This window comes from Limnohabitans sp. Rim8, from assembly GCF_943326455.1.
Classification (GTDB): domain Bacteria; phylum Pseudomonadota; class Gammaproteobacteria; order Burkholderiales; family Burkholderiaceae_C; genus Limnohabitans_A.
On sequence record NZ_CALPTI020000002.1, the window covers coordinates 110,252 to 167,281 of the forward strand.

Annotated in this window: 54 protein-coding genes (2 of these 54 only partly in view); 40 read left to right on the plus strand and 14 right to left on the minus strand. The window is 57.6% G+C overall.

Features of this window, described 5'->3' with window-relative positions:
- From Q1M54_RS01855 to ruvC, 7 genes are all read left to right on the plus strand, one after another.
- A protein-coding gene (locus Q1M54_RS01855) for a glutamate-5-semialdehyde dehydrogenase (protein ID WP_300553093.1) crosses the window boundary here: on the plus strand, positions 1-211 show its final stretch. The gene continues 1,070 nt to the left of window position 1, outside the view; the window shows 211 of its 1,281 coding nt (coding positions 1,071-1,281); its start codon lies off the left edge, out of view; its stop codon occupies positions 209-211.
- A gap of 70 nt (positions 212-281) precedes the next feature.
- Positions 282-1,577 carry a glutamate--cysteine ligase gene (gene gshA, locus Q1M54_RS01860; protein ID WP_300553096.1) on the plus strand — a complete coding sequence of 432 codons (1,296 nt, stop codon included), beginning with the start codon at positions 282-284 and terminating at the stop codon, positions 1,575-1,577.
- Positions 1,578-1,717: 140 nt separating this feature from the next.
- Positions 1,718-3,586 (plus strand): potassium transporter Kup, encoded by a 1,869-nt coding sequence (locus Q1M54_RS01865; RefSeq protein WP_300553099.1) that lies wholly within the window; start codon positions 1,718-1,720, stop codon positions 3,584-3,586.
- Between the two features lie 6 nt (positions 3,587-3,592).
- Positions 3,593-4,177, plus strand: a complete 585-nt coding sequence (locus Q1M54_RS01870) for a YqiA/YcfP family alpha/beta fold hydrolase (RefSeq protein WP_300553102.1) — start codon at positions 3,593-3,595, stop codon at positions 4,175-4,177.
- Positions 4,178-4,220: 43 nt separating this feature from the next.
- Complete coding sequence (locus Q1M54_RS01875) at positions 4,221-6,278, plus strand: ribonuclease catalytic domain-containing protein (protein WP_300553105.1); 2,058 nt, start codon at positions 4,221-4,223, stop codon at positions 6,276-6,278.
- A 22-nt stretch (positions 6,279-6,300) separates the two neighbouring features.
- Positions 6,301-7,032 carry a monofunctional biosynthetic peptidoglycan transglycosylase gene (mtgA, locus tag Q1M54_RS01880; RefSeq protein ID WP_300553107.1) on the plus strand — a complete coding sequence of 244 codons (732 nt, stop codon included), beginning with the start codon at positions 6,301-6,303 and terminating at the stop codon, positions 7,030-7,032.
- A 26-nt stretch (positions 7,033-7,058) separates the two neighbouring features.
- Positions 7,059-7,607, plus strand: coding sequence for a crossover junction endodeoxyribonuclease RuvC (ruvC, locus tag Q1M54_RS01885; RefSeq protein WP_300553434.1), 549 nt, complete (start codon positions 7,059-7,061; stop codon positions 7,605-7,607).
- A gap of 18 nt (positions 7,608-7,625) precedes the next feature.
- Here ruvC and panC read toward each other — a convergent pair whose 3' ends face one another.
- Genes panC through metG form a run of 6 tightly spaced genes read right to left on the minus strand, consistent with a single transcriptional unit; the run spans position 7,626 to position 14,300 of the window.
- Entirely contained in the window at positions 7,626-8,474 is an 849-nt protein-coding gene (gene panC, locus Q1M54_RS01890; protein WP_300553110.1) for a pantoate--beta-alanine ligase, read from the minus strand.
- A 14-nt stretch (positions 8,475-8,488) separates the two neighbouring features.
- Positions 8,489-9,358: a 3-methyl-2-oxobutanoate hydroxymethyltransferase gene (gene panB / locus Q1M54_RS01895; protein WP_300553112.1), complete on the minus strand. Its 870-nt coding sequence runs from the start codon at positions 9,356-9,358 to the stop codon at positions 8,489-8,491.
- 34 nt (positions 9,359-9,392) lie between these two features.
- Positions 9,393-10,244, minus strand: a complete 852-nt coding sequence (locus Q1M54_RS01900) for a ScpA family protein (RefSeq protein WP_300553115.1) — start codon at positions 10,242-10,244, stop codon at positions 9,393-9,395.
- A 17-nt stretch (positions 10,245-10,261) separates the two neighbouring features.
- Positions 10,262-10,465: a DUF3460 family protein gene (locus Q1M54_RS01905; RefSeq protein ID WP_300553437.1), complete on the minus strand. Its 204-nt coding sequence runs from the start codon at positions 10,463-10,465 to the stop codon at positions 10,262-10,264.
- Positions 10,466-10,501: 36 nt separating this feature from the next.
- Complete coding sequence (locus Q1M54_RS01910; protein ID WP_300553118.1) at positions 10,502-12,157, minus strand: SulP family inorganic anion transporter; 1,656 nt, start codon at positions 12,155-12,157, stop codon at positions 10,502-10,504.
- A 49-nt stretch (positions 12,158-12,206) separates the two neighbouring features.
- Positions 12,207-14,300 (minus strand): methionine--tRNA ligase, encoded by a 2,094-nt coding sequence (gene metG / locus Q1M54_RS01915; protein ID WP_300553121.1) that lies wholly within the window; start codon positions 14,298-14,300, stop codon positions 12,207-12,209.
- Positions 14,301-14,386: 86 nt separating this feature from the next.
- Between metG and apbC the strand changes: the two genes are divergently transcribed.
- Positions 14,387-15,475, plus strand: coding sequence for an iron-sulfur cluster carrier protein ApbC (apbC, locus tag Q1M54_RS01920; protein WP_300553124.1), 1,089 nt, complete (start codon positions 14,387-14,389; stop codon positions 15,473-15,475).
- A 49-nt stretch (positions 15,476-15,524) separates the two neighbouring features.
- Here the strand turns inward: apbC and Q1M54_RS01925 are convergent, their stop codons facing one another.
- Positions 15,525-17,090 carry a benzoate-CoA ligase family protein gene (locus Q1M54_RS01925; protein ID WP_300553127.1) on the minus strand — a complete coding sequence of 522 codons (1,566 nt, stop codon included), beginning with the start codon at positions 17,088-17,090 and terminating at the stop codon, positions 15,525-15,527.
- A gap of 58 nt (positions 17,091-17,148) precedes the next feature.
- Positions 17,149-18,717, minus strand: coding sequence for a 3,4-dehydroadipyl-CoA semialdehyde dehydrogenase (locus tag Q1M54_RS01930; RefSeq protein WP_300553130.1), 1,569 nt, complete (start codon positions 18,715-18,717; stop codon positions 17,149-17,151).
- A 194-nt stretch (positions 18,718-18,911) separates the two neighbouring features.
- Between Q1M54_RS01930 and Q1M54_RS01935 the strand changes: the two genes are divergently transcribed.
- The 22 genes from Q1M54_RS01935 (at position 18,912) to Q1M54_RS02040 (ending at position 45,069) form a co-directional block, all read left to right on the plus strand.
- Complete coding sequence (locus tag Q1M54_RS01935) at positions 18,912-19,835, plus strand: helix-turn-helix transcriptional regulator (RefSeq protein ID WP_300553132.1); 924 nt, start codon at positions 18,912-18,914, stop codon at positions 19,833-19,835.
- 155 nt (positions 19,836-19,990) lie between these two features.
- Complete coding sequence (gene boxC, locus Q1M54_RS01940; protein ID WP_300553134.1) at positions 19,991-21,649, plus strand: 2,3-epoxybenzoyl-CoA dihydrolase; 1,659 nt, start codon at positions 19,991-19,993, stop codon at positions 21,647-21,649.
- A 93-nt stretch (positions 21,650-21,742) separates the two neighbouring features.
- Complete coding sequence (boxB, locus tag Q1M54_RS01945; protein WP_300553137.1) at positions 21,743-23,170, plus strand: benzoyl-CoA 2,3-epoxidase subunit BoxB; 1,428 nt, start codon at positions 21,743-21,745, stop codon at positions 23,168-23,170.
- 331 nt (positions 23,171-23,501) lie between these two features.
- Entirely contained in the window at positions 23,502-24,824 is a 1,323-nt protein-coding gene (gene boxA / locus Q1M54_RS01950; RefSeq protein ID WP_300553140.1) for a benzoyl-CoA 2,3-epoxidase subunit BoxA, read from the plus strand.
- A 6-nt stretch (positions 24,825-24,830) separates the two neighbouring features.
- Positions 24,831-26,543 carry an NADH-ubiquinone oxidoreductase-F iron-sulfur binding region domain-containing protein gene (locus Q1M54_RS01955; RefSeq protein WP_300553143.1) on the plus strand — a complete coding sequence of 571 codons (1,713 nt, stop codon included), beginning with the start codon at positions 24,831-24,833 and terminating at the stop codon, positions 26,541-26,543.
- Positions 26,540-29,332: a formate dehydrogenase subunit alpha gene (gene fdhF, locus Q1M54_RS01960; protein ID WP_300553146.1), complete on the plus strand. Its 2,793-nt coding sequence runs from the start codon at positions 26,540-26,542 to the stop codon at positions 29,330-29,332. The genes Q1M54_RS01955 and fdhF overlap by 4 nt, the downstream gene beginning before the upstream one ends.
- Before the next feature lie 86 nt (positions 29,333-29,418).
- Positions 29,419-29,976: a DUF3305 domain-containing protein gene (locus tag Q1M54_RS01965; RefSeq protein ID WP_300553149.1), complete on the plus strand. Its 558-nt coding sequence runs from the start codon at positions 29,419-29,421 to the stop codon at positions 29,974-29,976.
- Positions 29,973-30,677 (plus strand): DUF3306 domain-containing protein, encoded by a 705-nt coding sequence (locus Q1M54_RS01970; RefSeq protein WP_300553152.1) that lies wholly within the window; start codon positions 29,973-29,975, stop codon positions 30,675-30,677. The genes Q1M54_RS01965 and Q1M54_RS01970 overlap by 4 nt, the downstream gene beginning before the upstream one ends.
- On the plus strand, positions 30,637-32,754 hold the full coding sequence (locus Q1M54_RS01975) for a 4Fe-4S binding protein (RefSeq protein ID WP_300553440.1): 2,118 nt from the start codon (positions 30,637-30,639) through the stop codon (positions 32,752-32,754). The genes Q1M54_RS01970 and Q1M54_RS01975 overlap by 41 nt, the downstream gene beginning before the upstream one ends.
- 9 nt (positions 32,755-32,763) lie before the next feature.
- Positions 32,764-33,390, plus strand: a complete 627-nt coding sequence (locus Q1M54_RS01980) for a molecular chaperone TorD family protein (RefSeq protein ID WP_300553155.1) — start codon at positions 32,764-32,766, stop codon at positions 33,388-33,390.
- A gap of 140 nt (positions 33,391-33,530) precedes the next feature.
- Entirely contained in the window at positions 33,531-34,694 is a 1,164-nt protein-coding gene (locus Q1M54_RS01985; protein ID WP_300553158.1) for a TRAP transporter substrate-binding protein, read from the plus strand.
- A gap of 74 nt (positions 34,695-34,768) precedes the next feature.
- The gene (locus Q1M54_RS01990; RefSeq protein WP_300553160.1) at positions 34,769-35,344 is read left to right on the plus strand and encodes a TRAP transporter small permease subunit; all 576 of its coding nucleotides are present in this window, start codon (positions 34,769-34,771) and stop codon (positions 35,342-35,344) included.
- Positions 35,341-36,750: a TRAP transporter large permease subunit gene (locus Q1M54_RS01995; protein ID WP_300553163.1), complete on the plus strand. Its 1,410-nt coding sequence runs from the start codon at positions 35,341-35,343 to the stop codon at positions 36,748-36,750. Before Q1M54_RS01990 ends, Q1M54_RS01995 begins: the two co-directional genes overlap by 4 nt.
- On the plus strand, positions 36,750-38,102 hold the full coding sequence (locus Q1M54_RS02000) for an amidase (protein ID WP_300553166.1): 1,353 nt from the start codon (positions 36,750-36,752) through the stop codon (positions 38,100-38,102). The genes Q1M54_RS01995 and Q1M54_RS02000 overlap by 1 nt, the downstream gene beginning before the upstream one ends.
- Entirely contained in the window at positions 38,099-38,272 is a 174-nt protein-coding gene (locus tag Q1M54_RS02005) for a hypothetical protein (RefSeq protein WP_019425739.1), read from the plus strand. Before Q1M54_RS02000 ends, Q1M54_RS02005 begins: the two co-directional genes overlap by 4 nt.
- 215 nt (positions 38,273-38,487) lie before the next feature.
- Positions 38,488-38,694 (plus strand): formate dehydrogenase, encoded by a 207-nt coding sequence (locus Q1M54_RS02010; protein WP_300553171.1) that lies wholly within the window; start codon positions 38,488-38,490, stop codon positions 38,692-38,694.
- 46 nt (positions 38,695-38,740) lie between these two features.
- The gene (locus Q1M54_RS02015) at positions 38,741-41,701 is read left to right on the plus strand and encodes a formate dehydrogenase subunit alpha (RefSeq protein ID WP_300553173.1); all 2,961 of its coding nucleotides are present in this window, start codon (positions 38,741-38,743) and stop codon (positions 41,699-41,701) included.
- Between the two features lie 18 nt (positions 41,702-41,719).
- Entirely contained in the window at positions 41,720-42,319 is a 600-nt protein-coding gene (gene fdh3B / locus Q1M54_RS02020; protein WP_300553176.1) for a formate dehydrogenase FDH3 subunit beta, read from the plus strand.
- A gap of 2 nt (positions 42,320-42,321) precedes the next feature.
- The gene (locus Q1M54_RS02025; protein ID WP_366146238.1) at positions 42,322-42,546 is read left to right on the plus strand and encodes a hypothetical protein; all 225 of its coding nucleotides are present in this window, start codon (positions 42,322-42,324) and stop codon (positions 42,544-42,546) included.
- Positions 42,547-42,563: 17 nt separating this feature from the next.
- The gene (locus Q1M54_RS02030) at positions 42,564-43,745 is read left to right on the plus strand and encodes a formate dehydrogenase subunit gamma (protein WP_300553182.1); all 1,182 of its coding nucleotides are present in this window, start codon (positions 42,564-42,566) and stop codon (positions 43,743-43,745) included.
- A gap of 15 nt (positions 43,746-43,760) precedes the next feature.
- Positions 43,761-44,108 carry a hypothetical protein gene (locus Q1M54_RS02035; protein ID WP_300553184.1) on the plus strand — a complete coding sequence of 116 codons (348 nt, stop codon included), beginning with the start codon at positions 43,761-43,763 and terminating at the stop codon, positions 44,106-44,108.
- 70 nt (positions 44,109-44,178) lie between these two features.
- Entirely contained in the window at positions 44,179-45,069 is an 891-nt protein-coding gene (locus tag Q1M54_RS02040; RefSeq protein WP_300553187.1) for a formate dehydrogenase accessory sulfurtransferase FdhD, read from the plus strand.
- Between the two features lie 36 nt (positions 45,070-45,105).
- Here the strand turns inward: Q1M54_RS02040 and Q1M54_RS02045 are convergent, their stop codons facing one another.
- The gene (locus tag Q1M54_RS02045; protein ID WP_300553189.1) at positions 45,106-45,885 is read right to left on the minus strand and encodes an enoyl-CoA hydratase; all 780 of its coding nucleotides are present in this window, start codon (positions 45,883-45,885) and stop codon (positions 45,106-45,108) included.
- Between the two features lie 201 nt (positions 45,886-46,086).
- Between Q1M54_RS02045 and Q1M54_RS02050 the strand changes: the two genes are divergently transcribed.
- The 3 genes from Q1M54_RS02050 to paaK are packed head-to-tail and all read left to right on the plus strand — an operon-like array spanning position 46,087 to position 48,672.
- Entirely contained in the window at positions 46,087-46,887 is an 801-nt protein-coding gene (locus Q1M54_RS02050) for an enoyl-CoA hydratase-related protein (RefSeq protein WP_300553191.1), read from the plus strand.
- Positions 46,884-47,318: a hydroxyphenylacetyl-CoA thioesterase PaaI gene (paaI, locus tag Q1M54_RS02055; protein WP_300553193.1), complete on the plus strand. Its 435-nt coding sequence runs from the start codon at positions 46,884-46,886 to the stop codon at positions 47,316-47,318. Before Q1M54_RS02050 ends, paaI begins: the two co-directional genes overlap by 4 nt.
- Before the next feature lie 52 nt (positions 47,319-47,370).
- Positions 47,371-48,672, plus strand: a complete 1,302-nt coding sequence (paaK, locus tag Q1M54_RS02060; protein WP_300553196.1) for a phenylacetate--CoA ligase PaaK — start codon at positions 47,371-47,373, stop codon at positions 48,670-48,672.
- Between the two features lies 1 nt (position 48,673).
- On the opposite strand, the gene Q1M54_RS02065 is transcribed toward paaK, so the two are convergent.
- Entirely contained in the window at positions 48,674-49,501 is an 828-nt protein-coding gene (locus tag Q1M54_RS02065; protein ID WP_300553198.1) for a symmetrical bis(5'-nucleosyl)-tetraphosphatase, read from the minus strand.
- A gap of 218 nt (positions 49,502-49,719) precedes the next feature.
- Between Q1M54_RS02065 and Q1M54_RS02070 the strand changes: the two genes are divergently transcribed.
- Complete coding sequence (locus Q1M54_RS02070) at positions 49,720-50,019, plus strand: H-NS histone family protein (RefSeq protein ID WP_300553201.1); 300 nt, start codon at positions 49,720-49,722, stop codon at positions 50,017-50,019.
- A gap of 128 nt (positions 50,020-50,147) precedes the next feature.
- On the opposite strand, the gene uppS is transcribed toward Q1M54_RS02070, so the two are convergent.
- Entirely contained in the window at positions 50,148-50,897 is a 750-nt protein-coding gene (uppS, locus tag Q1M54_RS02075; RefSeq protein ID WP_300553204.1) for a polyprenyl diphosphate synthase, read from the minus strand.
- A 52-nt stretch (positions 50,898-50,949) separates the two neighbouring features.
- Here uppS and Q1M54_RS02080 point away from each other — a divergent pair, with 52 nt between their 5' ends.
- Positions 50,950-51,561 carry a hypothetical protein gene (locus Q1M54_RS02080; protein ID WP_300553207.1) on the plus strand — a complete coding sequence of 204 codons (612 nt, stop codon included), beginning with the start codon at positions 50,950-50,952 and terminating at the stop codon, positions 51,559-51,561.
- 81 nt (positions 51,562-51,642) lie between these two features.
- Complete coding sequence (locus Q1M54_RS02085; RefSeq protein ID WP_300553210.1) at positions 51,643-52,098, plus strand: MaoC family dehydratase; 456 nt, start codon at positions 51,643-51,645, stop codon at positions 52,096-52,098.
- Here Q1M54_RS02085 and Q1M54_RS02090 read toward each other — a convergent pair.
- The 3 genes from Q1M54_RS02090 to Q1M54_RS16380 are packed head-to-tail and all read right to left on the minus strand — an operon-like array spanning position 52,089 to position 53,345.
- Positions 52,089-52,586 (minus strand): tRNA (cytidine(34)-2'-O)-methyltransferase, encoded by a 498-nt coding sequence (locus Q1M54_RS02090; protein ID WP_300553212.1) that lies wholly within the window; start codon positions 52,584-52,586, stop codon positions 52,089-52,091. The genes Q1M54_RS02085 and Q1M54_RS02090 overlap by 10 nt on opposite strands.
- 58 nt (positions 52,587-52,644) lie before the next feature.
- Positions 52,645-53,142 (minus strand): ComF family protein, encoded by a 498-nt coding sequence (locus Q1M54_RS02095; protein ID WP_366146239.1) that lies wholly within the window; start codon positions 53,140-53,142, stop codon positions 52,645-52,647.
- Entirely contained in the window at positions 53,118-53,345 is a 228-nt protein-coding gene (locus Q1M54_RS16380) for a hypothetical protein (protein WP_366146240.1), read from the minus strand. The genes Q1M54_RS02095 and Q1M54_RS16380 overlap by 25 nt, the downstream gene beginning before the upstream one ends.
- A 135-nt stretch (positions 53,346-53,480) precedes the next feature.
- On the opposite strand from Q1M54_RS16380, the gene Q1M54_RS02100 reads away from it, so the two are divergent.
- The 4 genes from Q1M54_RS02100 to ctaD form a co-directional block, all read left to right on the plus strand.
- The gene (locus Q1M54_RS02100; protein ID WP_300553217.1) at positions 53,481-54,398 is read left to right on the plus strand and encodes a biotin synthase; all 918 of its coding nucleotides are present in this window, start codon (positions 53,481-53,483) and stop codon (positions 54,396-54,398) included.
- A 95-nt stretch (positions 54,399-54,493) separates the two neighbouring features.
- Positions 54,494-54,970 carry a DUF2244 domain-containing protein gene (locus tag Q1M54_RS02105; RefSeq protein ID WP_300553220.1) on the plus strand — a complete coding sequence of 159 codons (477 nt, stop codon included), beginning with the start codon at positions 54,494-54,496 and terminating at the stop codon, positions 54,968-54,970.
- Between the two features lie 77 nt (positions 54,971-55,047).
- Positions 55,048-56,220 carry a cytochrome c oxidase subunit II gene (gene coxB, locus Q1M54_RS02110; RefSeq protein ID WP_300553223.1) on the plus strand — a complete coding sequence of 391 codons (1,173 nt, stop codon included), beginning with the start codon at positions 55,048-55,050 and terminating at the stop codon, positions 56,218-56,220.
- Between the two features lie 32 nt (positions 56,221-56,252).
- Positions 56,253-57,030: the 5' portion of a cytochrome c oxidase subunit I gene (gene ctaD, locus Q1M54_RS02115; RefSeq protein ID WP_300553225.1), read on the plus strand. The gene runs 839 nt beyond the window's last position; 778 of the gene's 1,617 nt are visible here — the first part of the coding sequence; its start codon is at positions 56,253-56,255; its stop codon lies off the right edge, out of view.

The following is a 57,030-nucleotide window of genomic DNA, read 5'->3' on the forward strand; positions in this document are numbered from 1 at the left end:
CCACATGCACGCTCAGCGCTTTTTGCGCGAGGTCGACTCGGCCAGCGTCATGGTCAACGCCAGCACCCGCTTTGCCGATGGTTTTGAATACGGACTGGGCGCCGAGATCGGCATCAGCACCGACAAGTTTCACGCCCGGGGTCCGGTGGGCATCGAAGGGCTGACATCGCTCAAGTACGTGGTGCTGGGCGAAGGCGAAGTGCGTGCCTGATGCTTGCAAAGCCAGGCTTTGGCCTCATATGAATTTTGTTTTTGTTAACCAAGCCCCTTAAAGGTCGCCCATGGTCCCCCACCTCGTCACCGCCTTGACTGGCCCCATCAATGAGCTGGAACAGCGCATTCTCGATTCCATGCCCGCCATCGAGCGTTGGTTTCGTCTCGAGTGGATGGAGCACACCCCCCCGTTTTACACCTCGGTCGATATCCGCAACGCGGGCTTCAAACTCGCCCCGGTGGACACCAACCTGTATCCGGGTGGCTGGAACAACCTGACGCCCGAAATGCTGCCTTTGGCTGTGCAGGCGGCGCAAGCGGCCATCGAGAAGATCTGCCCCGAGGCCAAAAATCTGCTGATCATTCCGGAAAACCACACCCGCAACACCTTTTATCTGTCTAACGTGGTTCAGTTGCAGCGCATCTTCCACATGGCAGGTCTCAATGTGCGCTTGGGCTCGATCAATCCCGAGATCAAGGAAAGCACCACCATCGAGTTGCCCAATGGAGAAAGCGTGACCTTGGAGCCGGTGGTGCGCAGCCAGCACCGCTTGGGCCTGAAAGACTTCGATCCCTGCACCATCTTGCTCAACAACGACTTGTCCGCTGGCGCGCCAGGCATTTTGGAAGAGCTGCACGAGCAGTTCTTGCTGCCACCCCTGCACGCGGGCTGGAGCGTGCGGCGCAAGACCAAGCACTTTCAAAGCTACGAAGAAGTGGCCAAGAGATTTGGCAAACTGTTGGGCATCGACCCGTGGCTCATCAATCCGATGTTCAGCCAATGCGGCGACGTGAACTTTGCCGAAGGCACGGGCATGGATTGCCTGCGCAGCAATGTGGATGCGCTCTTGACCAAAATCAAGCGCAAATACAAGGAATACGGCATCAATGAAAAACCGTTTGTGGTCGTCAAGGCAGACAACGGGACGTATGGCATGGGCATCATGACGGTGCGCGATGTGGCCGACTTGGACGCCTTGAATCGCAAGACCCGCAACAAGATGAACGTCATCAAGGACGGGCAGACCGTGAACGACGTCATCATTCAAGAAGGCGTTTTGACCAACGAGCGCATCAATGACGCCGTGGCCGAGCCGGTCGTCTACATGATGGACCGCTATGTGGTGGGTGGTTTTTACCGGGTGCACGCCGAGCGCGGTGTCGATGAAAACCTGAACGCCCCAGGCGCGAGCTTTGTGCCTTTGGCCTTTGCCGACACACCGCACTTGCCCCAACCGGGCGTGAAACCGGGTGCCAGTGTGCCCAACCGTTTTTATATGTATGGCGTGATCGGCCGTTTGGCCATGCTGGCGGCCAGTTACGAGTTGGAAGCCACAGACCCCGAGGCCGAGGTTTACGACTGAAGTTCGGGGTGGCCAGATTCTCGGCTGAAACCCAAAAGTTGCTGCGCTGCAACATTTTTTATTCTGCCCGAGACAGCCCCGAGTGAATGGGCGCAAAATAGCGCCTACCTGCGTCACAGCCCGATTTTTCGGGCTCATTTATGTCTTCTACAAAGTCCTCCCTCACCGCCCTGACACTGGGGGCCATTGGTGTGGTTTATGGCGACATCGGCACCAGCGTGCTGTATGCCATGAAAGAGGTTTTCGGTTCTGGCCATGTGCCCTTCACGCCAGACAACGTCTACGGCATCCTCTCCATCTTTTTCTGGACACTGACCACGATCGTGTCCCTGAAGTACGTGGTCTTGGTGCTGCGGGCCGATAACCACGGTGAAGGCGGCTTGGTGGCCATGTTGGCTTTGGCCTCACAGTCGGTCAAAGACCAGCCGCAGTTGCGCAAGGTGCTCTTGATGGTGGGCATCTTTGGCACTTGTTTGTTTTATGGCGATGGTGTGATCACGCCTGCCATTTCGGTGTTGTCAGCGGTCGAAGGTCTGGAGATCATCTCGCCCGCCTTCAAAAAATCGGTCATTCCCCTGACCTTGGTCATTTTGTTCGTGCTGTTTTGGGTACAAAAACGCGGAACAGCTGGCATCGGCCGCTTTTTTGGGCCCATCACCTTGGTTTGGTTTTTAGCCATTGCCGCTTTGGGTTTGGTGCACATTGTTCAGCGCCCTGAAATTTTGTTGGCGATCAGCCCGCACTATGCGCTGAGTTTCATCTGGCACAACCCGGGCACCACCTTCATCATCTTGGGTGCGGTCGTCTTGTGCGTGACCGGTGCCGAGGCGCTTTACGCTGACATGGGGCATTTTGGCAAAAAGCCAATCCGCTTGGCTTGGTTTTCGGTGGTCATGCCTTGCCTGACGCTCAATTACTTCGGCCAAGGTGCGCTGCTGTTGGCGGAGCCTGAAGCGGTCAAAAACCCCTTCTACATGATGACCCCCGACTGGGCCTTGTTGCCCATGGTGGGCTTGGCCACGATGGCCACGGTGATTGCGTCACAAGCCCTGATCTCAGGTGCTTTCAGCGTCACCAAGCAAGTGATTCAGCTGGGCTACCTGCCACGGTTACAGGTTTTGCACACCAGTGAGACCGACACGGGCCAAATTTACATGCCCTTTGTGAACTGGAGCTTGTTTGCGGCGATCGCTTTGGCGGTCGTGATGTTCAAGTCGTCGAGCAACTTGGCTGCGGCCTATGGCATTGCCGTTTGCACCGACATGTTGATCACCACCGTGCTCACCTTTTTTGTCATTCGCCACGCTTGGAAGCTGCCCTTGGCCCTGTGCATTGGGGCCACCGGCTTTTTCTTATTGGTTGACTTGGCGTTTTGGGCTTCGAACATGTTCAAGTTATTGGACGGCGGCTGGTTCCCCTTGATGCTTGGGGCCGTGATCTTTACGTTCATGCTCACATGGCACGATGGTCGTCGACTGCTCAATGCATCCCTGCGTTCAGACGCCTTGCGATTGACAGATTTTCTGGAAGCTGTTTTTGTGGCGCCTCCAACCCGGGTCACGGGCACCGCTGTGTTTTTGACCGCGGAGGTCGGTACGGTACCCAATGCCTTGCTGCACAACCTGAAGCACAACAAAGTTCTGCATGAGCGGAATTTGTTTGTGACGGTGCAAAACCTTGAAATTCCACGCATGCCCTTGGCACAACGTCTGGAAGTCACCGATCTTGGCAGTGATTGTTGGCAAGTCATTGTCAACTATGGATTCAAAGACAACCCAGACTTGCCGTCCGCGCTGGCCAACATTGGTGGCAGCGGTGGCCGTTTGGACCCCATGATGACCAGTTACTTTTTGTCGCGCGACATTGTGATCCCTACCATCGGCGGTGGCATGGCCACATGGCGCGAAAAACTCTTTGCCCAAATGCACCACAACGCCAGTGGTGCAGCGGCATTTTTGAACTTGCCCACCAATGCGGTGGTCGAGTTGGGCTCCAAGATCGAAATTTGACGCGCTGTGGCCACGACTCACCTTCTGTATTTGCACGGTTTCAGATCATCGCCGCAGTCGGTCAAGGCCCAAACCATGGCCAAGCTGGTGCAGTCACAGCACCCTGAAGTCACTTGGTGGTGTCCCCAACTGCCCGCATCCCCCGCACAGGCCATGGCCTTGCTGTTGGAGGGTACAGCCGCCTGGCCGCTTGAGCAGATGGCAGTCATGGGTTCTTCTTTGGGAGGTTTTTATGCCGCATGGCTCTCAGCGCACATGGGGATCTCTGCGGTGCTGATCAATCCGGCCGTAAACCCCTCACGCGATTTGGCGCGCTACATCGGCGAGCACCCGGTCTGGCAAGACCCGTCGCAAAGCATCTTCTTCGAGCTGGCTTATGTGCAAGAGCTCCAAGTTCTTGAAAGTCAGCCCTTGCCAACCCGGCCCGCCACGCTGGCCTTGATCGCCAAGGGCGACGAGGTATTGGATTGGCGCGAAATGCTGGCCCGCCATCAGGCTGGGCAGGTGCGCCTGATCGAGGGCAGCGACCATGCCCTGAGTGATTTTGACGACCACTTGCCGCAAATCCTTGAATTTTTGCGCTTGGCCTGAGTCCTTGCCCAGGATTGGACAGGTGGCATGGGAAAATCCTGTCATGTACGTATTATTTGAAGATGCCGGCAAATTCATGGCCGGTCGCATCATGTCTGAAGCCGAGGCCTCGGCGCAGGTCGAACTCGACTCCGGTAAACGGGTCAAGGTCAAATCGGCCCACATGCTGCTGAAGTTCGACAAACCGGCCCCGGCCGCTTTGTTGCTCGATGCCGCCGCCTTGAGCCAAACCATCGAGTTGGAGCTGGCCTACGAATGCGCCCCGGACGAAGAGTTCGGCTTTGGCGACCTGGCACAAGACTATTTCAGCGCCAAAGCCAGCACCACCGAGCAGGTGGCGGCTTTGCTGTGCTTGCATGAAGCGCCGCATTACTTCCGCCGGGGTGGTGCCAAGGGGCGCTTTCGCAAAGCCCCTGCCGAAATCGTGCAGCAGGCCTTGCTGGCCATTGAAAAGAAAAAGCAGGTTCAAGCCCAGATCGAGGCCTGGTCGGCCGATCTGGTGGCCGGCACTTGCCCTGAGCCTATCCGCGAGCAGCTCTACAAAATCTTGTTTCGCCCCGACAAAAACACGCCCGAATACAAGGCCGTGGTCGAAGCCAGCAAGGGCAGCCAGACCGCACCATTGGATTTGTTGCAAAACGCGGGTGCCATCGCATCGCCGTGGGATTTCCATTGGCAGCGGTTTTTGTTTGACCTGTTTCCCAAAGGCACGGGCTTTCCTGTTTTGCAGGCGCCTGCCATTGCAGACGAATTGCCATTGGCGCCGGTTCATGCCTTCTCCATCGACGACTCGCACACCACCGAGATCGACGACGCCTTGTCACTGCAAGGGCTGGGCAGCGGCCGCGTTACCGTGGGGATTCACATCGCCGCTCCCGGTTTGGCCTTGTCACCCGGCAGCGCCATCGACCAGCTGGGTCGCGCTCGCCTGTCCACGGTCTACATGCCGGGCTACAAAATCACCATGCTGCCCGACAGCGTGGTGCAGGCCTACACCCTGATCGAGGGGCGAGATTGTCCGGCGGTGTCGCTGTACGTCACTTTCAGCGAAGACACGCTGGAGGTGCAAAGCGCCGAAACACGTCTGGAGCGCGTGCCAATTTTGGTCAATTTGCGCCACGACCAGTTGGACGAGCGCATCACCCAAGAATGGCTGGAAGGCGAAGATCAAAGCGATCATGCCGATGTGCCGGTGAGCCGTGCCACGCTGGGCTTTTTCTGGCGTCTGGCGCAAACCCTCAAGGCCCGGCGCGAAGTGGTGCGCGGCAAACCCGAAAACTTCAACCGACCGGACTACAGTTTCAAGTTGGAGCGCGCCAGCAACGACACGCCGCCCTTGGGGGACGAAACTGTGCTCATTGGCACCCGCAAGCGCGGCGCGCCACTCGACTTGATGGTGGCCGAGGCCATGATCTTGGCCAACAGCACCTGGGGCCAGTGGATGGCCCAGCTGGGTGTGCCCGGCATTTACCGCAGCCAGGCCAGCCTGGCTCCCGGTGTGAAAGTGCGCATGGGCACCAAGGCCTTGCCACATGCCGGCATTGGCGTGCCCAGCTACGCCTGGAGCACCTCGCCGCTGCGCCGCTACACCGATTTGGTCAACCAATGGCAAATCATTGCCTGCGCCAAGCACGGCGCCACAGCCGCATTGGCCGCGCCCTTCAAGCCCAAGGACGCCGAGTTGTTCTCCATCATCAGTGGCTTTGATGCGACCTACAGCGCCTACAACAGCGTGCAGTCCAGCATGGAGCGCTACTGGACACTGCGCCATGTGCAACAGCAAGGGCTTGAGGAGCTGGACGCCAGTCTGGTCAAGGAAATGGGGGGTGGCATCTGGTTGGTACGTGCCGACACTTTGCCCTTGATGTTCAGCGTGATGGGTGCGCAAAATTTGCCACGAGGGGCGCGGGTGCGCGTCAAACTGGCTGACGTGGATCTCATGGCTCTGGATGTGCGTGGCACGGTGATCGCCCATTTGGACGCAGATGCTGCACTGGACGGGATGGCCGTTGAGACCGATGAAGACGAAGACAATCTGCCCGCTGGCCCTGTGACCATTGCGGTGGATTTGAGTGACAGTCCGCAGGATCTGCCTGCTTAAGCCCAGCGAAAGAGCCTGAGCCATGCGCGCATTCGGACGGTGGTTGTTGCTCTTGCTCTTGGCCTTTGTGGGCCTGCAGCTCTTTTTTGCGCTGCGCGTGTTGAGCATGCAGTGGCTGATGCCCGAATCCACGGCCTTTCAGCGTTCGCAGGCATGGCAAATCCTCAAGCGTGATGGTCAACTGCCTTGGCGCCAAGAGCCAGTGGTTTTGAGTGCGGTGGGCACCAAATTGCAGCGGGCTGTATTGGCCTCAGAAGATGCCGCTTTCACCCAACACCAAGGCATTTGGTGGCAATCGGTGGAAAGCGCATGGGAGAAAAATGCCAAGGCCAAAGCCCAGGCTGAAAAACGTGCCCAGCGGCAACCCGAAAAGCCTGTCGCTGTAAAGATCGTTGGCGGCTCGACCATCACCCAGCAGTTGGCCAAAAATCTTTTTTTATCCGGTGAGCGCACTTTGCTGCGCAAGGCGCAGGAGGCCCTGATCACCGTGACGCTTGAAACTTTTTTGAGCAAAAGCCGTATTTTGGAAATCTACCTCAATCAGGTGGAGTGGGGCGAGGGTGTCTTTGGCATTGAAGCGGCAGCCCAGCATTACTTTCGCAAAAGCGCGTCCCAATTGAATGCTTGGGAGTCCGCGCGTTTGGCCGTCATGTTGCCGCGCCCGCGTTACTTTGAAAAACTGCCGCAGTCACCCTATTTGGCGCAACGCACCGAGACCATCATGGCCCGCATGAACGGTGTGGTTTTGCCATGAGTTTGACCACCACAGCGCCCCCAACCCTGCGCATTTTGGGCATCGATCCTGGCTTGCAAACCACGGGCTTTGGCGTGATCGACATCACGGGCTCGCGCCTCGGCTATGTGGCCAGTGGCGTGATTGAGACCACCCGCGAGGAAATGGGCAACCTGCCCGCGCGTCTCAAAGTCATTTACGACGGTATCCGAGAGATCACCGAGCGTTACCAGCCCGATGTGGCCTCGGTCGAGATTGTCTTCGTCAATGTCAACCCGCAGGCCACCTTGTTATTGGGGCAGGCCCGAGGTTGTTGTGTCACGGCATTGGTGTCTTGTGGTCTGCCTGTGGCCGAGTACACCGCCCTCCAGATGAAGCAATCGGTTACTGGCCATGGCCGTGCCGCCAAGTCGCAGATTCAGGAGATGGTCAAGCGTTTGTTGCAGCTGCCTGTAGTGCCTCGACAAGACGCAGCGGATGCCCTGGGAATGGCCATTACACATGCCCATGCCAGCCCGTCCATGAACAAGTTGGCGGCACAAGGGGTGTTGAGCCGTAAAACCCATGGCATGTTCAGAAGCGGCCGCAGCCACTGAATCCATCGGGTGAGGGCGTCAGACCTCGAAGTTGTCGATCAGCCGCGTGCTCCCCAATTTGGCGGCACCCAAAACCACCAAGTGATCGCCCGCTTGTGGCGCTTGCAGATCATGTCGGCGCCGCACCGTGAGGTAGTCGGGTTGCCAACCGCGTTGACGCAGACTTTGCATGGCCTGGGCCTCAAGCCCGGGCAAATGCTGGGCCAGTGCATCGGCTGCGGCCAGGGCGTCACGGCTCAAGGCGCGCAGGGCCAGTGACAGTTGCAGCGCTTCGGCGCGTTCGCTCTCACTCAAGTAGCCATTGCGTGAACTCAAAGCCAAACCGTCCTCGGCACGGCAGGTGTCCACCCCGATCACCTCGATGGGCAGGGCAAATTGGGCCACCATTTGGCGGATCACCATGAGTTGTTGGTAATCCTTCTTGCCAAAAACTGCCACGCCTTGGGCTTTACCCGCAAACACACTGGAGAACAGTTTCATGACCACGGTGGAGACGCCAGTGAAAAAACCCGGGCGAAATTCGCCCTCCAAGATGTCACCCAAGGCCGGATCGGCCTGCACCTTGACGGTCTGCGGTTGCGGGTACAAGTCCGTTTCGCGCGGCGCGAAAACCAGGTCGCAGCCCGCCGCTTCGAGCTTGGCACAGTCGGCTTCCCAAGTGCGGGGGTAACTGTCGAAGTCTTCGTGCGGCAAAAACTGCAGGCGGTTCACAAAGATGCTGGCCACCGTGAAGTCGCCCTGCGGCCGTGCCCGCTCAATCAGTTTGATGTGACCGGCATGCAAGTTGCCCATGGTGGGCACAAAGGCGGGGCATTGACTGGGTGCCAGGTGTTGGCGCAGTTCGGCAATCGATCGGGCGATGAGCATGAGAGAAATCGCCCTTACCAGGCGTGCAAGGCATTGTCAGGAAAGCTGCCGTCTTTGACAGCGCGCACATAAGCAGCCATGGCCTCCAAAACGCTGCTTTGACCGGTCATGAAGTTCCGCACGAACTTGGGGTTCTTGCCCAGGTTGACGCCCAGCATGTCGTGCATGACCAGCACTTGCCCCGCCGTGCCATGGCCTGCACCGATTCCGATGGTGTGGCAGCGTGGCAAAGCCAAAGTGAGCTCGGCAGAGAGGACGGCAGGCACCATCTCCAATACCAGCATGCTGGCACCGGCGTCTTGCAGTGCCAAGGCTTCTTGGCGCAGCTTGTCGGCCGAATCCCCACGCCCTTGGACGCGGTAACCGCCCAGTGCATGCACGGTTTGCGGCGTGAGGCCAAGGTGGGCGCAGACCGGGATGCCGCGCTCCACCAAAAACCGAACGGTTTCGGTGGTCCAACCACCGCCTTCTAGCTTGACCATGTGGGCGCCAGATTGCATCAGCACGTTGGCGCTGCGCAAAGCCTGTTCGCGCGACTCTTGGTAAGTGCCAAAGGGAAGGTCGCCAATGATCCAGGCGGTACCTTGCACACGCTGGATGCCACGCACCACGCTCTCGGTGTGGTATCGCATGGTGTCCAGACTCACCCCCACGGTGCTGGTCAGGCCTTGGCAGACCATGCCCAAGGAGTCACCCACCAAAATACAGTCCACACCCGCAGCGTCAGCGACCGCTGCAAAGGTGGCGTCGTAGGCAGTGAGCATGGTGATTTTTTCGCCGCGTTCGCGCATCTCGTTCAGGCGCGGCAAACTCACAGGTTTGCGTGTGGCCACAGGCGAGGCGGGGGGGAGTGTGCCGTAGGGGGTGGCGATGGATGAGGTCATGAAGGGTGCTTTCAGAGCCACGGGTGTGACGCGTTCACTGGGGTGTGTAGGCCAAGCGGACGTAAATGGGGGCAAAAGCTTCGGCTTGGGTGATCTCGATCAAGGTCTCTTTGGCCAACTCCAACAGGGCAATGAAGGTGACCACCAAAACAGGGGTTCCCAAGCTGGGGTCAAACAGTTTTTCAAATTCGACAAACTTGCGGCCCTGCAGGTGCTTCAGAACGATGCTCATGTGTTCGCGGACGCTGAGTTCTTCACGGCTGATTTTGTGGTGCTGCACCAGGTTGGCACGTTTCAGAATGTCGCGCCAAGCCGATTGCAGCTCGTCCATGCTCACATCGGGAAAGCGGGGTTGAAGGCTTTGTTCGATGTGAACTTGGGTGTTTAAAAAATCACGGCCATATTGCGGAATCGCATTCAGCTGCATGGAGGCCAGTTTCATTTGCTCGTATTCGAGCAGGCGGCGCACCAACTCTGCACGAGGGTCTTCGACTTCTTCGCCCTCGGCTGCACGTTTGGGTGGCAACAACATGCGTGATTTGATCTCGATCAGCATGGCCGCCATCAACAGGTATTCGGCAGCCAGCTCGAGGTTGCGTTGGCGGATTTCGTCCACATAACTCAGGTACTGGCGCGTCACACCCGCCATGGGAATGTCCAGGATGTTGAAGTTTTGCTTGCGGATCAAATAGAGCAACAAATCCAGCGGCCCTTCAAAGGCCTCTAGAAAAACTTCCAAAGCGTCAGGCGGGATGTACAAATCCCGCGGCATGGAGAACAAGGGCTCTCCATACAGACGGGCAACCGCCACGCTGTCCACCAGCACGGGCAAGGCCGAGTCCAAGCCCTCAGGGGCTGATTCGAGATCGGTGAAAGCCGTGCTCATGCAGGAGTAGGGCTGGATCAAGCCTTGGTTTGGTAAACGTAGGGCTGTTGCGCCACACGTGCCGCTTTGGCTTGGGCTTGGAACTGAGCGTCCATGCCGGTGTCCCACAACAAAGCCCGGCCTTGGCGTTGTTCAGCTTCGAGTTCAGGGCGCTCGACTTTGAGTTGGGCCAGAAACTGTGTGGTGTCAGAGGTGTAGTGGGGGCGTGCAAAGGGGAACATGGCTGACCTGTTGAACAAAGCACTCATTTTAAGGGCTCAGACCGGTTCCGGATCTTCCAAGTCGATGTGCTGGGAAAAGCCAGAGCGTTCCAACAAAGAGCGCGGCTGGGCATTGAGTCCGTGCAGCACCAAGCGACCTTGGCGTTTGCCAAGGCTCCGCTGGAGTTGTTCCAGCGCATCCAAGCCTGTGGTGTCCAAAGAAATCAGTTGACGCGCATCCAAACGCATCACCAAGCCCGGTGTAGCCGTGTCGGCCAAGCGCTGCAATGGGTCGAGTTTGGCCACCGCACCGAAAAACAAGGCGCCGAACAAACGTGCCTGCACACTTGTCTCGGTTTGAGAGTCAATGTCCGCGCTGAACAAGTGGCTTTGGCGGCGCACAAACAGAACAAAAGCCAGCACCAAACCCAATTCCAGAGCCACCGTCAGGTCGAACACAATGGTCATGACAAAGGTCGAGACCATCATCAGGCGGTAGTGGTTGCTGAATTGCTTGAGGCGGGCGAACTCTCGCCATTCCCCCATGTTCCAAGCCACGAACAACAAGACCCCTGCCAGCACCGCCAATGGGATGTGCATGGCCAACGGCGCGGCCAGCAAGACCACGGCGGCCAAGGTTGCGGCGTGCACGATGCCCGCGATGGGTGATACGGCGCCAGATCGGATGTTGGTCACCGTGCGGGCGATGGTGCCGGTGGCGGGCATGCCGCCAAAAAAAGGCACCACAGCGTTGGCAATCCCTTGAGCCATGAACTCTTGGTTCGGGTCGTGTTTGGGTGTGTCACTCAGTTGGTCGGCCACGCGAGCGCATAAAAGCGATTCGATCGCACCCAGCAGCGCAATGGTCAAGGTGGGGACCACCAAGAGCTTGGCTGTTTCCCAAGAAAAGGCGGGCCACTCCAACACCGGTAAGCCTTGGGGGATGCCGCCAAAGCGAGAGCCGATGGTGTCGACCGGCAGGTTCAGTGCCCAAGCCAAAAGCGTCAAACTCACCAAAGCGATCACTGGCGCGGGCACCCGCGAGGTGGCTTTGAGTGCACTGATGCCTTGGATGCTGTCGAGTTGGCGGCGAAACTGCGAGTCCACGGCCCACAAGCGCGGCCAAAGAAACAAGCCCAGCACACACACCATGGCCAAGCCAAAGGCGAAGGGGTTGAAGCTCCCGATGGCGCCGGATAACGTGCCGATTTGGCTGAAGAAGTCGGCCGGCATTTTTTCAACCTGCAGGCCCATGGCATCGCGCAGCTGCGACAGACCAATGAGCACCGCAATACCGTTGGTAAAACCAATCACCACGCTCACCGGCACATAGCGCACCCAACTGCCCAAGCGCAACCAACCGAGCAAAAACAGCAGCACACCGGCGCTCACGGTCGAAATCAACAGGTTGGCCAAGCCGTAGCGTTCGACGATGCCGTAGACGATGACAATGAAAGCGCCCGCCGGGCCGCCGATTTGCACCGAGGTGCCGCCCAAGGCCGAAATCAAAAAGCCCGCGATGATGGCCGTCCACAAACCGGCCTCGGGCTTGAGCCCGCTGGCGATCGCAAAGGCCATGGCCAAGGGCAAGGCCACAATGCCCACCGTGACACCGGCCCCCGCGTCGAGGGCCAACTTGTGTCGGGTGTAGCCCCTCAGGTCTTGCAGGAGGCGGGGGCGAAAGGGCGCCAGAGGCGGTAAACCGGGGAACATGTCGGAGATGTTACTCCCCGGCTGTTCAGATTCATGTCGGCCTTGTGTCTCAGTGGATGCGCATGCCGGGCTTCGCGCCGGGCCAAGGCTGCAGCACAAAGATGCCGGGCTCAGCCTTTTCGTCGGCGTGGCTGGCCGCCAGCACCATGCCCTCGGAGACGCCAAACTTCATTTTGCGCGGGGCCAAGTTGGCCACCATCACGGTGAGTTTGCCCACCAAGTCTTCAGGCTTGTACATGCTGGCGATGCCCGAGAACACGTTGCGTGTTTTGCCCTCGCCCACGTCCAGCGTGAGGCGTAGCAATTTAACCGAGCCTTCCACCGGTTCGCAGTTCACGATCTGGGCTATGCGCAGGTCCACCTTGGCAAAGTCGTCGATGCCAATGGTCGGGGCGATCTCTTCGCCGCCGGGGATGACTTTTTCTTCCACCACGGCCGGTGGCTCGAAAAGGGCTTCGAGTTGTTCGGGTGTGACGCGTTGCATCAGGTGTTGGTAAGCATGGATGGTGTGGCCGGCGCCCAGCAGATTTTGTGCTTGGGCAAAGCTGAAGGGCGCCACGTTCAAAAAGGCCTCAACCTGCGCGGCCAAAGAGGGCAACACGGGTTTGAGTTGCAAGCTGAGCAAGCGGAAAGCTTCGATGCAGGTACTGCACACGTCGTGCAAACGGGCGTCTTGGCCTTGTTGTTTGGCCAAGTCCCACGGTTTGTTTTGGTCCACATAGCTGTTGACCTTGTCGGTCAGCAGCATGATTTCGCGCAGGGCTTTGGCGTATTCGCGTTCGTCGTAGAGCGCAGCAATGCTGGGTGTGGCGGCTTGCAAGGCCGAGAGCAGGGCTTGACCGTCGGTGCTCACGGGGCCGAGTTGGCCGCCAAAGCGCTTGGCGATGAAGCCGGCCGAGCGCGAAGCGATGTTGACGAATTTGCCAATCAGGTCAGAGTTCACCCGGGCCATGAAATCTTCGGCGTTGAAGTCAATGTCTTCATTGCGTGCTGACAGTTTGGCTGCGAGGTAGTAGCGCAGCCACTCGGGGTTCATGCCCAGGCTCAGGTACTTGAGCGGGTCCAGGCCGGTGCCTCGGCTCTTGCTCATTTTCTCGCCGTTGTTCACCGTCAAGAAGCCGTGCACGAAAACGCTGTTGGGTGTTTTACGGCCCGAGAAATGCAGCATGGCCGGCCAGAACAGTGTGTGGAAAGTGACGATGTCTTTGCCAATGAAGTGGTATTGCTCCAGCGCCGGGTTGGCCATGTAGGCGTTGTAGTCCTCGCCACGCTTGTCCAGCAGGTTTTTCAGGGACGCCAAATAACCCACGGGCGCGTCCAGCCAGACATAAAAGTACTTGCCGGGTGCGTCGGGGATTTCAATGCCAAAGTAAGGCGCGTCGCGCGAGATGTCCCAGTCGCCCAGGCCTTCGCTGGTCGTGCCGTCGGGGTTGGTGCGCACCGAAAACCACTCTTTGACCTTGTTGGCCACCTCGGGCTGCAGCTTGCCGTCTTGCGTCCACTGGCTCAAAAATTCAACGCAACGCGGGTCGGACAGTTTGAAAAAGAAATGCTCGGAGGTTTTGAGCTCCGGCTTGGCACCCGACAGGGCTGAAAACGGGTTGATCAGGTCGGTGGGCGCGTAGACCGCCCCGCAGCTCTCGCAGTTGTCGCCGTACTGGTCTTTGGCATGGCACTTGGGGCACTCGCCTTTGATGAATCGGTCAGGCAAAAACATGTTCTTTTGCGGGTCAAAGAACTGCTCGACCGAGCGCACCTCGATCAGCGAGCCGCCATCGGCAGCCGAAATGTCGCGCAGGTCACGGTAAATCTGGCGAGCCAGCTCGTGGTTCTCAGGCGCGTCGGTGCTGTGCCAGTTGTCAAACTGAATATGAAAGCCGTCCAAGTAGGGCTTGCGGCCTGCGGCGATATCGGCCACAAACTGTTGGGGCGACTTGCCCGCTTTTTCAGCCGCGATCATGATGGGCGCGCCGTGCGTGTCGTCGGCGCCCACAAAATTGACCTGGTGGCCCTGCATGCGCTGGACCCTGACCCAGATGTCGGCCTGGATGTATTCCATGATGTGGCCGATGTGGAAATTGCCGTTGGCGTAGGGCAGGGCCGTGGTGACGAAAAGCTGGCGGGGCGCGGTGGGGGCGGACATGGTGGGGCAGTTTGTAGGGGAATCGACGATTTTAGGGTGTATGGGCTGTCTTGTCGGTAAACTTCGGCCCATTCTAGAAAGTGACCATGGCGACCACCGAACAACTCATCCAGGCTCTGCAAGCCGTCATTGACCCCAACACGGGCAAAGATTTCGTATCCACCAAAACCCTGAAAAACCTGCAAGTCGAAGGCGGCGATGTGTCCTTTGATGTGGAACTGGGCTACCCGGCCAAAAGTCAAATTCCTGGCATTCGCCAAGCTTTGATTGCTGCCGCCAAAGGTGTGGCGGGCGTGTCCAATGTTTCAGCCAATGTGACCAGCAAGATCACCGCCCATGCCGCCCAGCGCGGCGTGGCCCTGCTGCCACAGGTCAAAAACATTGTGGCTGTAGCCTCGGGCAAGGGGGGCGTGGGCAAGAGCACCACCGCCGTCAACTTGGCGCTGGCCCTGGCGGCCGAAGGCGCCAAAGTGGGCTTACTGGACGCCGACATTTACGGCCCCAGCCAACCCATGATGATGGGCATCGAAGGTCGCCCCGAAAGTGAAGACGGCCAAACCATGGAGCCCATGGAGAACTACGGCGTGCAGGTCATGTCGATTGGTTTCCTGGTCAACGCTGACGAAGCCATGATTTGGCGCGGCCCCATGGCGACCCAAGCGCTGGAGCAGTTGCTGCGCCAGACCAACTGGAAAGAGTTGGATTATTTGATTGTGGACATGCCCCCTGGCACTGGCGACATCCAATTGACGCTGTCCCAGCGCGTGCCCATGACGGGCGCCGTGATCGTGACCACCCCCCAAGATATCGCCCTCCTGGACGCCAAAAAAGGCGTGAAGATGTTCGAGAAGGTCGGCGTCCCGATTTTGGGTTTGGTTGAGAACATGGCGGTACATGTGTGTACCAACTGTGGCCATGTGGAGCACATTTTTGGCGCCGATGGAGGCAAAAAAATGGCGGCCGAATACGGCATGGATTACCTCGGTGCCTTACCCCTGGACATGCAAATTCGCCTGCAGGCCGACAGTGGCAAGCCCACTGTGGTGTATGACCCCGACGGCGAAGTGGCCCAAATTTACAAGGCCGTGGCCCGCCAGGTGGCGGTCAAGATCGCGGCCAAAGCCAAGGATTTTTCCAGCAAGTTCCCCAGCATCAAGATCAGCAAGGACACCTGATCGGCTGGCGGTCCATGAAAAAAACCGGCCTGAGCCGGTTTTTTTGCTTTCAGCCTGCCGCGTTTTCCAAGTCGCGCAACCGAAAGCGCTGGATCTTGCCCGTGGCGGTCTTGGGCAACTCGGCCACGAAGTCAATGAAGCGCGGGTATTTGTAAGGGGCCAGACGCTCTTTCACGAAGGCTTTGACTTCTTCTTGCGTCAGGCTTTGACCGGGCTTGAGCACGATGAAAGCCTTGGTTTTGGTCAAACCGTCGGTGTCTTGTTTGCCAATGACGGCCGCCTCCAAGATCGAGGGGTGTTGCACCAGGGTGGACTCAACTTCAAAGGGCGAGACATAGATGCCGCTCACCTTGAGCATGTCGTCGTTGCGCCCGGCGTAGGTGTAGTAGCCGTCGGCATCACGCGTGTATTTGTCGCCACTCTTGGTCCACACACCCTGGAAGGTGTCGCGTGTTTTTTCTCGGTTGTTCCAGTACATCAAGGCACTGCTGGGTCCCTGGATGTAAAGGTCGCCGATCTCGTTGTGTCCCGTGATGACGCTGCCGTCTTCGTTGCGCAGTTGCACCTCGTAGCCGGGTACGGCTTTGCCGGTCGTGCCGTAGCGCACGTCACCAGGGCGGTTGGACAGGAACACGTGCAGCATTTCTGTGGAGCCGATGCCGTCGATGATCTCGCAGCCAAAGTGCGCGGTCCAGCGCTCGGCGATGTCGCGAGGCAGCGCTTCACCAGCCGAAGAGCACAAGCGCATCGCCACCTTGCTTTTGGCCGGCAAGTCTGGGCTGGCCAGCATGCCGCCGTAGCCTGTGGGGGCACCATAAAAAACAGTGGCTTGGTGGTCCACCATGCGCTTGAAAGTCGCTTGAGGGGTGGGGCGTTCGGCCATGAGCACCACCGTTGCCCCCACGCTCAACGGGAAAGTGAGCGCGTTGCCCAGACCGTAGGCAAAGAAGAGTTTCGCGGCCGAGAACACAACGTCGCTCTCGCGCAGTTCGAGCACGCCTTGGGCATACAGTTCGGCCGTCCAGTACAGATTGCCTTGGCTGTGTACGGTGCCCTTGGGCTTGCCGGTCGAGCCTGAGGAATACAGCCAAAAAGCCGGTTCATCGGCCAAGGTTTGGGCGGGCAGCACAGGCTTGTTTTGGGCCACGCAGTCGGCCATGTTGAATTGACCCCGAGTCAAAGCGCCTGTAGGGCGCGAGACCAGCACTTGCCGGACCTCGTTTTTGACCATGTCCAGTGCACTTTGCAGTGTGGGCAGCAGCGCACCCGAGACAAGGGCCGCTTGGGCCCGGCTGTTGCTCAGCATGAAAGCATAGTCCTCGGCAGTGAGCAGGGTGTTCACCGCCACCGGCACCACCCCCGCATAAAGTGAACCCAGAAAGGCCACCACCCAGTCGGTGCTGTCATGCATCAGCAAGAGGACGCGCTCTTCGCGTTTGAGGCCCATGGCCTGCAGACCGCCTGCAAAACGGCGGATCTGTTCGGTCAGCTCACCATAGGTCAATGTGCTCACATCGTCGATCAACGCGGTTTTGGCGGCGCGCCCGGCATTGATGGCAATCAGGTGTTGGGCAAAGTTGAAATCGGCGCTGGGGGCGGTCACGGGGCGTGTCATGTAGGTCTCCTCGGATGTCTCTGATGTTGTTGGAATGTGGGTGGCTTGTGAAGGGGGTTTACAAGGACAAGGCGGTGCCTTGCGCGTCCAGCTGGTCCAGTGCCAGTGCGCTGCCTTGCACCGCGCTGCGGCGGTGGTAAAAATTCAGGGCTCTGAGGCCCCCCAGCTCTTCACCGCCGCCCGCGCGGCCAGGGCCGCCGTGCAAGCTCATGGGCATCACGTTGCCGTGGCCGTTGTGCAAAGCCGCCACATCGGGGGACACAGCGTGCACACGGCCATGGCTGCTGGCCAGCTCGACCGAGGCTTGGGCTGTGAAGGCCGGGTCTTCGCTGTAGACCGAGCACACCAGTGAACCTTCGCCGCGGCGGATCATGGCGTAGGCTTCATCAATGCTGTCATAAGGCATCAAGGTGGACACGGGGCCAAACACCTCGACCGCGTGTAGCACCTGGGCGGTCAGGGGTGACTCGGTGCCCAGCAACACGGGCGCCACGCAGGCACTCGATGCATCGGCATCGACCAAGGCAGCACTGTTGCCGTCAAACAAAACGTCCGCTTCGGTTTTCAGCTGAGCCAGGCCTGCCAGCACGCTGGCTTTTTGTTCTTGACTGACCAGGGCGCCCATGCGCACGGTCTCATGGCGTGGGTTGCCCACGGTGGTTTTGACCAAGCGCGCGCCAATGGCGTCTGCGGCAGCTTTGTACAAAGCGCGGGGGACAAAGATGCGGCGGATCGCGGTGCACTTTTGGCCCGATTTGACCGTCATCTCGCGGGTGACTTCGGCCACCAGCAACTTGAAGGCTTCGCTGTCTGCGGTCGCGGCAGGCGAGAGCAGGGCTGAATTGAGGCTGTCGGCCTCGATGTTGCAGCGCACCGACAGCTCAGTCACGGCACGGTGGCTGCGGATGATCTTGCCCGTCTCGGCCGAGCCAGTGAAGCTGACCACGTCAAAGGCTTGCAGCTGGTCCATAAGGCCTGCAGACGAGCCGCAGATGACCGACAAGGCACCCACAGGCAGCACACCGGCGTCGATCACGTCCTTGACCATGCGCTGCGTCAACCAAGCGGTGGCTGTTGCGGGCTTGATGATCACGGGAACGCCCGACAGCAGAGCGGGTGCGGCTTTTTCCCACAGGCCCCAGCTGGGAAAGTTAAAGGCGTTGATGAACAGCGCTACGCCATGCGTGGGCACCTGGATGTGCTGAGTCTGAAAAGCGGGGTCCTTACCCATGCGGATGCGTTCGCCGTCGAGCAGCAGTGTGGCGTCGCCCAGGGCCGCGCCCTGTTTGGCGTAGTAGCCCAGGGTGAAGAGAGCACCGTCGATGTCCACGCCCGAGTCCTTGGCCACGGTGCCGCTGTTGGCGGTGGCAATTTCGTAATAAGCATCGCGATTGGCTTGCAGGACTTCGGTGATTTTTGTCAAAAGGGCTGCGCGTTGGCCATAGCTCAGGGCACGCAGGGCCTTGCCGCCTTGTTCACGTGCAAATGCAAATCCTTCTGCCAGGTCGATGCCGCCGCTGGACACCCGGGCCAGTTCCGTGCCCAGCACCGGGTCAAACATGGGCGTGCCCGCACCGGTGCCGATTTGCCAGCGGCCTGCGAAGTAGTTGGGGAGCAATGCGGTCATGTGAAAGGCTTTCGGTTGGAATTCGAGGCAAAACGGATCAACAGGCACTGAAATGCCACAAGGGACTGTTCCTCTTGGCCAGTTGGCGGTATAAACACGGCTTCATGCAGTATCGTGCCTGCCAGTAAGTATGCATTAAAGTGCATGTTTTGTGCCTTCAGAAATTATAGGGTTTTCCCTTGATCGCAAACACCATGTTGAATTTGTCCTCCATTGACACCACGACCGCCGCAGCGGCTGAATCAGAAGCCAAGCGCAACCCATTTTTGGTCACGCTGGGTGAGCGGGTGCGCAACCTGCGTTCGCGCCAAGGCATGACGCGCCGCGCCGTGGCTCTGGCAGCCGATGTGTCCGAGCGGCACCTGGCCAACCTGGAGTACGGCACAGGCAATGTCTCTGTCTTGGTCTTGCTCCAGGTGGCCAGCGCCTTGCAATGCTCATTGGCTGAATTGCTGGGCGATGTGACCACCACCTCGCCCGAGTGGTTGCTGATCCGCGAATTGTTGGGCAAGCGCAGCGAGGCTGATTTGCGCCGGGCTCGCGAACAGTTGGGTGAAATGTTTGGCGAAGGTGGTAATGCGCAAGAGCGCAAAAACAGAATCGCGTTGATTGGCTTGCGAGGCGCTGGCAAGACAGCATTGGGTCAACGTCTGGCCGATGACCTGGGCTTTCCCTTCATTGAGCTGAGCCGAGAAATTGAGCAGTTCGCGGGTTGCCAGATCAGCGAGATCCACAATCTTTACGGGGCCAATGCCTATCGCCGCTATGAGCGTCGCGCGCTGGAAGAGGCCATACAAATTTACCCCGAGGTGGTGATCGCGACACCCGGTGGATTGGTGTCAGATTCGGCTAATTTCAACTTGCTGCTTTCCCACTGCACCACGGTGTGGTTGCAGGCGGACGCCACAGACCACATGGGCCGTGTCGCTGCGCAAGGCGATATGCGTCCGATGGCGGCCAGTCGTGAGGCCATGGAGGATCTCAAGCGCATTCTCGAAGGGAGAGCGGCGTTTTATTCCAAGGCCGATATGACCATCAACACCAGTGGCCGCACCGAGTCGCAAGCTTTTGATGCTTTGAGGACTTTGGTTCGCCAACATGTGCAGCGACCCGCTTGAGGCCACCGAGGATGAAACAAATACAAGGGTAATCACTTAGCAAATGCAGTAAAGTGCATATTGCGCATGCGATTGAGGTGCAATAAAATTCAAATCAACATGCACTGAATTGCATTTTTGACTGAAATCAACCCATTTCACCGCCGGAGACCACCATGACGACATCCTTTCAGGTCAATTACCAGACCAACCCTTCCGAGTACAAGCACATCCACCTGGCCTTTGAGGGCGAGATCGCGACCTTGTCGATCAACATCAACGAAGACGCAGGCATCCGCCCTGGTTACAAACTCAAGCTCAACAGCTACGACCTGGGTGTGGACATCGAACTACATGATGCGCTGCAGCGCATCCGCTTCGAACACCCCGAAGTGCGCTCGGTGGTGGTGACCAGCTTGAAGGACCGTGTCTTTTGCTCCGGCGCCAACATCTTCATGCTGGGTGTGTCCACCCACGGCTGGAAAGTGAACTTTTGCAAGTTCACCAACGAAACCCGCAACGGCATCGAAGACTCCAGCAAGCACGACGGTCTGAAATTCGTCGCTGCCTTGAACGGCGCTTGCGCGGGCGGTGGCTACGAGCTGGCCTTGGCTTGCGATGACATCGTCTTGGTGGACGACCGCTCCAGCGCCGTGTCGCTGCCTGAAGTGCCCTTGCTCGGCGTGTTGCCTGGCACCGGTGGTTTGACCCGTGTGACCGACAAACGGCATGTGCGCCACGACCTGGCCGACATCTTCTGCACCAGCGTCGAAGGTGTACGTGGTCAAAAGGCCGTGGACTGGCGTTTGGTCGATGCGATTGCCAAGCCTGCTGTTTTCAAGGATGTGGTCAAAGCGCGTGCCACACAGTTGGCTGCAGGCAGCATCCGCACGGCAGGTGCCAAAGGTGTTGAGCTGACCCCTTTGAAACGGACCATGGCGGCTGACGCACTGACCTACACCAACGTCACCGTCGAGATCGACCGCGCCAAGCGCATCGCCACTTTCACCGTCAAGGCCCCTGCCACGGCACAGCCCAGCGACATCGCCGGCATCGAAGCCGCAGGTGTGAACTGGTGGCCCCTGCAGATGGTGCGCGAACTGGACGACGCCATCTTGCACATGCGCACCAACGAACTCGACATTGGCACCTGGCTGCTCAAGACCTCTGGCGACGCCTCGGCTGTTTTGGCCTCTGATGCGAGCTTGCTGGCCCACAAAGACCACTGGTTGGTGCGCGAGACCATCGGCCACCTGCGCCGCACATTGGCCCGCTTGGACGTGTCCTCGCGCAGCCTTTTTGCCTTGATCGAAGAGGGGACTTGTTTTGTCGGCACACTGGCTGAGTTGGCGTTTTGCGCCGATCGTGCCTACATGTTGGCCTTGCCTGACGATGCAGCCAGAGCGCCCAAGATCCAGTTGAGTGAAATGAAGTTTGGATTTTTCCCGATGGTGAACGACCAGACCCGCCTGCAACGCCGCTTTTACGAAGAAGTGCCTGCCATGGAAGCCGCTCGCGGCGCCATTGGCCAAGCGCTCGATGCCGACGCCGCACTGGCGCTGGGCTTGGTGACCGCTGCCCCTGATGACATCGACTGGGCTGACGAAATCCGTCTGGCCTTGGAGGAGCGCTCATCCATGTCGCCTGACGCTCTGACCGGCCTGGAAGCCAATTTGCGTTTTGCCCAAAAGGAAAACATGGCCACCCGCATTTTTGGCCGCTTGACCGCTTGGCAAAACTGGATCTTCCAGCGCCCCAATGCCGTTGGCGAAAAGGGTGCCTTGAAGGTTTATGGCAAGGGCGAGAAAGTCCAGTTCGACATGAACCGCGTTTGATGTTTTTGCGTTGTGCAATGGGCCTCCCGGTGGTGCCCGCTGTAACCGAAATTTGACCCCACCGTTGCTTTCTTTATATTTCTGGAGACTCTCATGTCCGGTATCAACTACAGCGAAAAGATTCCCAACAACGTCAACTTGTCGGAAGACCGCACGCTGCAACGCGCCCTCGAGCAGTGGCAGCCCAACTTCATCAACTGGTGGGACGACATGGGCCCCGAAGGCTCGACCGACATGGACGTGTACCTGCGCACGGCCGTGAGCGTGGACCCCCAAGGCTGGGCCCAGTTTGGCCACGTCAAGATGCGTGACTACCGTTGGGGCGTGTTCATGAACCCCGGCGAACAAGACCGCAAGATCCATTTCGGCGACCACATCGGCGAGAAAGCCTGGCAAGACGTGCCTGGCGAGCACCGCGCCAACCTGCGCCGCATCATCGTGACGCAAGGCGACACCGAGCCAGCGTCGGTTGAGCAGCAGCGCCACTTGGGCCTGACTGCGCCCAGCATGTACGACCTGCGCAACTTGTTCCAGATCAACGTCGAAGAAGGCCGCCACCTGTGGGCCATGGTGTACCTGTTGCACAAATATTTCGGCAAAGACGGCCGTGAAGAAGCCGATGCTTTGCTTCAGCGCAACAGCGGCAACGAAGACAACCCCCGCATCTTGCAGGCTTTCAACGAGAAGACGCCCGATTGGCTGTCGTTCTTCATGTTCACTTACTTCACCGACCGTGACGGCAAGTTCCAGTTGTGCGCCTTGGCCGAATCCGCATTCGACCCATTGGCCCGCACCACCAAGTTCATGCTGACCGAAGAAGCGCACCACATGTTCGTGGGCGAGTCCGGTGTGAGCCGCACCATCCAGCGCACGGTGGACGTGATGAACCAGCTCAAAACCGACGACGTGGGCAAGCTGCGTGCTGCTGGCGTGATCGATCTGCCCACCATCCAGCGCTACATCAACTTCCACTTCTCGGTGACCATCGACCTGTTTGGTGCAGACGAGTCGTCGAATGCCGCCACTTTCTACAGCTCTGGCCTCAAGGGCCGTTACGAAGAAGGCAAGCGTGGCGATGACCACATCTTGAAGGGCAACAGCTACAAGATCTTGTCGGTCGAAGACGGCAAGCTGGTCGAAAAAGAGGTGCCGATGCTCAACGCTTTGAACGAAGTGCTGCGCGACGACTACATCACCGACTCAAAAGGCGGCATCGACCGTTGGAACCGTGTGATCAGCAAGGCCGGTATTCCTTTCACCTTGACTGCTCCTCACAAGGCGTTCCACCGCAACATCGGTTCTTTGTCCGGCTCCAAGATCACGCCCGATGGCCGTGTGGTGACCGATGCCGAGTGGATGGCCAAAGTGGGCGAGTGGTTGCCCACAAACGAAGACCGTGCCTATGTGGCCAGCCTGATGGGCCGCTGCGTCGAGCCAGGCAAGTTCGCCAACTGGATCGCACCACCCGTCATGGGCATCAACCGTCAGCCAGTGGACTTTGATTACGTCCGGTTCAACTGATTGAGTTTTTGATTCGATTGCTGCCTCTTCTTCGTTGTGGGGGCAGCAGTTGACAGAGGAAGGGGCGGGTTCCTCATGACGGGGTACCGAAAATCGTCACCCGCCCCTTCCCCTGTCAACTGCATGGGTGCGTAAAGCGCACAAACACCGGTAGACTGCCGAGGTTAAAACTGGCACAGAGCGACGGTGTGGCTTGGGGCTGGGCACCGATTTTCCGGTACTCCGTATGAGGTGTCCGGCCCCAAGCCACACCGTTGCGGACCTTGCAAAGGTTGCTGACCACGCAAACCTTAGATAGACAAAGACAAAGAAGACACCTGAAAGCCAAGACATGAGCACAGAAGCGACGCTGATCAAACAACACCTGATCGACCCGGAAATCTGCATCCGCTGCAACACCTGCGAAGCGATTTGCCCGGTCGGCGCGATCACGCACGACTCGCTCAACTACGTCGTCAAGGCCGACATCTGCAACGGTTGCATGGACTGCATCTCGCCTTGCCCCACGGGCTCGATTGACAACTGGAGGATGGTGCCCAAGGCCAAGGTCTACAGCATCGAAGAACAACTCAAGTGGTATGACTTGCCCGCCGAATTGAGCGCCGAAGAACTCGCTGCCGCTGGTGGCGAGGGCAATTCTGATGAGGCCATGGCGCAAAGTGTTGCGCAAGCCGCCGTGCAAGCTGCCGCCTCTTCGTCATCCGCCGCCACAACCGCCGTCGCTTCAGGCTTCAACTCTGCCCAGTTCGGCGCGACCATCCCCCCCTGGTCGGCAGCCCACGCATACACCAACCTTTATGGTCCCAAGGCGGCTGAGAAAACCATCACCGCCACCGTGACGGGCAACCTGCGTGTGACCGAGGTGGGTTTGCAAGAAGGCCAACAAGACTACGACACGCACCACATCGTGCTGGACTTTGGCAGCCTGCCCTTTCCTGTGCTCGAAGGCCAGTCGATCGGCATCATTCCGCCCGGTGTGGACGCCAACGGCAAACCGCACCACGCCCGCCAATACTCCATTGCCAGCCCGCGCAACGGCGAGCGCTCCGGACACAACAACCTGTCGCTGACCATCAAGCGCGTGCTCGAAGACCACGACGGAAAGCCGGTGCGCGGCGTTGGCTCCAACTTCATGTGCGATCTGAATGTGGGCGACAAGGTGCAGGTGATTGGCCCGTTTGGTGCGAGCTTTCTCATGCCCAACCACCCCAAGAGCAACATCGTCATGATCTGCACCGGCACAGGCAGCGCGCCCATGCGTGCCATGACCGAATGGCGCCGTCGCCTGCGGGCCAGTGGCAAATTCGAGGGCGGCAAACTCATGCTGTTCTTTGGCGCACGCACACCCGCCGAGTTGCCTTACTTTGGGCCGTTGAACAACCTGCCCAAAGATTTCATCGACATTGAATTTGCCTTCTCGCGCGAAGTGGGCAAGCCCAAGCGTTATGTGCAAGACGCCATGCGCGATCGCGCTGCCGACATCGCAGCCCAACTCAAAGACCCGAACACCTGTTTTTATGTGTGCGGCTTGAAAAGCATGGAAGAGGGCGTGGTCATGGCGCTGCGCGACATCGCACAGAACGCCGGACTCGATTGGGATACCGTGGGTGCGGCGCTGAAAAAAGAAGGCCGTTTGCACCTCGAAACCTACTGACCACGCATGGCGAATACCACCCACATTGGCCTGGACCAAGTTCGCCAGCAACTGCGCCAGCCCCGAATCCAGCTCAAAGGCCGCCAGGTCACGCCAGAGGCCCGCGCCGATGTGCAAGCCCTCATCGGTCCTGTGCCGAAAGAAGGCCACCGCCGTGATCTGCTGATCGAGCACCTGCATGTGCTCAACGACCACTTCCACGGTCTGTTCGAACGCCACATCGTGGCGCTGGCCGCCGAGATGCGGCTGCCCGTGGTCGAGGTGTTCGAGGTGGCTTCGTTCTACCACCACTTTGAGATTCTGAAAGACGATGTGTCAGCCCCACGCATCACCGTGCGGGTGTGCGACAGCCTGAGCTGCAGCCTCGCGGGCAGCGACAGTTTGCTGCGACAGTTGCAGCGCGAACTGGTAGGGGATGTGCAGGTCGTCCATGTGCCTTGTCTGGGCCGCTGCGAGCAGGCCCCTGCGGCGCAAGTGGGCCAGCAGGCTGTGGCGTTTGCCACGGCCCAGGATGTGAGCCGTTTGGTGGTCGAAAACAGCACGCAGCCCTTGGCCTTGCCCCAGGCACTGCGTTTCGACGATTACAAAAAAGCCGGGGGCTACCAGCTGGCCCAGCAAGTGGCAGCCGGTCTGAAAGACCACGAATCGGTCATCCAGTGTTTGGAGTCTTCTGGCCTGCGTGGCTTGGGCGGCGCGGGTTTTCCGGCCGGTCGCAAGTGGCGCATCGTGCGAAGCCAGTCCGGCCCGCGCTTGATGGCGGTGAACATCGACGAGGGCGAGCCCGGCACCTTCAAGGACCGCACTTTCCTGGAAGCCGATCCGCACCGCTTTTTGGAGGGTGTGCTGATCGCTGCCAGCGTGGTGGGCTGCGAGGCGGTGTACATCTATTTGCGTGACGAGTACCACGAAGCGCGTGTTTTGCTGACCGAAGAATTGGCTGCGCTGAAACTGAATCCGCCTTGCGCGCTGCCGCGCATCGAATTGCGCCGTGGCGCGGGGGCCTACATCTGCGGCGAAGAGTCGGCCATGATCGAAAGCATCGAAGGCAAACGGGGCGAGCCGCGCATGCGCCCGCCCTACATCGCCGAGGTCGGGCTGTTTGGCCGCCCCACGCTCGAGCACAACTTCGAGACGCTTTACTGGGTGCGCGAACTCATTGAACAAGGTGCAGAAAGTTTTGCATCGCATGGCCGCCACGGTCGCCAGGGCCTGCGCCGCTTCAGTGTGAGCGGGCGCGTCAAGCAACCTGGCGTCAAGCTCGCGCCTGCGGGGATCACGCTGCGCGAGCTGGTCGATGAATACTGCGGCGGCATGGCCGTGGGCCACACGCTCTACGCCTACCTGCCTGGCGGTGCCAGTGGCGGCATCTTGCCCGCTCGCTTGGCCGATGTGCCGCTGGACTTTGACACACTGCAGCCCCACGGCTGCTTCATCGGCTCGGCCGCCGTGATGGTACTCAGCCAACATGACAGTGCCCGCGAAGCGGCTCTGAATGTGATGCGCTTTTTCGCGCACGAGAGCTGCGGCCAGTGCACGCCCTGCCGTGTGGGTACCGACAAGGCCGCGCAACTCATGACCGCTGAGGTCTGGGACGCCAACACCTTGGAAGACCTCGCGCAAGTCATGGGCGATGCGTCCATCTGCGGTCTGGGGCAGGCCGCGCCGAACCCAATCCGCTGCGTGTTGCAGTATTTCCCGCACGAAGTGGGGGCAGCATGAGCACGGTTCAATTCACTCTCAACGGCCAAAGCGTCGAAGCGCCTGCCGGTAAAAGCATTTTCAACATCGCCAAAGAATTGGGCATTGCCATCCCGCACCTGTGCCACAAGGAAGGCTTGGCACCCGACGGCAATTGCCGAGCTTGCGTGGTTGAAATTGCAGGCGAGCGCACCCTGGCCCCGAGTTGCTGCCGCAACGCCACGCCCGGCATGCAGGTGCGCACCGACAGCGAGCGCGCGGTCAAAAGCCAGAAGATGGTGTTGGAGATGCTGCTGGCCGACTTGCCTGAGCAGGGCCACAAATGGCTGGACGATCGGGCTGAAGCGCCGCACGGCGAACTGAGTCAATGGGCCGAGCACCACGGCGTGCAAGTGCGCCCGCAATTGGCAGCCCTGCGCCGTGAAGCCGTGCCCGCCGACCTGTCGCACCCCGCCATGGCCGTGAACTTGGACGCTTGCATCCAGTGCAACCGTTGTGAGCGCGCTTGCCGAGACCTGCAGGTCAACGACGTGATTGGTTTGGCTTTCCGGGGCGCGCACACGCAGGTGGTGTTTGACCTGGCCGATCCGATGGGCGGCAGCAGTTGCGTGGGCTGCGGCGAATGCGTGCAGGCTTGCCCCACAGGGGCGCTCATGCCCAAGAGCCATATGGGACCGCAAACCGTTGACCGCGAAGTCGACTCGGTGTGCCCGTTTTGCGGGGTGGGTTGCCTGGTCACCTACCAAGTGCGGGATGAAAAAATCATCAGCGTCAAAGGCCGAGAAGGCCCGGCCAACGAAGGGCGTTTGTGCGTCAAAGGCCGTTTTGGCATGGACTACATCCACAGCCCAGACCGCATCACCAAGCCCTTGATCCGCAAGCCGGGCGCGGCCAAGGATGTGGGCCTCATCGATGGCCACACCGACTGGCGCGAAGTCTTCCGCGAAGCCACCTGGGAAGAAGCACTGGAAGTGGCCGCACAGCCCCTGAACGCGATGCGTCAGAAACATGGCCCCAAGTCGCTCGCCGGTTTTGGCTCGGCCAAAGGCAGTAACGAAGAGGCTTACCTTTTCCAGAAATTGGTACGCACAGGCTTTGGCAGCAACAACGTGGACCACTGCACCCGCCTGTGCCATGCGTCCAGTGTGGCGGCCTTGCTCGAAGGTGTGGGCTCGGGTGCAGTCAGCAACCCGGTGCGCGATGTCGAACATTCCGACCTCATCCTGGTGATCGGCTCCAACCCCACCAGCAACCACCCGGTGGCCGCCACCTGGATGAAGAATGCTGCCCAGCGCGGCACACGCATTGTTCTGGCGGACCCGCGCATCACCGACATTGGGCGTCACGCTTGGCGCACTCTGCCCTTCAAGGCCGATACCGACGTGGCGCTGCTCAACGCCATGCTGTATGTGATCGTGACCGAGAACCTGTGCGACGAAGCCTTCATGCGCGAGCGTGCCGACAACGTGGCCGAACTCAAGGCCCATGTGCAGGCCTTCACGCCCGAAGCCATGAGCGCGGTCTGCGGCATCCCGGCCGAGACCATCCGCGAAGTGGCGCGGGCCTATGCCAGTGCCCAGGCCGCCATGATTTTGTGGGGCATGGGCGTGAGCCAGCATGTGCATGGCACCGACAACGTGCGTTGCCTGATCGCGTTGGCCAGCATCACCGGCCAAATTGGCCGCCCCGGCACGGGTCTGCATCCGCTGCGCGGCCAAAACAACGTGCAAGGCGCCAGCGACGCGGGCCTGATCCCGATGATGTACCCCAACTACCAGCGTGTGAGCGACAAGTCGGCGCACGACTGGTTCGAGAAATTTTGGGATACCTCACTGGATGACCAACCCGGTTACACCGTGGTGGAGATCATGCAAAAAGCGCTGGCCCCGGACAGCGACCCACACAAGGTGCGCGGCATGTACATCATGGGTGAGAACCCTGCCATGAGCGATCCCGACTTGAACCACGCACGCCACGCCTTGGCCAGCTTGCAGCACTTGGTGGTGCAAGACATCTTCTTGACCGAAACCGCTTGGCTGGCCGATGTGGTGTTGCCCGCCAGCGCTTGGCCCGAAAAAACCGGCACGGTGAGTAACACCGACCGCACGGTGCAAATGGGTCGCCAGGCGGTGCAACCGCCGGATAATGCGAAACCTGACTTGTGGATCATCCAGCAGATCGCCAAGCGCATGGGCCTGGACTGGCACTACGCGGGCGAACACGAGGGCGTGTCAGAGGTCTATGAAGAAATGCGCCAAGCCATGGCTCCGGCGATTGGCGGCATCGACTGGGCGCGGCTGGATGCGGGCTCGGTCACTTACCCTTGCTTGAGCGCCGACGACCCGGGCCAGTCCATCGTTTTCCAGGACCACTTTCCGACCCAAGACGGTCGGGTGAAATTGGTGCCTGTCGATTTGATTCCAGCAGCAGAACTGCCCGATGCCGACTTTCCCTGGGTGCTCATCACCGGTCGTCAGCTGGAACATTGGCACACCGGCAGCATGACGCGTCGTGCCACGGTCCTGGATGCGTTGGAGCCTGCGGCCACGGCCTCCATGTGCGGCGCTGACATGGCCCGCATCGGCTTGGAGCCGGGTCAGCGCATCCGAGTGGCCTCTCGCCGTGGGGCGGTGGAGATGCAACTGCGGCAAGACGACGGCACCCCAGTTGGCGCAGTTTTCATTCCGTTTGCCTATGTCGAAGCGGCGGCCAATGAATTGACCCATGCCGCTTTAGACCCTTTTGGCAAAATTCCTGAGTTCAAGTTTTGTGCAGTGCGGATCGAAACTGTGACGGGTACAGCCGCATAATCAGCCCCTTTGGACGGTCTGGTCGGTGAAGTGATTTCAACAACAGGGTCGACCCTCAGAGCTCATACAGGGTGAGAAAGTTACAAATGTCAGTTCACGTTTTGTCTGAAATGGCAGTGCTGATGCGACGCGAAGCCGTTCAGGGCGCAATGGCACGCTGGCAATCGCACCGTTGGTTGTTGGCCGATGTGGTGCCCCAGGAAGAGAATTTTGGCCGCGAGCCGCGACGTTTGCGGCATACCGACGACGAGTCTCTGTGGCTTTATCCGGGTTGGCCCCTGGAACTGTTCTCGGACGATGCCGAGGGTTATTGGCTCAACGCGACTTCGCCAACGCCTTGCTATTTCGTCATGTGGCGCATGGTTGATCAGGAAGATGGGACAGAGCTTGTGGCTGTACCGCAAGCCCTGAGCCTGAGTTACCACGATGCAGGCCGATGGCTGGATGCGCAAGAGACGGTGGAAACCGTGCCCTTGCCCACTGAGGCGGTGGCATGGTTGCTGGACTTTGCGACCCAACACTTTGTGCCCGAAGAAAAGAAACGCCAGCGTCCACAAAGTTTCATGCGTCTGACCGACCGGTTTGGTCAGCCCGCATCGGTCAGCACGGACAGCAAGCGAAAAGGTTCCGGGGCCAAGCCATGAGCGACCATTTTTTCAGCCGTTGGTCCCGCCGTAAGCAGGGCCTTGAAACGACGGAGTCCGTGCCGCCCAAAACAGACAACAGCCAAGCTATGGCGGTGGGCGGTCAGGCCCATTTGCCTTCCCAGTCTTCCGTACCGCCTGCTGCAGGCGCTGTTGACGCCACGGCGGCGCCCGATCCAGCGGCACAGCGCCCACCCTTGCCCACCTTGGAGGACGCGCGTGCTTTGACACCTTCATCCGATTTCCAGCCGTTCATGCAGCAAGGTGTGGCCGCCGATGTGCGCAACACAGCGGTTAAAAAACTGTTCACCGACCCCCATTTCAACGTGATGGATGGTTTGGACATCTACATCGGTGACTACAACACACCAGACCCATTGCCTCCCGGCATGTTGCAAAAAATGGTCGGCGCCCAATTTTTGAATCTCTTCCCGTCCAGCAGCGATGCCACTGCAAATTCTGAAAATCCCGCTGTCCCCCTGGGTAATGCGGCTCCAATCAGTGGAAACCCTGATGAAAGTCCTGCCTTGCAAGAAGGCTCGGCCGATGTGGCACAGTCGCCGCAATCTTTAGACACGCCTGACCAGCAGCACACCGCAGCGCCAACAACACGATTAGCTCCAGAACATGACCACCCTGATTTGCAACTGCAACCAAACCATGCCCCTGCAAGCCCAAGCCCTGGGCAAAGCACTGGGTGAAGACCTGACGCTGCACACCACCTTGTGCCGCCGTGAGGCGGGTCAATTTCAAAAAGCCGTGAAAACCGGCGAGACCGTGGTGGTGGCATGCACCCAAGAAAAACGCCTGTTCAGTGACCTGGCCGAGCAAACCGAAGGTGCTGTTTCGCCCATCCGCTTCGTCAACATTCGCGAAACGGGTGGCTGGGGCAAAGAAGCCGAATACGCCACGCCCAAAATGGCCGCCTTGCTGGCCGCTGCCCATTTACCCGAGCCCGAGCCGGTGGCCACGGTCACGTATAAAACGGAGGGCCGCGTGCTCATCATCGGGGCCTTGGATGCCGCCGAACGTGCCGCCAGTTTTTTGGCCGATTCCATGCAGGTCACGATCTTTGCCCAAGGCGCAGGCAGCGCAGGCGGTAGCCAAGAGCGGCGCTTCCCGGTGGTGGCGGGTCGCTTGCAAAGCCTCAAAGGGTGGCTGGGTGCTTTTGAGGTGTCTTGGGACGCCAGCAACCCGATAGACCTGGACCTGTGCACCCGCTGCAATGCTTGTGTGGCCGCCTGCCCAGAGCAGGCCATTGGTCTCGATTACCAAGTGGACTTGTCGCGCTGTAGTTCGCACCGCGACTGTCTCAAGGTCTGCGAAGCCGCAGGCGCCATCGACTTCAGCCGCGACGCCCGCCCGCAAACCGAGCGCTTTGATGTGGTGCTCGACCTGCGCGGCGACAAAGCCTCGCCCACGTTCACATCGCACGCCTTGCCCCAAGGCTTCTTCCGCTGGGACGGGCAAGACCTGCAAACCCTGCTCAAGGTGCGTGAACTGGTGGGCGAGTTTGAAAAGCCACGCTTTTTTGCCTACAAGCAAAAGCTCTGCGCCCACAGCCGCAACGAACAAGTCGGTTGCAGCGCTTGCATCGACATCTGCTCGGCCGAAGCCGTGCGCTCAGACAAAAGCCGCCAGCAAATCGTGGTCAATCCCAACCTGTGCGTGGGCTGTGGCGCTTGCACCACGGCTTGCCCCACAGGAGCGCTCACCTACGCTTACCCGCGTCCGGCTGAGCAGGGCGCCAAGATCCGCAGTTTGCTCACGGCTTACCAGGCCGCAGGCGGGCGTGATGCCGCTTTGCTTTTGCACAGCCAAGAAAAGGGCCAAGCGCTGATCGACGAGTTGGGTCGCGCTGCACAGCTCGGTGTCATGCAGGGCGTGCCCGCCCGCGTGATGCCCGTGGCCCTGTGGCACACCGCCAGTGTCGGCATGGAACTGTGGCTCTCGGCCGTGGCCTATGGTGCGCGCCAGGTGATGGTGCTGATCACCGCTGAAGAAGCGCCGCAATACCGGTCTGCACTCATGGAACAAATGGCCGTGGCCCAAAGCCTGCTGAGCGGTCTGGGTTACAACGGTGTGCATTTCCAACTCATCGAAGCCAAGACCGCCACGGCTTTAGACGGCGATTTGCAGCGCTTGTGTGCCCGCGCCCTGAAGGCCAGCAATTTGCCTGCCGGACCGGCCACCGCAGCCCGCCATGCGGTGCAAGCCGAAAAGCGCAGTAATCTGGAGCTGGTGATCGACCACCTGATGGCACAGTCGCCCGTGATGGCCATGGACGAGGCCACTCGCCCCAAAGCCTTGGCTTTGCCAGAGGCCGGATCGCCCTTGGGCAGCATCACGGTGGACGGCAGCAAGTGCACGCTGTGCATGAGCTGTGTGGGCGCTTGCCCTTCATCTGCCTTGCAAGACAACCCCTTGCAGCCTGAACTGAAGTTTGTTGAGAAAAACTGTGTGCAATGCGGCTTGTGTGCCAAAACCTGCCCAGAAAACGCCATCAGCCTGCAGCCACGCTTGTCTTTGGTGCCCGAGCGCGCCCAACCGCGGGTGGTACACAGCAGCCCGCCTTATGCCTGTATCCGCTGCGCCAAGCCCTTTGGCACGCTCAAGGCGATTGAGACCATGCTGGGTCGCCTCACAGGCCACAGCATGTTTCAGGGGCCAGCCCTTGAGCGCCTGAAAATGTGCGGTGACTGCCGAGTGATTGACATGTTCAATGACGAGAACCAGGTGCGCATCACCGATGGCCAGTTGCCCCCCAAAACCCGATAAGTTGTTGCCATGAGCCAAGACCTGAACCTGTCCGCCCACAGCCATGCGCTGGACGAAGAGACCGCACGCGCAGAGATTTACGGCCTGCTGTCCCAGCTTTTTTACGCGGCGCCTGCGGCTGAGCTGTTGGGCCAGCTGCAAGTGGCCGTCACTGAAGCTCCTGATGCGGGTGCTTTTCTGGAGGAGCCTTGGCGCGAATTGGTGGCCTGCGCGCGCGGTTTGACCGAATCCCAAATTGCCTCCGAGTACAACCAACTCTTTGGTGGCGTGGGCAAACCTGAGATCTACCTCTTTGGCTCACATTACATCAGTGGTTTTTTGAACGAAAAACCACTGGTCAGGTTGCGCGACGACTTGGCTGCGCTGGGTTTGGGTCGGAGCGAGGACATGTCGGAAACCGAAGACCATGCCGCCTATGTGTTTGAGGTCATGCGGTATTTGATTGCGGGTGACGATGTCACGGTGTCCAACCTCACCCATCAGTTGGCTTTTTTCAGTCAACATGTGAAGCCTTGGCTACCGCTCATGTGTCAGGCGGTGATGGCACACCCCAAAGCTGTTTTTTATGCCCGCTTGGCCCACTTCACCGAGGGGTTTTTGAGTGTTGAGGCCCAAGGATTTGATTTGGTGACCTGATTGAATTTTTTTCTTAAACCAACTGAAAAAAATGACCAAGCATTTAAGGGTTATCACTTAGCTTTAACTCTTAGCCACCACTCATAATCCGATACTGAGCAGTAACTTTTTACGCTTGCACGTTCAACAGGAGACATCCCATGACCCCAGCTCAACAAGATATTTCAACAAAATCTGCCGATGCGCCCGAAACCAGCCGTCGCCGTTTCTTCGCCAAAGCAGCGACCGCAGCCGCCGCTGTGCCGCTGGCCGGCGCGCCCATGATCGCTGTGGCCCAAGCCCCCATCGTGTTCAAGATGCAAGGTTCTTGGGGCACCAACGAAATTTTCAGTGAGATGGCCCAGCAGTACGTCACCCGCGTCAACGAGATGTCTGGTGGCCGCCTGAGAATCGATTATTTGCCCGCAGGTGCTGTGGTCAAGCCTTTCGAAATCATCGACGCCGTGAGCAAAGGCGTGCTCGACGGTGGCCACCACGTGTCTGGCTACTGGTATGGCAAAAACAAATCGGCTTCTTTGTTCGGCACCGGCCCCGTGAGCGGCGCCACCCCCGATATTGGCTTGAGCTGGATTCAGGCCGGTGGTGGCCAACAGTTGTGGGACAAGCTGGTCGCCAAGATGAACCTGAACGTCGTCGGCTTCTTCTCCTTCCCCATGCCTTCTCAGCCTTTGGGTTGGTTCAAGAAGTCCCCACCCAAGAAGGCGGCCGACTTGAAGGGTTTCAAGTACCGCACCATCGGTTTGGCTGCCGACATGCTGCAAGAAATGGGCATGGCTGTGGCCCAGTTGCCTGGCGGTGAAATCGTGCCCGCCATGCAGCGCGGCGTGATCGATGCCTTCGAATTCAACAACCCCACCGCCGACATGCGCTTTGGTGCACAAGACGTGGCCAAGTTCTATTCCATGGGTTCCTTCCATCAGGCTCAGGAATTCTTTGAAATCATCTTCAACAAGGACAAGTACAACGCCTTGCCTGCTGACCTGAAGGCTGTGCTCAAGTACGCCGCAGAAGCCGCTTCGACCGCTTCGACCGCTTTGGCGCACGAAAACTACTCCAAAGACTTGCAAGAGTTGATCGTCAAGCACAAGGTGCAGGTCTCTCGCACCAGCGCCGATGTCTACAAGGGCCAGCTGGCGGCTTGGGACGTGGTCACGGCCAAGTTGGAGAAAGAAGTCGACATGTTCAAGGAAGTGAACGATTCGTTCAAGGCCTGGTCACGCCGCGTGGGCTTCTACCACTTCACCAACGAAGCCAACTACCGCATGGCTTACGAGCACGTGCAGAAGACCAAACTGCCAGTCTGATCACAGAGTCCCCCTGAAGGCTGTCGGAATTTCTTCCGACAGCCTTTGTTTTTGTCTGTCTAGAGGTAAGTTGTATGGAAGTTTGGATTCGAAGGATTGACATCCTCAATAAGTCGATTGGTCACGCCTTTTCTTGGTGTGTATTGATCCTGACCGCATCCACCTGTTTTGAGGTGTTCATGCGTTATGTGCTCAACAGCCCCACGGTTTGGGCGTTTGACATGAGCTACATGCTCTACGGTGCCATGTTCATGATGTCAGGTGCTTACGCCCTCTCGCGCAACTCCCATGTTCGCGGCGACTTCTTTTACCGCAACTGGTCCAACCGCACACAGGCCAAAGTGGATTTGGCTTTGTATTTCGTGTTTTTCTTTCCAGGCATTTTTGCCATGGTGTTCACGGGTGGCCAGTACGCCTACGAAAGCACGCGCATTTTGGAGTCCAGCGTGAACAGCCCAGCAGGCGTGCCGGTTTGGCCCCTGAAGTCGATCATTTTTGTGGCCGGCGTCACGCTGCTGATTGCGGGTGCCGCAGAGGTCATGCGTTGCCTGGTGTGCATCCGCACGGGCGAATGGTTGTCGCGCGGCAGCGATGTCGAAGAACTTGAACAAGTGTTGATCCAACAACACGCTGAGAAAGCACCATCATGAGTGATCCGTTTGTCGCCCTCTTAATGCTGGGGCTCTTCATTGTCTTTATCTTTTTCGGTTTCCCGATCGCCTTCACGATGATGGCCATGGGCATGGGCTTTGGTTTTTACGCCTATTTCACGCCCGACCAGTTGATTTGGGACAACCGCATCTTGTACTTGTTCACGCAGAACACTTTCAGCGTGATGAACAACGATGTGCTCATATCGATCCCCTTGTTTTTGTTCATGGGTTACATCATTGAGCGCGCCAACATCCTGGACAGGTTGTTTTTGAGTTTGCAGGTCGGCTTGCGAGGCGTTCCTGGCTCGATGGCCGTGGCTGCACTGGTCACTTGTACGCTGTTTGCGACAGCCACCGGCATTGTGGGCGCGGTGGTGGCCCTGATGGGCCTGATCGCCTTGCCGGCGATGCTCAAAGCCGGTTATGACGAAAAACTGGCCAGTGGTGTGATCACGGCAGGTGGCACTTTGGGCATCTTGATCCCACCCTCCATCTTGCTCATTGTGTATGCGGCCACAGCCAGTGTGTCGGTGGTCAAGATGTACGCTGCGGCCATCATCCCTGGCTTCACCTTGGCTCTTCTGTACCTGATCTACATCATCGTGCGCGCCACGCTGAATCCCTCTTTGTGCCCCAAGCCCAAAGATGTTTACGATTATTCCGTCTGGGAAAGCATTGTCATGGTGCTGAAGGCCTTTGTGCCTTTGGCCGTCTTGATCATGTCGGTGTTGGGCTCTATTTTGTTTGGTTTGGCAACCCCCAGCGAAGCGGCCGCCATGGGCGTGTTGGGCGGCATCATCTTGGCGATTGTCTACCGCGCCTTCACTTGGCAGCGGCTGCGCGAGTCGGTTTACCTCACGGCCCGCACCTCGGCCATGGTGTGTTTCCTGTTTGTCGGTTCGGCCACTTTCGCCTCGGTGTTTGGTTACTTGGGCGGTGAGAATCTGGTCAAGGATTTCATGCTGGCATTGAACCTGTCGCCTTTGCAGTTCTTGCTGCTGTCCCAGTTCTTGATTTTCATCTTGGGTTGGCCTTTGGAGTGGAGCGAGATCATCATCATCTTCGTGCCCATCTTCTTGCCTTTGCTGCCCTTGTATGGCATTGACCCGATCTTGTTCGGCATCTTGATCGCCGTGAACCTGCAGACCGCTTTCTTGACCCCGCCGATGGCGATGTCCGCCTATTACCTGAAAGGGGTTGCACCCAAGAGTCTGCAATTGAACACCATCTTCAGTGGGTGCATGCCTTTTGTGTACATCATTTTGTTCACACTGGCCATGACCTATGTCTTTCCAGCCATGGTGACCTATTTGCCTGAGGTGTTCTTCGACCAGTCGGTGGAGATGGAGCGTGACCCCAACGACGAGTCGGTGGTCAACCCTGATTTCTTCAAGCAGCAGTGATGAGCGCCAGTCCCCTTAACGTATCGGAACTCACGGCACTGCAAATCCGCGAGCATTTGCTCAGAGGCCAGGAGACGGTGGAGGAATTCACCGTCAAACTGGGCCAGTTTGTAGATGCCGCCGATGACAAGATCCGCGCTTTTGTGCACCGCGATGACCGGGTGGTGGCGTTGCAGGCAGACAACCTGTTTCGCGACCGTACGGCCGGCCATTTGCCGGGTCCTTTGTATGGCGTGCCGGTGGCGGTCAAGGACATCATCGACACCATGGACTTCCCCACCGAATACGGCAGCCCGATCCACCAAGGCCGTTACTCGGTGGGCGATGCCACCGTGGTGTCACGCCTGCGCGCCGCGGGGGCCGTGATCTTCGGCAAAACCGTGACCACGGAATTTGCCACCACCCAAGCGGGTCCGACCTGCAACCCGCACAACACAGCCCACACGCCTGGCGGATCGTCCAGTGGTTCGGCCGCTGCCGTAGCCGCGGGCATGGTGCCCGTGGCGCTGGGCACCCAAACCAACGGCTCGGTGATCCGTCCGGCCTCGTATTGCGGGGTCTATGCTTACAAGCCCTCACGCGGGTTGGTGCCACGCACCGGGGTGCTGGACCAATCGCCTTCGCTCGACGAAGTGGGCGTTTTTGCCCGCAACTTGGAAGACATCGCCTGTGTGGCCGAGATCCTGACGGGCGACGACGGCCATGACGCCGCCACTGCACGACAGGCCCCGCGCCGTTTGTACGATGTGGCTGTCTCGGAGCCACCGCTGCAGCCGAAGTTTTGCTTTGTCAAAACACCTTGGTGGGACCAGGTCGATCCCGAAGCCCGCGAAGCCTATGAGGCTTTTGTGGACCACTTGGGCGACTGCGTGACACACGCGGCCTTGCCCGACATCGTGCGCAATGTGGCGCCTTGGCTGGTCACCCTCAACGAGTCCGAGCTGGCGTTTTGTCTGCAAAAAGAATGGCTTCACAGCCGCGCGCAGTTGAGCGAACCCCTGCAAGCGCGCATCGAAAAAGCAGTGAACATCCCGGTCACCGATTACCTGGTGGCCAAAGACCGCCAGTTCCATGTCATGAGTGCTTTTGACGAGTACTTCGCCACTTATGACGCCATTTTGTGCCCGGCCGCGCTGGGCACCGCCCCTGTGGGGCTGGAATCGACGGGCAACCCGATCATGCAAACCACCTGGAGTTTTGCAGGTCTGCCCAGCCTCAACTTGCCGCTGATGAACCTGTCCAATGGCTTGCCATTGGGTGTACAGGCCGTTGGCGCTCACCAAAACGATGCCCGCCTGCTGCGCTCTGCGCGTTGGTTGGTGTCTGAATTTGTTAAAAGGAATCTGGCATGAAATCGCTTGAACGCTTCACTGGCCTCTTAGGTCTGGCTTTGGTTGCAGCATTCCTGCTGCCCTATATTTACAAGTTGCCCCAGTTGGACATCACCCTCATCTTGTTGGGGGGTTTGGGTTTGGCTGTGTTTGATTATTTGTCTTCGGGCAAAGACGATAAAACCGAGTGATCGCGTCACAGGCCTGAGGGTCCTGTGTGTGCCAGCACACAGCATCTTGGGCTTTGCTTGAGATTCGCGTCACCAACTTGACATGTCTTTCTAGTACCCAAGGGTTTTCACCTTGATTACTTGGACATCGGGCCCTAGCATTCTTCCTATGCAAACATTTGCATGAGATTGCTTATTTGAGCTTGCCCTGAGTTTTCCTTTTTCCGGAGTCTTCCATGTCTTCCAAAACTTCCGCTCTTTCGCGCCGCAGTCTGTTTTCCGGTGCTGCGACGGTCGGTGCTGTGGCCGCTGCAACAGCCGTTTTGCCTGGTGTGGTCAGCCATGTGGCGCCTGCTGCACCTGCCACCCCAAAGCCCACCCGCGGTGGTGGCTACACGTTGAGCGAACACGTTCAGCAGTACTACAAGACCACACGGGTCTGATTCTTTTTTCGCCTTCATTCCTGTTCACTCCCAACTGGAGCCCTCCATGTTGCTGACCAAAAAACAATCTGGCACCTCGGGTGCTGTTTCTTCTCCGTTCATCCACAGCTTGCGCCGTGGTTTGTCGCAGGCTTTGCCCACCTTGGACCGCCGCAGTTTCTTGCGCCGTTCGGGTTTGGGTGTGGGTGTCGGTTTGGCTGCTTCACAGCTCACGCTGGTGCAAAAAGCCCATGCCGGCAAAGGCACTTCCATCGTGGGAGCAGGCAAGGTTGAAGTCAAACGCACCATCTGCACACACTGCTCTGTCGGCTGCGCTGTCGATGCGGTGGTTGAAAACGGGGTTTGGGTTCGTCAAGAGCCTGTGTTTGATTCACCCATCAACCTGGGTGCCCATTGCGCCAAAGGTGCTGCTTTGCGTGAGCACGGCCATGGTGAGTACCGTTTGCGCTACCCCATGAAATTGGTCAAGGGCAAATACGAGCGCATCAGCTGGGACACCGCCCTCACCGAGATCAGCGCCAAGATGCTGGAGCTGCGCAAGGCCAGTGGCCCAGACAGCATTTATGTGGTCGGCTCCTCCAAGAGCAACAACGAGCAAGCTTACTTGCTGCGCAAATTTGTGAGCTTCTGGGGCAGCAACAACTGCGACCACCAAGCGCGTATTTGCCATTCAACCACGGTGGCGGGTGTGGCCAACACCTGGGGTTACGGGGCGATGACCAACTCGTACAACGACATGCAAAACAGCAAGGTCGCTATGTACATTGGCTCCAATGCTGCTGAAGCCCACCCCGTGTCGATGCTGCACATGCTGCATGCCAAGGAAAACGGCTGCAAGATGATTGTGGTCGACCCCCGTTTCACGCGCACAGCCGCCAAGGCCGATGAGTACGTGCGCATCCGCTCCGGCACAGACATTCCTTTCTTGTTCGGTTTGATGTACCACATCTTCAAGAACGGCTGGGAAGACAAGAAATACATCAACGACCGTGTCTTTGGCATGGACGCGATCAAGACAGAAGTCATGGCCAAGTGGACGCCAGACAAGGTCGAAGAAGCTTGCGGCGTCAAAGAAGACCAAGTTTTCAAGATCGCCAAAATGCTGCACGAGAACAACCCCGGCACCATCGTTTGGTGCATGGGCCAAACGCAGCATACGATCGGCAATGCCATCGTCCGCGCCTCTTGCCTTTTGCAATTGGCTTTGGGTAACGTGGGCAAGACCGGCGGCGGCACCAACATTTTCCGTGGCCACGACAACGTACAGGGCGCAACCGATGTGGGCCCTAACCCAGATTCTTTGCCCGGCTACTACGGTTTGGCCGAAGGCTCTTGGAAGCACTTCGCCAACGCTTGGGGCGTAGACTTCGAGTGGATCAAAAAACAGTTTGCATCGCCTGCCATGATGGGCAAAAACGGCATCACCGTGTCCCGCTGGATCGATGGTGTGCTAGAGAACAACGAGTTGATCGATCAAGACAGCAACCTGCGCGGTGTGTTTTATTGGGGCCATGCCCCCAACTCTCAGACCCGCGGCTTGGACATGAAGCGCGCCATGGACAAGCTGGACTTGTTGGTGGTGGTCGATCCCTATCCATCGGCCACTGCGTCGATGGCGGCCATGCCTGGCAAACCAGAAGACCTGAACCCCAACCGAGCTGTTTATCTGCTGCCTGCTTGCACGCAGTTTGAAACCTCGGGTTCTTGCACGGCTTCCAACCGCTCCATTCAGTGGCGTGAGAAGGTCATTGAGCCTTTGTGGGAGAGCCGTTCTGACCACATGATCATGTACCAATTGGCGCAAAAACTGGGCTTTGGTGCCGAGTTGGTCAAGAATTACAAAATGCAAAAAGTCGGCGGTATGGAAGAGCCTATGCCCGAAGACATCCTGCGTGAAATCAACAAGTGCGTTTGGACCATTGGCTACACCGGCCAAAGCCCAGAGCGCTTGAAGGCCCACATGAAGAACATGCATGTGTTCGACGTGAAGACCTTGAAAGCCAAAGGCGGCAAAGACAAAGAAACCGGTTACGACTTCACCGGCGATTATTTCGGTTTGCCATGGCCTTGCTACGGCACCCCTGAACTCAAGCACCCTGGTTCGCCTAACCTTTACGACACCTCCAAGCATGTCATGGACGGCGGCGGTAACTTCCGCGCCAACTTTGGCGTTGAGCGCGATGGCAAGAGCCTGTTGGCCGAAGACGGCTCCCATTCCTTGGGCGCCGACATCACCACCGGTTACCCTGAACTCGACCACATCTTGCTGAAGAAACTGGGTTGGTGGGACGAGTTGACCGAGGCTGAAAAAGCCAAGGCCGAAGGTAAGAACTGGAAGACCGATTCATCGGGCGGCATGATCCGCGTGTTCATGAAAGGCCATGGATGCCATCCTTTTGGCAATGCGAAAGCGCGTGCAGTGGTCTGGAACTTCCCTGACCCGATTCCACAGCACCGCGAGCCTTTGTATGGCACGCGCCCAGACTTGATGGTCAAGTACCCCACGCACGACGACCGCAAAGCCTTCTGGCGTTTGCCCACCTTGTACAAAACGGTCCAAGACAAAAACATCGCCGACAAGTTGCATGAGAAGTTCCCTCTCATCATGACCTCAGGTCGATTGGTTGAGTACGAGGGGGGTGGTGAAGAAACCCGCTCCAACCCTTGGCTGGCCGAATTGCAGCAAGAGATGTTTGTGGAGATCAATCCCAAGTCCGCTGCAGATCGTGGTATTCGAAATGGCGAGCGTGCATGGGTGACCTCACCCACAGGCGCTCGCATCAATGTGCAGGCCATGGTGACCGAGCGTGTAGCGCCCGATACCGTGTTCTTGCCTTTCCACTTCTCAGGTCGCTGGCAAGGCGCCGACATGTTGGCTCACTACCCTAAAGGCGCTGCACCCATCGTGCGCGGTGAGGCGGTCAACACGGCCACCACCTATGGTTACGACAGCGTGACCATGATGCAAGAGTCCAAGACCACCATCTGCAACATCGAAAAAGCTTAATCGGCTCAGGAGAATACGATGGCACGAATGAAATTTATTTGCGACGCAGAGCGTTGCATCGAGTGCAACGGCTGCGTGACCGCTTGCAAAAATGAACATGAAGTCCCATGGGGTGTGAACCGCCGCCGTGTGGTCACATTGAACGACGGCGTACCGGGCGAGAAGTCGATCTCGGTGGCTTGCATGCACTGCTCGGATGCACCTTGCATGGCCGTTTGTCCCGTGAACTGCTTTTACAAGACCGACGAAGGCGTTGTCTTGCATGACAAGGACATCTGTATTGGTTGCGGCTATTGCTCTTATGCTTGCCCGTTTGGCGCGCCCCAATTCCCGTCTACCGGCACCTTCGGTCTGCGCGGCAAGATGGACAAGTGCACGTTCTGTGCCGGTGGTCCTGAAGAGCATGGCAGCCAAGCCGAGTTCGACAAATACGGTCGCAACCGTCTGGCCGAAGGCAAATTGCCAGCCTGCGCGGAAATGTGTTCCACCAAGGCGCTGCTTGCGGGTGACGGCGATGTGGTTGCCGACATTCTGCGTGGCCGTGTGGTTCAGCGTGGCAAAGGCGCAGAAGTCTGGGGCTGGGGAACGGCTTACGGCAACCAAGCCAAAGGAGCATGAGCATGAAAGCAGCCATCATTTTGAGCAGCCTGTTTTTGCTGGCAGCTTGTGGCGAAACTCGCCAAGACAAGGCTGGTGTTGGTTCTGATAAGCCAGCAGTTGCAGGCACGGGGGTCGCTGTTTACACCGATCCGGGCTGGAAGGCCGGTGACAAGGCTGGATGGTCTAACCACCTCAAAGCCCGTGCTCAGTACGGTCAAGACGACCACACTCGTGCCCCCAAGTGAGTGACCAGGAGAAGTTCATGCGCCGCTTCTTAATGACTGTTGGGCTGGCACTGGCTGCTTTGGGCGTTTCTGCCCAAACGCAGGCTCCTGTTGCCGCGCCTGCAAACCCTGTTGCGTCGGCTCCAAACAGCCTGGGCGTGAAAAGTGCCAATATATTTCAGATTGCACCCAGCGCGGATGCCGATCCCAAGTACAAAGACCAAACCAATGCCCAAAGGGCAGAGGTTCAGCCTGGTAACAATGCGCCTGTTTGGCGTGCGGTGGGTCAGGGCGTGACGGGTTTCACCAGCTTGCCCAAAAGCCAAGCGCCAGAGGCCGGCAATTTGATTCAGCCTTTCGTGCAGTACCCCGGATCCCGCTTGTCCTCGGCAGGCGAGTCTTGGCGTCAAGTGCGCAACAACATCATCATCCCTTATGGGGCAGCTGTGTTGTTGATCGCGGTCGGTGCGATGGCTTTGTTTTATTTCAGCAAAGGCACGATCGAATTGCACGGCAAAGAAACGGGCCGAAAGATCGAGCGTTTCACCCCCTTTGAGCGTTCCGCGCATTGGGCCAACGCCATCGCTTTTTGTGCCTTGGCCATTTCGGGCATCGTGATTGCCTACGGCAAGTATTTTTTGTTGCCGGTTCTGGGTGATACCCTGTTCGGTTGGCTTTCCTTCGCCCTGAAGAACATCCATAACTTTGCAGGACCACTTTTCGCAGTGTCTTTGGTGATCGTGTTCATCACATTCGTCAAAGACAATATGCCGAGCAAAGACGATATGGTGTGGCTGCTCAAAGGCGGCGGATTGTTTTCCGGTACCGAAGTGCCTTCGCACCGGTTCAATGCCGGTGAAAAAGTCTTGTTCTGGGCCGGTGTCTTGTTCTTGGGTGCCGTCGTCGTGGCCTCTGGTTTGGTGCTGAACATGCTCATTCCTGGCTTGATTTACGAGCGGGCCACCATGCAGATCGCCAACATGATCCACGGTGTGGCCAGCTTGTTCATGATGGCCATGTTCATCGGTCACATTTACATGGGCACTTTGGGCATGCGCGGGGCTTACAAAGCCATGCGCACGGGCTATGTGGATGAAACATGGGCCAAAGAGCACCATGAATTGTGGTACGACGATGTCAAGTCGGGGAAAATTCCTGCGCAACGCTCAACATCCGCTGGAGCAGCCCCTTCATCCAATACGTCAACGGCTTCGGCTTGAGCCAGGAGAATTCACATGAAAAAGCATTTGTTTGTTCTGAGTGCATTGGCCATCAGCTTCGGCGCTGTGGCCAAACTGCCACCCCTGAGTGACGAGGCCAAGGCCAAGGCGGCTGAGGCAGCAGCCAAAACGGCACACGGTAACAAAGTGGCAGACTTTCAGTTGTGCAAGTCGCGGGAAAAAGTGGCAGCGCACTATTACAAAACACAGGGTAAAGGCAAGGCCGCGCCCACTGCAACACCTGCTTGTGTGGACCCTGGTGCCTATAAGCCTGCAGAAACCACGGCTGCAGCGCCTGCCGCTGCACCCGCAGCCGCTCCAGCAGGTGCCAAGCCCGCGGCTGCACCGGCCAAAAAAGGCTGATCCTTTTTTGCACCCCACCGCAAAATCCCCCGTCGGCAACGGCGGGGGATTTTTACGTTAGGCTCAAGCCATGTCTGTAGTTCTGAACGACCCTGTGGCCGCATCGGCCTCGCTCAAGCCCCATATCACCCGGGCGCGTGCACCCCTGACCCGCAGCGTGCCCGTGTGCAACGAATTCGGTGAGTCATCCGAGACGCAAATCCCTGCCGAGCGAGCGCTGACCATTTACTTGGATAAAAAAGAGCTGGTGACTTTGATGACCCTGGGGGCCGAGCCAGAGTGGCTTGTTCTGGGTTTTTTGCGCAACCAGCGCCTGATCGATTCGGTGCAGCAGATCGAATCCATCACTGTGGATTGGACCATTGGTGAAGGCGAAGTGGGCGAGCCTGGCGTTGCCGCTGTCAAAACCCGCGCCAATGCCCAGGTCGTCATCGAGCGCAGCGCCGAGCGCGTCGTGACCACCGGCTGTGGTCAAGGCAGCGTGTTCGGCGATTTGATGAATCACATCGATGACATTGATTTGCCCCCAGCCCAAATCACACAATCGCAGTTGTATGGCTTGGTCAATGCCATCCGCGTACAAGAAACCACCTACAAGTCATCTGGATCCGTGCACGGTTGTGCCTTGTTTCATGGGGATGAGATGCTCATGTTTGTGGAAGATGTGGGGCGACACAACGCGGTTGACACCATCGCGGGTTGGATGTGGATGCACGATGTGTCTGGTCATGACAAAGTCTTCTACACCACAGGTCGCTTAACCAGCGAAATGGTGATCAAGTCGGCGCAAATGGCCGTCCCTGTTGTGGTCTCGCGAAGCGGGATCACGCAAATGGGTCTGGATGTCGCCAAACGGCTGGGTCTGTGCACCATTGGCCGTGCGACCAACAAGCGATTTCTGTGTTTCAGTGCACCCGAGCGCTTGGTATGGCAACCCGAGTTGTTGACGCTACCCGGCTGAGCGCAAGCAGCGGCTTGTCGGTTCGCATGCGGCCCCTCAACCGTTGATGAACTGGGGCGCGCGCTTGTTCAAGAAGGCATCCATCCCTTCCTTTTGATCGGCGGTGGCGAACAATCCGTGGAAGAGGCGGCGCTCGAACATCACGCCATCCGTCAAGCCACTTTCAAATGCGCGGTTCACACTTTCTTTGGCAGCCATGGTGGCCAGTTGGCCGTAGCCGCAAATCATCAGGGCTGCGCCCAGTGTTTCGTCCATCAGTTTGTCGAGCGGCACAACACGGCTGACCAAACCACCACGTTCTGCTTCGGCTGCGTCCATCATGCGTCCCGTCAGCACCAAGTCCATGGCCTTGGACTTGCCCATGGCGCGGGGCAGGCGCTGCGTTCCGCCTGCGCCAGGAATGATGCCGATTTTGATTTCGGGTTGCCCAAACTTGGCGTTGTCTGCGGCGATGATGAAGTCGCACATCATGGCCAACTCGCAACCGCCGCCCAATGCAAAACCGCTCACCGCTGCGATCACAGGCTTGCGGATGCTGCGAATGGTTTCCCAATTGCGGGTGATGAAGTCGTTTTTGTAAACCTCATGGAAATTGAACTTGGCCATGGCCGCGATGTCCGCACCGGCTGCAAACGCTTTTTCGCTGCCGGTGATCACCATGCAACCAATGGCTTCGTCCGCATCAAAAGCTTTGAGGGCCAAGCCCAATTCGTCCATCAATGCGCCGTTGAGCGCATTCAGAGCCTTGGGTCGGTTGAGGGTGATGATGCCAACTTGACCGCCTTCAATGCGGACTTCGATGTTTTCGTAGCTCAAGTGATTCTCCAACGAGGTGTGACTGTGAAAGAAAGACTATAACCATGCGCGCTTTGTGTTGACTGTCGCTTTTTTCTGCTGGGGTGAATAAAGCATCGAATTCAGCCGGTAAAGTCGCCTTCATGCCTTCAACTCATAGGGAAAAAATTCACCAACCGATCGGTCGGTTAATGGTACATTCACATCTTCTGGAGACACGATATGACCGAAACCACCGCATCGGTGTTGTACGAGGTGCGAGGCGCTGTAGCCCTTGTCACGCTCAACCGTCCACAAGCCCTCAACAGTTTTACCCGGGAAATGCACCAGTGCTTGTGGGCTGCATTCGATCAAGCTGAAGCCAACCCCGCCATCCGCGCCTTGGTCTTGACCGGTGCAGGCCGAGGTTTTTGTGCCGGGCTCGATTTGTCAGAACTCGATTTCACGGCAGGGGCTGGTTTGCTGGAGCGGGCAGACCCAGGTCCCGTGATCAACGATGCTTTCAACCCGACCACGCGCCGCTTGCAGACGCTTCGTATGCCTGTCATTTGCGCCGTCAACGGCGTGGCTGCGGGTGCTGGTGCATCGGTGGCCATGGCATGTGACATGGTGATTGCCGCGCCTTCCGCCAGTTTTGTCCAGGCCTTCAGCAAAATTGGTTTGATACCCGATGCGGGGGGCAGCTGGTTGCTGGTGGAACGCCTGGGTTTGCCGCGGGCCATGGCGCTGGCCATGACGGGCGAAAAGCTCATGGCGGACAAAGCCAAAGAGTGGGGGCTGATTTGGGATGTGGCAGAGGATTGTTTGGCTGCAGCCTTGGCGTTGGCAGACAAGCTGGCGGTGATGCCCACCAAGGCCTTGGTGGCCACCCGTCATTTGTTGCGCGATGCAGGCACTCGGTCGCTCGACGCCCACCTGAATGTGGAGCGCGACACGCAATCGATGCTGGGCAAAACTCACGATTACATGGAAGGCGTCAACGCCTTCCTGCAAAAGCGCGCACCCCAATTCAAAGGCGAATGATGAGCGATCCGAAAACCATCGCCCGCCAAGTCGGCGAGACCATGTTCGCGGTCGACGTGGCATCCAAAGACACCATGGGCATGGAGCTGCTGACTTGCGAACCCGGCCGCGCCGTGATGCGCATGGCGGTCAAAGCCTTGCACCTGAATGGCCACCAAATTTGCCACGGCGGCTTCATCTTCACCTTGGCCGATTCGACCTTCGCATTTGCCTGCAACAGTTACAACAAGAATGCGGTGGCAGCGGGTTGCAGTATCGAGTTTTTGAAGCCCGGCAAGCTGGGCGATGTGCTGACTTGTGAGGGCCTTGAGCAGACTCTGAGCGGGCGTCATGGCATCTACGACATGAAAGTCACCAATCAAAATGACGAGGTGATTGCCATGTTCCGTGGCAAGAGCGCGCAAATACAAGGCACTGTGGTGCCGGAATAAATGACGCGGTGCAGTCCTCGCGCTGTCGTCAGTTGATCAAGTGGAGTTTTGAATGAGCCAAAAAGCTTTCCCTCTAGAGCCCATCGAAAAGGCCAGCATCGACGAGCTGCGCAGTTTGCAGCTCAAGCGTTTGCAGCAAACGTTGCAACACGCCTACGCCAACTCCTCTGTTTATCGGGCCAAGTTCGACGCTGCTGGTGTGCATCCGAATGACTGCAAGAGCTTGGCGGATATCGCTCAATTCCCTTTCACCACCAAGGCCGACCTGCGTGACAGCTACCCGTTTGGCATGTTTGCTGTGCCGCGTGAAAACTGCGCACGCATTCACGCGTCAAGTGGCACCACCGGTAAACCCACCGTGGTGGGCTACACCCTCAAAGACATCGATACCTGGTCTACCGTGGTGGCCCGCAGCATCCGCGCGGGCGGTGCCAAGCCCGGCGACATGGTGCACGTGAGCTATGGTTACGGGTTGTTCACGGGCGGTATGGGTGCGCATTACGGGGCTGAAAAACTGGGCCTCACGGTGGTGCCCTTTGGCGGTGGTCAGACTGAGCGCCAAGTGCAGCTGATCCAAGATTTCAAACCCAACATCATCATGGTCACGCCCAGCTACATGCTGGCCATTGCCGATGAGTTTGAACGCCAAGGCATTGACCCGAAAACATCTTCACTGCGCATCGGCATCTTTGGAGCCGAGCCTTGGACCAATGACATGCGCGCTGCCATCGAAAAGCGCATGCAAATTGACGCGGTAGACATTTACGGTTTGTCAGAAGTCATGGGCCCGGGTGTGGCCAGCGAGTGCATTGAAACCAAAGACGGCCCCACGATTTGGGAAGACCATTTTTATCCAGAGATCATCCATCCCGAAACAGGTGAGCCTATGGCCGATGGTGAAATGGGAGAACTGGTTTTCACCAGCCTCACCAAAGAAGCCTTGCCCATCATCCGATACCGCACGCGCGATTTGACGCGACTGCTGCCGGGCACAGCTCGGAGCATGCGCCGCATGGAAAAAATCACGGGCCGAAGCGATGACATGATGATCGTTCGCGGCGTGAACGTGTTTCCCAGCCAAATCGAAGAGTTGATTTTGAAGCGCAGCGAGTTGGCTCCGCATTACCAGTGCGTGTTGACCCGTACGGGTCCGATGGACGATTTGAGCGTGCGGGTGGAGACCAAACCCGGGGTGTCAACCGACAGCGCAGAGGCTCGCGCTGCAGCCAAGCAGCTGCAACATGACATCAAGGTGTTCATTGGCACAAGCGTGGCGATTGAGCTCAAGGCCGAAGGTGGCGTAGAGCGCAGTCAGGGCAAAGCCAAGCGCGTGTTGGATTTGCGCGGTCAGTAAATTACCCGGGTGTCTGAGCTTGCGGGCAGGGCACTTGTATCCTGTCATGGCTGCCATCTTGGTTCAGCCGCATGGCACTGAGGCAGCCACCCCACACGCACCCTGTGTCCAAAGCCCAAACATCGGTGCGTGGAGGTTGCTTCAGCGTCGACCAATGACCGAAAGCCACTGTGGTGCCCTCGGTGCGGCGGCCAACAACCTCAAACCATGGCACGTAGCCTGCTGGGGCCAAGCCAGCGGCCTCTTTGGTGTTGAATTCCATCTCACCGGCTGGTGTGCAAAAGCGCAGGCGGGTCAAGGCGTTGACCACCACACGCCAACGGTCAATGCCTTTCAAGTGGTCATGCCAGACCGAGGGCTCGTTGCCGTACATCTGTTCTAAAAACGCCAGCCAATCTGGCCCACGCAAAACGGCTTCGACTTCACCCGCCAATGCCAGTGTTTGCTGGACTGTCCAAGAGGGCAAGACGCCAGCGTGGACCGACAGCACACCGTGAGACCATCGGGCCAGCGGTTGGTGCCTCAGCCATTCCAGCCATTCGCTCTTGTCGGGTGCTTGAAGCAAAGCATTCAAGGTGTCCGTGCGTCCGGCTGGTCTCAACCCGCTGGCCACGGCCAAACCGTGCAAGTCATGGTTACCCAATATGCAATGCACGCTGCCGTTTAAAGCCATCAGCCGTCGGAGCACAGTCTCGGAACCGGGCCCTCTGTTGATCAAATCACCCAATATCACCAGTTGATCCCGGCTCGGAGAAAAATCAATTTTTTCCAGCAAATGTTCGAAAGGCTGGTTACAGCCTTGAATATCACCAATCCAATAACATGTCATAGGGGTCGTTTAACCAATGGGCTTGAATGATTTTTGATGGTTTAAACTGCCAAGACCATTTCCTAACCGGATCAAACCCCTCTGTCAGCGAGCAGTGAAGATCCGAAAACATTGAGTCGTGGAGTTTTTCAATTAATGCGCAAATAAGATTCAATGATGGGATGAGGGAAATTGATTTTGCGTTATATTATGATTTTTATTTTTTCAGGGGAATTAACATGACACAGTCTTACAAAGAACTTTTACAACAACGCGAAGCGCTTGAACTGGCCATTTCACAGGCTCGCCAAAATGAAATTTCTGCCGCGGTGGCCAAAGTGCGTGAATTGGTGGCCGAGTTTGGACTCACCGCACAAGACGTCTTTCCAGGTCGCGCCAGCAAAGTCGGCGCCGCAAAAGTCGTGAGCAAAGTGGCGGCCAAGTACCGTGACCCCGCTACGGGCCAAACATGGACAGGACGTGGCAAAGCGCCGAAATGGATTGAAGGCCGTGACCGCACCCCCTTTGTGATTGGCTGAAGTCGATCCTTAAAGCTTAGCTGAAGGAACTGGTATTCCCAGTTTCTCTCAAAACCCCGCCAATGCGGGGTTTTCTTTTTTGTCAGTTCAAATTGATCTGGATCAACTAAAAAACCAGAGTGTGAGCATCAAATAGGTGCAGATGAACCAAAACGGCGGTCCCTCCCAGCAAACCAAACCAGTGCTCTGTTCAATGTTTCACGATTGAAGTCAGGCCATAACTCTTCGCAAAAAAACAATTCCGCGTATGCGGCTTGCCATAACAAGAAATTACTGACACGAGATTCGCCGCCGGTTCGAATGAGTAAATCCACTTCGGGTGCATCGGCCGTGCTCAGACAGGGTGTCAATGCGGTTTCAGTCAAGGACTCAAGTCCCAAAGATGGGTTCCTGCTCTGCCAGGCTTTGACCGCTTGCAACATGTCCCAGCGACCACCATAGTTGGCACAGATATAAAGGGTAATGCCGGCGTTCCCAGCTGTTTGCTGCTCAGCATCTGCAATCAATTCCTGCAAAGAATCCGAAAATTTGAGCTTGTCGCCCAAGACTTTGAGTCGGACGCCGTTGGCGTTCATGTCACGAATCTCTTTTTTGAGATAGGTCATGAACAGCCCCAGAAGTGCACTGACCTCGTCGGGTGGTCTTTTCCAATTTTCTGTGCTGAAAGCAAAAAGGCTCAAATGTGGAATACCAAATTCGGCACACGATTTCACGATTTCACGAACCCTTTGTGCGCCTGCGGCATGGCCCAGCCCCGCGGGCATGAAGCGGCTCTTGGCCCAACGGCGATTGCCATCCATGATGATGGCAATGTGCTGGGGCAAAGCAGGGGATTTGGAAGCAGCCAATTGAAAAGGGATGGGTTGGTTGGCGCTCATTTTAGGGGGCTGCCTAAGTGGTTCCATTTGTCAGCGTTTTAAGAAAGTCTGCATGTCACCCCAAATTCAAGAATTCTTGGACCGGATTCAGCGGATCGAGTTGGCCATTGAGCAAGAGGCCAAGACTCGCCGCCAGCTCTGGCAAGTCGACTTTGAAGCGAATAAGGTCCGGTTTGAAAAAGAGGTGTTGGCTCAGCAAAAGCGTTTCAAGCAAGGCTTGCTGGTTTATGTGTTGACCGCCGAGTGGCGACATGTCTTGTGTGTGCCCTTTATTTATCCCGTGCTCGTGCCCATGCTGATGCTGGATTTTTTTGTTTATGTTTACCAGTGGGTGTGTTTTCCCCTGTTCAATATCCCGAGGGTTCGACGCTCAGATTTTTGGGTTTTCGACCGATCGCACTTGGCTTATCTGAATTGGCTTGAAAAAATCAACTGTGCTTATTGCGCTTACGGCAATGGTTTGATCGCTTATTGCCGTGAAGTGTTTGGTTTGACCGAACAGTATTGGTGTCCCATCAAGCACTCGCAGCGCATCCTTCAGGCCCATCCTCACTACCATGGCTTTGCCGATTTCGGCGATGCGGAAAACTACCGCTCTGAGTTGACACGTCTGCGGGCCGAGTTGCAAGTCCTTCACAAGCCAATTAAGAAGATCAAAAATTGAAGAGGGCCTGAAAAAACGACCAATTTTTGTCTGTCACGTCATCGACACCCCTGCAGGCCGAACCCTCATAAAGTGACCGTTATGAGAACATTTGAAAACTTGGCCGAATTGGCCGCCTGTGTCGGCCAAGATGTGGCTGCGACTGAGTGGGTAGAGATCACCCAACAACAGATCAACCAATTTGCCGAGGCCACGGGCGATCACCAGTGGATTCACAGTGATGTGGAGCGGGCCAAGCTGGGACCTTTTGGGGCGCCCATTGCACATGGTTTTCTGACCTTGTCTTTGTTGTCGCAGTTTTTTGACAAGACCATAGATGTCCGCAACAAGCGGATGGGGGTCAATTACGGTTTGAACAAGGTGCGTTTCATGGCGCCGGTGCCCGTGGGCAGCCGTTTGCGCGCGCATCTGCACTTGCATTCGGCTACGCCGATTGAGGGCAATGGCCTTCAGCTGCAATGGAACGTCACGGTTGAGCGTGAGGGCAGCGACAAACCCGTATGCGCAGCCGAGTCGTTGGTACGAATTTACGCCTGAGGGGGTAAGCCTTCGTTGGCGCGCGCCACACCCCATTCGTTTTGCCGCCAGGCTTCAAACACGGTGACCGCTACCGCATTCGAGAGGTTCAAGCTGCGTTGGCCTTCACGCATGGGCAACTTGATGCGTTGGTCCGGCGCAAATTGCTCACGCAGTTCGGGCGACAAACCTCGTGTTTCTGAACCAAAGATCAGCCAGTCGCCGGGTTCAAAGCGCACGCCGAAAGCGGAACGGCTCCCTTTGGTGGTCAAAGCATACATACGGTCTGCTGCGGGCCGCGCATTCGTTAAAAATGCATCCCAGTCGGCGTAGCGACGTAAGTCGGCATATTCGTGGTAATCGAGCCCAGCTCGCCGCATGTGTTTGTCATCCATCGAAAACCCTAGAGGCTCCACCAGATGCAAGGTGCAGCCGGTGTTGGCGGCCAAACGGATGACGTTGCCGGTGTTAGGCGGGATTTCGGGTTCAACCAAGACAATATGAAACATGGCGCCTATTGTGCCTTGGTGTTTTGGTCACGTCGAAGAGCCGTCATGTGGACATGATCTATTCGGTTCTGGCTAGAACCAGGGCGCTGACATGGACAGCACCAGCTTGGCGCAGCACCCGGGCTGCCATGTGCAAAGATGCGCCAGTGGTCATCACATCGTCCACCAGCACCACGCGTTTTCCTCTCAATTGTCCTGCCCGAAGGGGCTCGACAGCGAACGCATCAACCAAATTGGCGAGTCGCTCATGGCGAGGCAATTGTCTTTGTGAGGGCGTGTCACGTGTTCTCAGCAGCATTTGAACATCTGCTTTGGAGGGGCTCAATTGTTTGGCCAGCTCCCATGATTGGTTGTAGCCACGAAAGGCCAACCGTTGTGCGGAAAGCGGAATGGGCAAAACAAGATCCGCTTTGTCCAATATGTCTTCGGCCCAAGGTGTGCTCATCATCAAAGTGGCCAAGGCATGGGACCAACCAGCTTGTTGCTGGAATTTGAATCTTGCGATCAGGTCCACCCATGGCCAAGCGTAGGTCACAGCGGCAAGGCAGATGTCCAAGGGTGACGCTTGGTCTTGGCAGACTGGACATGGCCGCCCAACATGTGGCCATGGCAATGCACATTGAGGGCAACGGTTTTGGGGCTGTGCAAAGTGGGTGATGCATCCCTCACAGACCGGCGCATGGGGCCAGTCATGGCAGATGGCGCAGCGGCTGGGTAACCAATGCCAAAGACCTGCTCTCGAATTTGCATTCGACGCAAAAGACTTTGCCTTAAAAGAAAGGGGCCACATCGTGTCAATATACTCAAGCCACAACCCATGAGCAAGGCGGCGCAACCCTCACAGCATTCCTTGCAACCGGCGTGTCCATTGCTTGTCATTCATTTGAACCATCCATGCCCTCAGTTTCTAGACCACCGTCCTTGGACCCTGTAGCAGCTGCAAGATGGCTGGGAAGGCCCTTGTCGGCAGTGAAATCGCCTTGGTTGCACGAAGAAGTAGCCTCGCGCATGCAAGAACGGTTGGACTTCATCACATTGCAACCCCAGCAATGGGTTCATTGGGAGCCGTTGAGCGGGGGCGTGGCTGCGCACAAGTCGCTTGTCAAGCGTTACCCGAATGCCCGCGCATGGCTGGTCTGCGAACAAGCTGAGAATGCCAAGTCGGCCCAATCCTTGATCACCCGCGACTGGTGGCAAGTGCTGGCTTTAAAGGGTCAAAGGCAGCGGTTGGGCGTGCCGACTGAGCACACGGCCGACATGCTGTGGGCCAATATGCAATTGCACGGGCACCCAGAACCTCAGGCCTTGCTGCAGTCATGGCATGGTTTTTTGTCTGTGAATGGGTTTTTGATGTTTTCCTGTCTCGGGCCCGACACGCTGCGGGAGTTGCGGCCAATTTATGAACGTGCAGGTTGGCCTCAGCCTGCCCATGAGTTCACCGACATGCACGATTGGGGCGACATGTTGGTGCAAGCGGGTTTTGCCGAACCGGTCATGGACATGGAGCGGATCACCTTGACTTTTGCCTCGCCTGAGGCTTTATTGGCCGAATTGCGCGAATTGGGGCGCAATTTGCATGTCCATCGTTTCGCAGGCCTGAGGGGGCGCTCTTGGAAGCGTTCGTTGCTGCAGGCCTTGATGGCACTGGCTCGCCCAGAAAATGATGGGCGACTCTCTTTGAGCTTTGAAATCGTTTACGGACATGCTCTAAAACCTCAACCGAGGGCCAAATTGGCATCGACAACGGAAATCGGGCTGGACCAAATGCGCCATATGCTGCGTTCGTCTGGGGGTATGCCGGACAAACTTTGAGTTTTGTCAAAAGAGGGGTGGTTCTCAGGTAAAATCCGGCCGAAATTGAACTCAGCGATTGCTTGATGGCGTGTTAGTTTATTGAAAGTTGACGGATGTCAAATCAGGCTTATCAGTTTGCACAAGTCTCTGGGCCTTCCATTCATTGGCGGCTAAAGCGCAATTGCTCTTTTACACCTGTTCAGCTGGGCTGGATGTACATATTTTTGTGCACCGTTTCATTGGCCATAGGTGTCTTTTTTTGGCTGCAAGGTGCCACGCTTGTCTTGGCTTTTGCCGGTCTGGAGGTGGCTGTTGTGGGATTGGCTTTCTTGGTCTATGCCCGCCATGCAGCTGACGGAGAGCTGATTTCTTTGCAGGGCGCCAATTTGGTGGTGGAGCTTGAGACGGCGGGCAAATTGGAGAGGACTGAGTTTGAGCGTCAATGGGTGAGGGTAGAACCGAAATCCGGTGACCTGAGTTTGATCGAGTTGTCAGGCCAGGGTCGATCGATTGAAGTGGGGCGTTTTGTTCGCCCGGAGCTCCGGCAAGTGCTGGCGCGAGAAATTAGAAAGGCGTTGCGTTCAGCGTGATGCCAGGTGGCAATTTGGATCTGTTTCAGTTTGTCTAAAGTGTGAATTCAACAGTGTCTTGGAAGTTAGTGAGAACCATGAAGAATATCTCCAACCAATTGGCTACGCTGCTATCGCGCGCGGGCATTTTTGCAGGTGCATGGGTTGCAACAGCAGCCCACGCTGTCAACGACTTGCCGGGTGGCCCTGCAGTCAATCAGCTCAATTTGCACCCCGCAGTCACCAAGATTGCCGAAGAGCAGCAGTGGTTGCATTGGTTCATGCTGATCCTTTGCACGGTCATCTTCATTGCCGTTTTTGCGGTCATGTTTTATTCCATTTGGAAGCACCGCAAGTCAGTGGGCCACAAACCCGCTACCTTTACCGAATCCATCACGGTCGAGGTGGTTTGGACCGCTGTACCCTTCATCATCGTGATCTTGATGGCCTTGCCGGCCACCAAGGTTTTGGTGGCTCAAAAAGACACCACCAACGCCGACTTGACCGTCAAGGTCACGGGTTACCAGTGGAAATGGGGTTACGACTACATCAATGGTCAAGGTGAAGGTCTGAGCTACATCTCTACCCTCGATTCATCGCACCGTGCCATGTCCGATGCCGGCAAGCCAGCAGGTGACAATTACCTCCTCAAAGTGGATAACCCATTGGTGGTTCCTGTGGGTCAGAAAGTTCGCGTGATTACCACTGCCAATGATGTGATCCACGCATTTGCCGTGCCTGCCTTTGGCATCAAACAGGATGCCATTCCAGGTTTTGTGCGCGACACTTGGTTTCGTGCTGAAAAGACAGGTGACTTCTACGGTCAATGCCAAGAGCTTTGCGGCAAAGAGCATGCCTACATGCCCATCCATGTGAAAGTTTTGTCGGCAGAAGATTACACAGCATGGGTGGCCACAGAGAAGAAGAAGCAATTGGCCAAAGCAGACGACCCGAGCAAAGTTTGGGCTTTGGACGATTTGACCAAGCGCGGTGAGAAAGTCTACGCATCCAACTGTATTGCTTGCCACCAAGCGTCTGGCAAAGTAGCCGGGTCTATCAAGGCGCTTGACGGTTCTTCCATTGTTCTGGACGCAGACAAGTCCAAGCAGATCGCTGTTTTGCTCAATGGAGCAGGCAATGGTGCCATGCCATCTTGGAAGCAGTTGTCTGATACCGATATCGCTGCTGTTATTTCTTACACCAAGAACAACTGGTCCAACAAAACCGGGCAAATCGTGCAACCAGCCGACGTCTTGGCCGCTCGCAAATAAGCCCTACCGTATTCAAATCAAAGGAAATCAAGATGAGTGCCGTTCTAGACCATCACGATCACGCCCATGACGACCACGGTCACGCGCCAGCTGGCTGGCGTCGCTGGGTGTACGCCACCAACCACAAAGACATCGGTACTTTGTATTTGCTGTTCAGTTTTGCCATGTTGATGGTGGGCGGTGTGCTGGCGCTGGGTATCCGTGCGGAGTTGTTCCAGCCTGGTTTACAAATCGTGAACCCTGAGTTGTTCAACCAGTTCACCACCATGCACGGCATCATCATGGTGTTCGGTGCGATCATGCCTGCTTTTGTGGGTTTTGCGAACTGGATGATCCCTTTGCAAATTGGCGCATCTGACATGGCCTTTGCCCGCATGAACAACTTCAGTTTTTGGCTGATGATTCCTGCGTCTTTGATGCTGGTAGGTTCGTTCTTCATGCCCGGTGGAGCCCCTGCCGCTGGTTGGACGCTCTATGCACCCTTGACCCTGCAAATGGGTCCTTCGATGGACGCAGCGATTTTCGCGATGCACATCTTGGGCGCTTCTTCCATCATGGGCTCGATCAACATCATCGTCACCATCTTGAACATGCGCGCGCCTGGCATGACCTTGATGAAGATGCCCATGTTCGCATGGACTTGGTTGATTACTGCTTACCTGCTGATCGCCGTGATGCCTGTGTTGGCTGGCGCGATCACCATGACCTTGACTGACCGTCACTTTGGCACCAGCTTCTTCAACCCCGCTGGCGGTGGCGACCCCGTCATGTACCAGCACATTTTCTGGTTCTTCGGTCACCCTGAGGTGT

Coding starts and splice junctions, on each gene's coding strand:
- gshA (WP_300553096.1), top strand. CDS start 282: ATGGTCCCCCACCTCGTCACCGCCTTGACTGGCCCCATCAATGAGCTG.
- Q1M54_RS01865 (WP_300553099.1), top strand. CDS start 1,718: ATGTCTTCTACAAAGTCCTCCCTCACCGCCCTGACACTGGGGGCCATT.
- Q1M54_RS01875 (WP_300553105.1), top strand. CDS start 4,221: ATGTACGTATTATTTGAAGATGCCGGCAAATTCATGGCCGGTCGCATC.
- mtgA (WP_300553107.1), top strand. CDS start 6,301: ATGCGCGCATTCGGACGGTGGTTGTTGCTCTTGCTCTTGGCCTTTGTG.
- panC (WP_300553110.1), bottom strand. CDS start 8,474: ATGCTCATCGCCCGATCGATTGCCGAACTGCGCCAACACCTGGCACCC.
- panB (WP_300553112.1), bottom strand. CDS start 9,358: ATGACCTCATCCATCGCCACCCCCTACGGCACACTCCCCCCCGCCTCG.
- Q1M54_RS01900 (WP_300553115.1), bottom strand. CDS start 10,244: ATGAGCACGGCTTTCACCGATCTCGAATCAGCCCCTGAGGGCTTGGAC.
- Q1M54_RS01905 (WP_300553437.1), bottom strand. CDS start 10,465: ATGTTCCCCTTTGCACGCCCCCACTACACCTCTGACACCACACAGTTT.
- Q1M54_RS01910 (WP_300553118.1), bottom strand. CDS start 12,157: ATGTTCCCCGGTTTACCGCCTCTGGCGCCCTTTCGCCCCCGCCTCCTG.
- metG (WP_300553121.1), bottom strand. CDS start 14,300: ATGTCCGCCCCCACCGCGCCCCGCCAGCTTTTCGTCACCACGGCCCTG.
- apbC (WP_300553124.1), top strand. CDS start 14,387: ATGGCGACCACCGAACAACTCATCCAGGCTCTGCAAGCCGTCATTGAC.
- Q1M54_RS01925 (WP_300553127.1), bottom strand. CDS start 17,090: ATGACACGCCCCGTGACCGCCCCCAGCGCCGATTTCAACTTTGCCCAA.
- Q1M54_RS01930 (WP_300553130.1), bottom strand. CDS start 18,717: ATGACCGCATTGCTCCCCAACTACTTCGCAGGCCGCTGGCAAATCGGC.
- Q1M54_RS01935 (WP_300553132.1), top strand. CDS start 18,912: ATGTTGAATTTGTCCTCCATTGACACCACGACCGCCGCAGCGGCTGAA.
- boxC (WP_300553134.1), top strand. CDS start 19,991: ATGACGACATCCTTTCAGGTCAATTACCAGACCAACCCTTCCGAGTAC.
- boxB (WP_300553137.1), top strand. CDS start 21,743: ATGTCCGGTATCAACTACAGCGAAAAGATTCCCAACAACGTCAACTTG.
- boxA (WP_300553140.1), top strand. CDS start 23,502: ATGAGCACAGAAGCGACGCTGATCAAACAACACCTGATCGACCCGGAA.
- Q1M54_RS01955 (WP_300553143.1), top strand. CDS start 24,831: ATGGCGAATACCACCCACATTGGCCTGGACCAAGTTCGCCAGCAACTG.
- fdhF (WP_300553146.1), top strand. CDS start 26,540: ATGAGCACGGTTCAATTCACTCTCAACGGCCAAAGCGTCGAAGCGCCT.
- Q1M54_RS01965 (WP_300553149.1), top strand. CDS start 29,419: ATGTCAGTTCACGTTTTGTCTGAAATGGCAGTGCTGATGCGACGCGAA.
- Q1M54_RS01970 (WP_300553152.1), top strand. CDS start 29,973: ATGAGCGACCATTTTTTCAGCCGTTGGTCCCGCCGTAAGCAGGGCCTT.
- Q1M54_RS01975 (WP_300553440.1), top strand. CDS start 30,637: ATGCCCCTGCAAGCCCAAGCCCTGGGCAAAGCACTGGGTGAAGACCTG.
- Q1M54_RS01980 (WP_300553155.1), top strand. CDS start 32,764: ATGAGCCAAGACCTGAACCTGTCCGCCCACAGCCATGCGCTGGACGAA.
- Q1M54_RS01985 (WP_300553158.1), top strand. CDS start 33,531: ATGACCCCAGCTCAACAAGATATTTCAACAAAATCTGCCGATGCGCCC.
- Q1M54_RS01990 (WP_300553160.1), top strand. CDS start 34,769: ATGGAAGTTTGGATTCGAAGGATTGACATCCTCAATAAGTCGATTGGT.
- Q1M54_RS01995 (WP_300553163.1), top strand. CDS start 35,341: ATGAGTGATCCGTTTGTCGCCCTCTTAATGCTGGGGCTCTTCATTGTC.
- Q1M54_RS02000 (WP_300553166.1), top strand. CDS start 36,750: ATGAGCGCCAGTCCCCTTAACGTATCGGAACTCACGGCACTGCAAATC.
- Q1M54_RS02005 (WP_019425739.1), top strand. CDS start 38,099: ATGAAATCGCTTGAACGCTTCACTGGCCTCTTAGGTCTGGCTTTGGTT.
- Q1M54_RS02010 (WP_300553171.1), top strand. CDS start 38,488: ATGTCTTCCAAAACTTCCGCTCTTTCGCGCCGCAGTCTGTTTTCCGGT.
- Q1M54_RS02015 (WP_300553173.1), top strand. CDS start 38,741: ATGTTGCTGACCAAAAAACAATCTGGCACCTCGGGTGCTGTTTCTTCT.
- fdh3B (WP_300553176.1), top strand. CDS start 41,720: ATGGCACGAATGAAATTTATTTGCGACGCAGAGCGTTGCATCGAGTGC.
- Q1M54_RS02025 (WP_366146238.1), top strand. CDS start 42,322: ATGAAAGCAGCCATCATTTTGAGCAGCCTGTTTTTGCTGGCAGCTTGT.
- Q1M54_RS02030 (WP_300553182.1), top strand. CDS start 42,564: ATGCGCCGCTTCTTAATGACTGTTGGGCTGGCACTGGCTGCTTTGGGC.
- Q1M54_RS02035 (WP_300553184.1), top strand. CDS start 43,761: ATGAAAAAGCATTTGTTTGTTCTGAGTGCATTGGCCATCAGCTTCGGC.
- Q1M54_RS02040 (WP_300553187.1), top strand. CDS start 44,179: ATGTCTGTAGTTCTGAACGACCCTGTGGCCGCATCGGCCTCGCTCAAG.
- Q1M54_RS02050 (WP_300553191.1), top strand. CDS start 46,087: ATGACCGAAACCACCGCATCGGTGTTGTACGAGGTGCGAGGCGCTGTA.
- paaI (WP_300553193.1), top strand. CDS start 46,884: ATGATGAGCGATCCGAAAACCATCGCCCGCCAAGTCGGCGAGACCATG.
- paaK (WP_300553196.1), top strand. CDS start 47,371: ATGAGCCAAAAAGCTTTCCCTCTAGAGCCCATCGAAAAGGCCAGCATC.
- Q1M54_RS02065 (WP_300553198.1), bottom strand. CDS start 49,501: ATGACATGTTATTGGATTGGTGATATTCAAGGCTGTAACCAGCCTTTC.
- Q1M54_RS02070 (WP_300553201.1), top strand. CDS start 49,720: ATGACACAGTCTTACAAAGAACTTTTACAACAACGCGAAGCGCTTGAA.
- uppS (WP_300553204.1), bottom strand. CDS start 50,897: ATGAGCGCCAACCAACCCATCCCTTTTCAATTGGCTGCTTCCAAATCC.
- Q1M54_RS02080 (WP_300553207.1), top strand. CDS start 50,950: ATGTCACCCCAAATTCAAGAATTCTTGGACCGGATTCAGCGGATCGAG.
- Q1M54_RS02085 (WP_300553210.1), top strand. CDS start 51,643: ATGAGAACATTTGAAAACTTGGCCGAATTGGCCGCCTGTGTCGGCCAA.
- Q1M54_RS02090 (WP_300553212.1), bottom strand. CDS start 52,586: ATGTTTCATATTGTCTTGGTTGAACCCGAAATCCCGCCTAACACCGGC.
- Q1M54_RS02100 (WP_300553217.1), top strand. CDS start 53,481: ATGCCCTCAGTTTCTAGACCACCGTCCTTGGACCCTGTAGCAGCTGCA.
- Q1M54_RS02105 (WP_300553220.1), top strand. CDS start 54,494: ATGTCAAATCAGGCTTATCAGTTTGCACAAGTCTCTGGGCCTTCCATT.
- coxB (WP_300553223.1), top strand. CDS start 55,048: ATGAAGAATATCTCCAACCAATTGGCTACGCTGCTATCGCGCGCGGGC.